General features: G+C 32.7%; 47 protein-coding genes and 1 riboswitch (1 of these 48 only partly in view). Of the genes, 22 read left to right on the top strand and 25 right to left on the bottom strand.

What is annotated here, in order from left to right:
* Window positions 1-243 precede the first annotated feature (243 nt).
* Together DG508_RS15430 and DG508_RS15425 are read left to right on the top strand one after the other, a co-directional pair.
* Window positions 244-546 (top strand): GIY-YIG nuclease family protein, encoded by a 303-nt coding sequence (locus tag DG508_RS15430; protein WP_108869011.1) that lies wholly within the window; start codon window positions 244-246, stop codon window positions 544-546.
* Window positions 547-669: 123 nt separating this feature from the next.
* The gene (locus DG508_RS15425; protein ID WP_108869010.1) at window positions 670-2334 is read left to right on the top strand and encodes a VWA domain-containing protein; all 1665 of its coding nucleotides are present in this window, start codon (window positions 670-672) and stop codon (window positions 2332-2334) included.
* 35 nt (window positions 2335-2369) lie between these two features.
* Here DG508_RS15425 and DG508_RS15420 read toward each other — a convergent pair whose 3' ends face one another.
* Window positions 2370-3281, bottom strand: coding sequence for a DUF302 domain-containing protein (locus DG508_RS15420; RefSeq protein WP_108869014.1), 912 nt, complete (start codon window positions 3279-3281; stop codon window positions 2370-2372).
* A 475-nt stretch (window positions 3282-3756) separates the two neighbouring features.
* On the opposite strand from DG508_RS15420, the gene DG508_RS15415 reads away from it, so the two are divergent.
* From DG508_RS15415 to DG508_RS15405, 3 genes are all read left to right on the top strand, one after another.
* On the top strand, window positions 3757-5049 hold the full coding sequence (locus tag DG508_RS15415; RefSeq protein ID WP_108869009.1) for a cobyrinate a,c-diamide synthase: 1293 nt from the start codon (window positions 3757-3759) through the stop codon (window positions 5047-5049).
* Window positions 5040-8783, top strand: coding sequence for a cobaltochelatase subunit CobN (gene cobN, locus DG508_RS15410; RefSeq protein WP_108869008.1), 3744 nt, complete (start codon window positions 5040-5042; stop codon window positions 8781-8783). The genes DG508_RS15415 and cobN overlap by 10 nt, the downstream gene beginning before the upstream one ends.
* Window positions 8784-8971: 188 nt before the next feature.
* Window positions 8972-9370 carry an HIT family protein gene (locus DG508_RS15405; RefSeq protein ID WP_108869007.1) on the top strand — a complete coding sequence of 133 codons (399 nt, stop codon included), beginning with the start codon at window positions 8972-8974 and terminating at the stop codon, window positions 9368-9370.
* 68 nt (window positions 9371-9438) lie between these two features.
* Here DG508_RS15405 and DG508_RS15400 read toward each other — a convergent pair whose 3' ends face one another.
* The 3 genes from DG508_RS15400 to DG508_RS15390 all read right to left on the bottom strand — a co-directional run bounded on the left by DG508_RS15400 (window position 9439) and on the right by DG508_RS15390 (window position 11869).
* Window positions 9439-9978: a DKNYY domain-containing protein gene (locus DG508_RS15400; protein WP_159090858.1), complete on the bottom strand. Its 540-nt coding sequence runs from the start codon at window positions 9976-9978 to the stop codon at window positions 9439-9441.
* 172 nt (window positions 9979-10150) lie between these two features.
* Entirely contained in the window at window positions 10151-10690 is a 540-nt protein-coding gene (locus tag DG508_RS15395; RefSeq protein WP_108869005.1) for a cupin domain-containing protein, read from the bottom strand.
* A gap of 75 nt (window positions 10691-10765) precedes the next feature.
* Entirely contained in the window at window positions 10766-11869 is a 1104-nt protein-coding gene (locus DG508_RS15390) for a serine hydrolase domain-containing protein (RefSeq protein WP_108869004.1), read from the bottom strand.
* Window positions 11870-12261: 392 nt separating this feature from the next.
* Between DG508_RS15390 and DG508_RS15385 the strand changes: the two genes are divergently transcribed.
* The 12 genes from DG508_RS15385 (at window position 12262) to DG508_RS15335 (ending at window position 22039) form a co-directional block, all read left to right on the top strand.
* Window positions 12262-12633, top strand: a complete 372-nt coding sequence (locus tag DG508_RS15385) for an ArsR/SmtB family transcription factor (RefSeq protein ID WP_234418244.1) — start codon at window positions 12262-12264, stop codon at window positions 12631-12633.
* A complete protein-coding gene (locus DG508_RS15380) occupies window positions 12626-13081 on the top strand; it encodes an SRPBCC domain-containing protein (RefSeq protein ID WP_103865732.1) in 456 nt (151 codons plus the stop codon). The genes DG508_RS15385 and DG508_RS15380 overlap by 8 nt, the downstream gene beginning before the upstream one ends.
* A gap of 751 nt (window positions 13082-13832) precedes the next feature.
* Window positions 13833-15353 carry a nuclear transport factor 2 family protein gene (locus tag DG508_RS15375; protein WP_108869003.1) on the top strand — a complete coding sequence of 507 codons (1521 nt, stop codon included), beginning with the start codon at window positions 13833-13835 and terminating at the stop codon, window positions 15351-15353.
* A gap of 129 nt (window positions 15354-15482) precedes the next feature.
* On the top strand, window positions 15483-16295 hold the full coding sequence (locus DG508_RS15370; protein ID WP_108869002.1) for a hypothetical protein: 813 nt from the start codon (window positions 15483-15485) through the stop codon (window positions 16293-16295).
* Window positions 16292-16804: an SRPBCC family protein gene (locus DG508_RS15365; RefSeq protein ID WP_108869001.1), complete on the top strand. Its 513-nt coding sequence runs from the start codon at window positions 16292-16294 to the stop codon at window positions 16802-16804. Before DG508_RS15370 ends, DG508_RS15365 begins: the two co-directional genes overlap by 4 nt.
* Before the next feature lie 22 nt (window positions 16805-16826).
* Window positions 16827-17573 (top strand): protein phosphatase 2C domain-containing protein, encoded by a 747-nt coding sequence (locus tag DG508_RS15360; protein WP_108869000.1) that lies wholly within the window; start codon window positions 16827-16829, stop codon window positions 17571-17573.
* Window positions 17574-17578: 5 nt separating this feature from the next.
* Window positions 17579-18451 carry a DUF4261 domain-containing protein gene (locus tag DG508_RS15355; RefSeq protein WP_108868999.1) on the top strand — a complete coding sequence of 291 codons (873 nt, stop codon included), beginning with the start codon at window positions 17579-17581 and terminating at the stop codon, window positions 18449-18451.
* 72 nt (window positions 18452-18523) lie between these two features.
* Window positions 18524-19303 (top strand): hypothetical protein, encoded by a 780-nt coding sequence (locus tag DG508_RS15350; protein ID WP_108868998.1) that lies wholly within the window; start codon window positions 18524-18526, stop codon window positions 19301-19303.
* A gap of 165 nt (window positions 19304-19468) precedes the next feature.
* Window positions 19469-20053: a tetratricopeptide repeat protein gene (locus DG508_RS15345; protein WP_108868997.1), complete on the top strand. Its 585-nt coding sequence runs from the start codon at window positions 19469-19471 to the stop codon at window positions 20051-20053.
* A 141-nt stretch (window positions 20054-20194) separates the two neighbouring features.
* A complete protein-coding gene (locus DG508_RS21050) occupies window positions 20195-20440 on the top strand; it encodes a hypothetical protein (RefSeq protein WP_159090857.1) in 246 nt (81 codons plus the stop codon).
* A gap of 172 nt (window positions 20441-20612) precedes the next feature.
* The gene (locus DG508_RS15340; protein WP_108868996.1) at window positions 20613-21500 is read left to right on the top strand and encodes an alpha/beta fold hydrolase; all 888 of its coding nucleotides are present in this window, start codon (window positions 20613-20615) and stop codon (window positions 21498-21500) included.
* Entirely contained in the window at window positions 21497-22039 is a 543-nt protein-coding gene (locus tag DG508_RS15335) for a GNAT family N-acetyltransferase (protein ID WP_108868995.1), read from the top strand. Before DG508_RS15340 ends, DG508_RS15335 begins: the two co-directional genes overlap by 4 nt.
* Window positions 22040-22071: 32 nt before the next feature.
* Here the strand turns inward: DG508_RS15335 and DG508_RS15330 are convergent, their stop codons facing one another.
* The 8 genes from DG508_RS15330 to DG508_RS15295 all read right to left on the bottom strand — a co-directional run bounded on the left by DG508_RS15330 (window position 22072) and on the right by DG508_RS15295 (window position 29698).
* Entirely contained in the window at window positions 22072-23010 is a 939-nt protein-coding gene (locus DG508_RS15330) for a sirohydrochlorin chelatase (protein ID WP_103865899.1), read from the bottom strand.
* 45 nt (window positions 23011-23055) lie between these two features.
* Window positions 23056-23775, bottom strand: coding sequence for a uroporphyrinogen-III C-methyltransferase (gene cobA, locus DG508_RS15325; protein ID WP_103865898.1), 720 nt, complete (start codon window positions 23773-23775; stop codon window positions 23056-23058).
* Window positions 23776-23777: 2 nt separating this feature from the next.
* Window positions 23778-24590 carry a Rossmann-fold NAD(P)-binding domain-containing protein gene (locus tag DG508_RS15320; protein WP_108868994.1) on the bottom strand — a complete coding sequence of 271 codons (813 nt, stop codon included), beginning with the start codon at window positions 24588-24590 and terminating at the stop codon, window positions 23778-23780.
* Window positions 24580-25401, bottom strand: coding sequence for a (2Fe-2S) ferredoxin domain-containing protein (locus DG508_RS15315; protein ID WP_108868993.1), 822 nt, complete (start codon window positions 25399-25401; stop codon window positions 24580-24582). The genes DG508_RS15320 and DG508_RS15315 overlap by 11 nt, the downstream gene beginning before the upstream one ends.
* Window positions 25402-25498: 97 nt before the next feature.
* Window positions 25499-25690, bottom strand: a riboswitch (cobalamin riboswitch).
* A gap of 93 nt (window positions 25691-25783) precedes the next feature.
* A complete protein-coding gene (locus tag DG508_RS15310; RefSeq protein WP_108868992.1) occupies window positions 25784-26308 on the bottom strand; it encodes an AAA family ATPase in 525 nt (174 codons plus the stop codon).
* Window positions 26308-27234, bottom strand: a complete 927-nt coding sequence (gene cbiB, locus DG508_RS15305) for an adenosylcobinamide-phosphate synthase CbiB (RefSeq protein WP_108868991.1) — start codon at window positions 27232-27234, stop codon at window positions 26308-26310. The genes DG508_RS15310 and cbiB overlap by 1 nt, the downstream gene beginning before the upstream one ends.
* Window positions 27216-28238, bottom strand: a complete 1023-nt coding sequence (locus tag DG508_RS15300) for a pyridoxal phosphate-dependent aminotransferase (protein ID WP_108868990.1) — start codon at window positions 28236-28238, stop codon at window positions 27216-27218. The genes cbiB and DG508_RS15300 overlap by 19 nt, the downstream gene beginning before the upstream one ends.
* 2 nt (window positions 28239-28240) lie before the next feature.
* On the bottom strand, window positions 28241-29698 hold the full coding sequence (locus DG508_RS15295) for a cobyric acid synthase (protein WP_108868989.1): 1458 nt from the start codon (window positions 29696-29698) through the stop codon (window positions 28241-28243).
* Window positions 29699-29951: 253 nt separating this feature from the next.
* Here DG508_RS15295 and DG508_RS15290 point away from each other — a divergent pair, with 253 nt between their 5' ends.
* The gene (locus DG508_RS15290; RefSeq protein WP_108868988.1) at window positions 29952-30350 is read left to right on the top strand and encodes a GlcG/HbpS family heme-binding protein; all 399 of its coding nucleotides are present in this window, start codon (window positions 29952-29954) and stop codon (window positions 30348-30350) included.
* 25 nt (window positions 30351-30375) lie between these two features.
* On the opposite strand, the gene DG508_RS15285 is transcribed toward DG508_RS15290, so the two are convergent.
* The 8 genes from DG508_RS15285 to DG508_RS15250 form a co-directional block, all read right to left on the bottom strand.
* On the bottom strand, window positions 30376-31242 hold the full coding sequence (locus DG508_RS15285) for an HAD-IIB family hydrolase (protein ID WP_108868987.1): 867 nt from the start codon (window positions 31240-31242) through the stop codon (window positions 30376-30378).
* A 66-nt stretch (window positions 31243-31308) separates the two neighbouring features.
* The gene (locus DG508_RS15280; protein ID WP_108868986.1) at window positions 31309-32346 is read right to left on the bottom strand and encodes a GMP reductase; all 1038 of its coding nucleotides are present in this window, start codon (window positions 32344-32346) and stop codon (window positions 31309-31311) included.
* Between the two features lie 36 nt (window positions 32347-32382).
* Window positions 32383-33747 carry an MATE family efflux transporter gene (locus DG508_RS15275; protein WP_108868985.1) on the bottom strand — a complete coding sequence of 455 codons (1365 nt, stop codon included), beginning with the start codon at window positions 33745-33747 and terminating at the stop codon, window positions 32383-32385.
* A gap of 62 nt (window positions 33748-33809) precedes the next feature.
* On the bottom strand, window positions 33810-34610 hold the full coding sequence (locus DG508_RS15270) for a Cof-type HAD-IIB family hydrolase (RefSeq protein ID WP_108868984.1): 801 nt from the start codon (window positions 34608-34610) through the stop codon (window positions 33810-33812).
* 7 nt (window positions 34611-34617) lie between these two features.
* Window positions 34618-35688 carry a DegT/DnrJ/EryC1/StrS family aminotransferase gene (locus DG508_RS15265; RefSeq protein ID WP_108868983.1) on the bottom strand — a complete coding sequence of 357 codons (1071 nt, stop codon included), beginning with the start codon at window positions 35686-35688 and terminating at the stop codon, window positions 34618-34620.
* Complete coding sequence (locus tag DG508_RS15260; protein ID WP_108868982.1) at window positions 35685-36713, bottom strand: Gfo/Idh/MocA family protein; 1029 nt, start codon at window positions 36711-36713, stop codon at window positions 35685-35687. The genes DG508_RS15265 and DG508_RS15260 overlap by 4 nt, the downstream gene beginning before the upstream one ends.
* A gap of 13 nt (window positions 36714-36726) precedes the next feature.
* The gene (locus tag DG508_RS15255) at window positions 36727-37221 is read right to left on the bottom strand and encodes an NUDIX hydrolase (protein ID WP_108868981.1); all 495 of its coding nucleotides are present in this window, start codon (window positions 37219-37221) and stop codon (window positions 36727-36729) included.
* Window positions 37214-38362, bottom strand: a complete 1149-nt coding sequence (locus DG508_RS15250) for a DegT/DnrJ/EryC1/StrS family aminotransferase (protein ID WP_108868980.1) — start codon at window positions 38360-38362, stop codon at window positions 37214-37216. Before DG508_RS15250 ends, DG508_RS15255 begins: the two co-directional genes overlap by 8 nt.
* 857 nt (window positions 38363-39219) lie before the next feature.
* Between DG508_RS15250 and DG508_RS15245 the strand changes: the two genes are divergently transcribed.
* Window positions 39220-41022, top strand: a complete 1803-nt coding sequence (locus DG508_RS15245) for a M61 family metallopeptidase (protein ID WP_108868979.1) — start codon at window positions 39220-39222, stop codon at window positions 41020-41022.
* Window positions 41023-41122: 100 nt separating this feature from the next.
* On the opposite strand, the gene tssO is transcribed toward DG508_RS15245, so the two are convergent.
* From tssO to DG508_RS15220, 5 genes are read right to left on the bottom strand one after another with little or no spacing between them, the layout of a single operon-like run.
* Window positions 41123-41626, bottom strand: a complete 504-nt coding sequence (gene tssO, locus DG508_RS15240; protein ID WP_108868978.1) for a type VI secretion system TssO — start codon at window positions 41624-41626, stop codon at window positions 41123-41125.
* A 27-nt stretch (window positions 41627-41653) separates the two neighbouring features.
* Window positions 41654-42814: a hypothetical protein gene (locus DG508_RS15235; RefSeq protein ID WP_108868977.1), complete on the bottom strand. Its 1161-nt coding sequence runs from the start codon at window positions 42812-42814 to the stop codon at window positions 41654-41656.
* A gap of 6 nt (window positions 42815-42820) precedes the next feature.
* Entirely contained in the window at window positions 42821-43810 is a 990-nt protein-coding gene (locus DG508_RS15230) for a PKD domain-containing protein (RefSeq protein ID WP_108868976.1), read from the bottom strand.
* 16 nt (window positions 43811-43826) lie between these two features.
* Window positions 43827-45662 (bottom strand): type VI secretion system baseplate subunit TssF, encoded by a 1836-nt coding sequence (locus DG508_RS15225; protein ID WP_108868975.1) that lies wholly within the window; start codon window positions 45660-45662, stop codon window positions 43827-43829.
* Window positions 45663-45668: 6 nt separating this feature from the next.
* On the bottom strand, window positions 45669-46100 hold the full coding sequence (locus DG508_RS15220) for a GPW/gp25 family protein (protein WP_108868974.1): 432 nt from the start codon (window positions 46098-46100) through the stop codon (window positions 45669-45671).
* A 189-nt stretch (window positions 46101-46289) separates the two neighbouring features.
* On the opposite strand from DG508_RS15220, the gene DG508_RS15215 reads away from it, so the two are divergent.
* The 3 genes in view from DG508_RS15215 to DG508_RS15205 are tightly spaced (at most 34 nt apart) and all read left to right on the top strand, a layout consistent with a single transcriptional unit that may run on beyond the window.
* On the top strand, window positions 46290-46883 hold the full coding sequence (locus tag DG508_RS15215; RefSeq protein ID WP_108868973.1) for a C40 family peptidase: 594 nt from the start codon (window positions 46290-46292) through the stop codon (window positions 46881-46883).
* A 34-nt stretch (window positions 46884-46917) separates the two neighbouring features.
* Window positions 46918-47835: a type VI secretion system baseplate subunit TssG gene (locus DG508_RS15210; protein WP_108868972.1), complete on the top strand. Its 918-nt coding sequence runs from the start codon at window positions 46918-46920 to the stop codon at window positions 47833-47835.
* Between the two features lies 1 nt (window position 47836).
* Window positions 47837-47981, top strand: the 5' portion of a protein-coding gene (locus DG508_RS15205) for a TssN family type VI secretion system protein (RefSeq protein ID WP_199912795.1). The gene runs 725 nt beyond the window's last position; only the first 145 of its 870 coding nucleotides appear in the window; it begins with the start codon at window positions 47837-47839; its stop codon lies beyond the right edge, outside the window.

The following is a 47981-nucleotide window of genomic DNA, read 5'->3' as shown; positions in this document are numbered from 1 at the left end:
GTTCTGCTTGTCCTTCCAGCGCAGGGTTGAATCCATATAGAGATTGTTGCTCCGCACTGGACCTCAGTATACACTGGGGTGACAATTCGTTTATTAGTAAGATGCGTTTTGGCTGTCCTTCCAGCGCAGGCTGGAATCTATACAGGATTTCTTTATTAGAGGTTGATTTTAAGTAATTAAACATTATTTTTATTCAAAAAGACTTGTCATTCCAGCGTAGGCTGGAATCCAAACACATTTCATATGCTCAAACCGAAACATCAATACGCAGTTTACATACTTACCAATAAAAAAAATGGAACACTTTATATCGGCATGACTAATAATTTAGAGAGAAGAGTTTTTGAGCATAAAAACAAATTACTAGAAGGGTTTACTAAAAAATATGGCTTGGATAAATTGGTTTATTTTGAAGTATACCAATATGTTAATGATGCAATAACTAGAGAAAAAAAACTAAAGTCATGGAATCGAGAATGGAAAATTAACCTTATCAAAGAAGAGAATCCAAACTGGAAAGATTTAGCCTTTGATTGGTATGATTAAAATGTTCCCCAGCCTTACGTTGGGGAGATAACATGTTTATTTATATGAATACGTTTTACTTGTTCCTCCACAAACATAATTCCGTATTTTTACCATCAGTTAATGGTATAAAACACGGTATTGATGAAACCCAAATACAGCTATCCTTTTACAGCTATTGCAGGTCAGGATGATTTAAAATTATGTTTGTTGCTTACTCTGGTAGACCTAAGTATAGGAGGGGTATTGGCAACGGGAGACAAAGGGACTGCCAAAACTACTATGGTACGAGGGTTAAGTCAATTGATGGGAGTAGATTTTCCGTTTGTGAATTTACCTATTGGGGCAACAGAAGATCGAGTATTAGGCAGTATCAATCTAGAAGCATTAATCAATCAGAAAACAACGATAGTAGACAAAGGACTACTGGCGCAGGCACATCAAGGTTTTTTATATATCGATGAGGTAAACTTACTCAATGATTATCTGATGGATGTATTACTTGATGCGTCGGCAACGGGAGGATATCACTTAGAACGCGAGGGAATCTCGCAATGGATGGATAGTCGTTTTTGTCTCGTAGGTACAATGAATCCCGAAGAAGGAGCCTTACGACCACAACTATTGGATCGATTTGGGCTAAGTGTAACGATACAGACTCCCAAAGAAATAGAAATACGAACCCAGATTGCTATGCAACGTCTGAGTTTTGATAGTGATCCTACCGCGTTTTATACGCAATTTGCCGAAGAAGAGAAAACGATTAAAGACAAGGTGCTTGCTGCCAGACAACGATTACACTCTGTAAATATTCCACAATCGGTTCAGGCATTATGTGCAGAGTTAACGATTACCAATCAAGTAGAAGGGATGCGGGCAGATATTCTATTGCTAAAAACTGCAAGAGCCTATGCCGCATATCATCATCAAGACGAAGTAACGGCAGAAATGGTGACAACCATTGCCCCGTTCGTATTACAACATCGAGCAAAAGAATATACACCACCCTCTGATCAGAATAATGAAGAATCCTCTGATCAGCAAAATGAAGCCCCTCAAGAAGAGACAGCACCTCAAAATGAGCAAGGAGATACAGGGTTTCAACTGCCAAAATCAGTACAACAAGGGTTAAAGTTTTCAGCTTCAAAAGCAAGTAAAAAGCAAGAAGTACCCCTAGATACTATAGAGAAATTACATACTGTACCCTATACCGCTAGCCAACAACCAGAAATTTCTATAGTACAATCTGTAAAAAAATATTTGAGTACAAATAGGTTTACACCAGTGTACAAACAAGCTACAGAGAAAGCAGTGGCACGAATTGTATTTCTAGTAGATACCAGTGCTTCTATGGCAATAGACCAACAAATGGCACACCTGAAAGGAATTATAGAAAAAACGATTAAAACACACCCTATGCAACGATTGCAATATGCAATTATAGGATTACAAGATCAGACAGCAAAAGTTATTCAGGAGTTTACGACCAATATACAACAGGTTTCAACAATCAATCACCAGTTGAAAACAGGAGGAAAAACCAATCTGGGAGCGGCTTTTATGAAGGTATATGAAGTTTTACGCTCGGTACAGATGCAAACCGTACAACTGTTTGTATTTACAGATGGAAAAATAAATACAGGAACATCACAGCCGTTTCAATATGCTATTACTACCTATAAGAAGTACCTTGCCAAAATCCCTAAAACAACGATTATAGACACAGAAAATGGTTTTGTAAGATTAGGCAAGGCACAACAATTGGCTCAGCAATTACAACTGAACTACATGGCAATGTCTCAGTTTTAAAATACGTTGAGCCATAATATGATTATACTGATTGGTTAGTTTCCTATAGCTATATCAGAAAGCTGATTCAATGCTCCAGTAATAGTTTGTAGAACCTCGTCGTTGTTCGTGATTTTATGACGATCTTTTAGAAAAGAAGGATCGTTATAAGAAACCATTACGTTGCCATCAGTATCTTCCCAAACCAAAAATTTCTGAGGTAAATCAATCCCCGTAGTTTGTGCATTTTGCATAAGAGGAGTTCCTAGATTAGGATTTCCAAAAATGATAAGCCGTATAGGAGTTAACTCAAGGTCAACAGATGCGGCATTTGCCTGATGGTCTACCTCTGCAATCAGTTTTAGGTTTTTATTCCCTTTGATAGCTGCTACCAATGTAGCATAAGTTTCGTCAAAATTCTGAGTACTGGTTTTAGTAATAATCCCTTCACCTTTGGAAATAGAATCGGCATTATTAGGGATAAAAGAACCATTACCCACTGTATTTACAAAATTAGTAAGGGCAGTATGAATGGTATTTAGTGCATCAACACCCTGTAAACCATGTCTTGATTTTAGATACGATACATTATTAAAACCAACACGAGTACTGTCTTTAGCATCTTTCCAGATAAACAGTTTTTGAGGGAGGTCTAATCCAACCAAAGGATTGGCCTGCATGAGGGGGGTGCCCAAAGTAGGGTTTCCAAAAATAATAACCTTGGTACTATCCAATTCCTTATCAACAGCCAGCGCATTGGCTCTATGATTTACTTGGGTAACAATACGAATAGGACCAGCTGATTCTAGTGCCTCGATAATAGTAGCATCAGTAGTTTTAAAATCTTTGGTTGAAGTACTATAGGTTAACCCAACCACATCTATTGTATCAGGAGTAGGCGTAACATCATCATCTTTACATGATGAAAGAAATAGTGTACATAGAAGTACAGTAAAAAACATTTTCATAGCATTTTTTAGTTTATAAGAGTTAAAATAATAAAGCTTTATTAAACGAGTTAAAAAGCATAATACCATAACAACATAGGGTTGTGCTTTATTTTGCATTGTGATAAAATTAACGTTATGTGTTTGTTTGTAAGGGTTTTGTGGTGTGTTTCTGTGGCTAATTCAAGTCTATGATGGGTATTTGTAAAGGGACGATTATTTGACCACTAGGTTTCAGGTAAAATCTGAAATAACAATCTTTTAAACATAAAACAGAAAAATGCTACATGTAACCAAACACCCAATATCGAAGTTTACAAACTATCGATCGTCAATTAACAACCTCACTACTATATGCTCTCTTTTGTAACAAAGAATAAGTAAAAAAGAAACAATGTATTCGTGCTTTTTCAAAGTTAAAATGGTATTAGATTCTATTTACTGAGCTATATTTGAGGCGTAGTAAACGTAAAGCGACTTATATTATTTTTAACATATGCCCAAAGCATTTCTTATAGCTGCTCCATGGAGCAATTCAGGTAAAACGACACTTACACTAGCCATGTCTCGCTGGTTTATGAATCAGGGATATAGTGTACAACCATTTAAATGTGGGCCTGATTATATAGATACCATTCATCACACGACTGCCGCAAGAAAAGTGGCAATAAATCTGGACACAGTGATGATGCCACCAGCGCATATGACATCAGTTTTTGATCGGTATAGTGCTACTGCCGATATCAGTATTGTAGAAGGAGTAATGGGATTGTTTGATGGAGCTGTAAAAGATCAGGGAAGTTCTGCTGCAATAGCCAAAACACTTGATATTCCTGTGATTCTGGTTGTAAACGCAGCAGCTATGGCATATACGATCGCTCCTATATTACATGGGCTAAAAACCTTTGATCCCGAAGTAAAAATTGCAGGAGTCATTTTTAATTTTGTAAAAACAGCATCACATTACGCATTTCTCAAAGAAGCCTGTGATACGGTTGGGATTACATCATTAGGATATATACCACCTAATGACGAGATAGCCATCCCCTCGCGACATCTGGGATTACATATCGATAGTGATTTTGAAAATGTTATCCAAAAAGCAGCTTCACATGTAGCAACACACATCTCTTTACCTAAGCTTTTGGAACTGGCCAAAACCTATCCTAAAACAACCCATAAAATAACAGTAGATATACCTGAAAATAAGAAGTATAAAATAGCTATAGCAAAGGATGAAGCATTTACATTTACCTATTTCGAAAATTTAAAATGGCTGGAAAACATAGGAGAAGTCACCTATTTTAGTCCGATTCATGACTCACAACTCCCTGAAACTGATGTAATATATCTGGCAGGAGGATATCCCGAACTATATCTTGATGCATTATCAAATAATGTAGCCATGAGAGACCAGATAAAGGCTGCTGCAAACCGAGGAGTGAGAATATTTGCAGAATGTGGGGGGATGATGTATTTGGGTACTACAATTATAGATGAAAAAGGAGTATCATACCCCATGACAGGAATATTTGCATACCATACATCAATGCAAAACAAAAAGCTGTCTTTGGGATATCGTAAAGTAGTAGTTGATGATCTAGAAATATGGGGGCATGAATTTCATTACTCTACCATATCAAATACCGATAACATACCAACAGTAGGTAATGTATTTTCGGCAAGAGAAAAAGAAGTATCCACAAAAATATATCAATACAAAAATGTATATGCGAGTTATATACACTTGTATTGGGCAGTATTAGAACCCAAAGACATATGCATTTAATCGCAACAATCCCAGGAGGATGGAATCCCAATGATGATGGTATCTTTTATATAGAGCAACAGCCAGGAGATATTGTATTTCTGAGTGCCGCAGATACAGAGATTCATACCTTCAACGAAGCTTATAAAGAAGTATATGAAACAGGAGAGGAGCTACCTAGCTTAAGAATGACCAATTTGGTATACCTCAAGCAAGAACTAACCATAGATACCTATCTAGAAGAAGTACTAGAAAAAGCCAAGGTGATTGTTTGCAGTATGCTGGGAGGAGTGTCGTATTATAAATATTTGGTAGAGTCACTAGTAGATTTACAAGAACGAATAGGGAATACCATATTATTTTTGCCAGCCCATGAACCTGATTTTGAGTTGATGCAATTATCATCTGTTGATATACAAATAGTGCATCAATGCAGGCAGTATCTACAGGAAGGAGGCAAAGGAAATACCATCGCCTTATTTAATTATATAAGACATCAGTTTTTTGATCAAAAAGTAGTCATAGTTCCTCCTGAACCTATTACAGATGTATTTTTGTATAGTACGATTGAGGGTATACGCACTCAAGAACAGCTAGAAGCTGATATTGATCTATCAAAACCTACAACAGTACTATTAGCATATCGTACCCATTATTTATCTGATAATCTAGAGCCCTTGCAGGTGATGAGTACAGCACTGCGAGATCGTGGGATGAATACTTTTGTGGTTTTTGCTAGTAATTTGCGAGACTCCAGACTATTGGATCAGGTACAAGGGTTGATGACCAATAACGGAAAACGGAGTATACATACCATTATAAACACCACAGGATTTACCATCAAACCCATGGATGGTTCTGATTTTATTTTTGAAAAACTACGAGTTCCTGTATTACAAGCGATCTTTTCTACTGCTAATAAACAAGTTTGGGAAGAAGGACTCTTTGGGTTACCCCCAACAGATATCGCTATGAATATTGCCTTACCCGAAATTGATGGACGAATTATCGGGCGAGCCGTTTCATTCAAAAAAGAAATTATAAAAGATACGCTTACAGATAGCTCAATACTAAAATATGAAGCACATTTGCCTGCTTGTGAGTTTATGGCAGAACTAGCACAACGATGGGCCGCATTACGATATAAGAAAAATGAAGATAAAAAGGTAGCAGTTATTTTGCCTAATTATCCTAATAAAGATAGTCGTTTGGCCAATGGAGTAGGACTCGATACCCCAGAGAGTTGTATTGTATTGCTTGATACACTAAAATCAAAAGGATATACAGTAGGAACACAATTACCACAAAGTGGTACAGAGTTGATGCATTGGATTACACAGGTAACTACCAATGATGTAACCACCACTATGACCAGGCCTCATGCCTTGGTTTTTGATAGTGCGGACTTTGATATTTGTTTTTCGGCATTATCAGAAGAATTACAACAAAAAGTAACCACACAATGGGGGCAACCAGAAGAAGATCCCTATTATACAGGCAATGGATTTATTGTGTCTGGATTTTTACTAGGTAATATCTTTGTAAGTATACAACCCTCGCGAGGGTATAATCAGGACCCACAGGCCATTTATCATTCTCCCGACCTACCACCGACGTATCAATATTTAGCCTATTATTTTTGGTTACAACAGAGTTATCAGGCAGATGCGGTTATTCATTTAGGAAAGCACGGAAACCTGGAATGGTTACCAGGAAAGAGTGTATCTCTAGATCCAGAAACCTGTTTTCCTGCGGCAGTATTTGGAGCATTGCCTCACTTTTACCCTTTTATTATTAATGATCCAGGAGAAGGAACACAGGCAAAACGACGTAATCAAGCGGTGATTATAGACCATTTGATTCCGCCAATGACCCGAGCAGAAAGTTATGGAAGCCTGATGAAATTAGAACATCTGGTAGATGAATATTACGAGGCTTCATCCCTTGACCCAAAACGATCCCGAGTATTAGAAAAAGAAATTGCCGCATTGGTAAATGAAACAAAACTGAATGTGGATTTGGGGATTGCCTCAGATGACCTAGATGAGCTACTAGTCAAACTAGATGGGTATCTATGCGAATTGAAAGAAGCACAGATTCGTGATGGATTGCATATTTTTGGGAAAGCCCCTGTAGATGAACAACTCATCGATTTATTGATTGCATTGCATCGAGTGCCAGGGTATCATCAAGAAGGAATCACACAGGCATTGGCAAAAGATATGGGGATAGAAGATAATATGCTAGAGATAGCCTATACACAAACTATGGAGCTTACCATAGAAGACGTTTTTTGTAAAACGGCAGGGCAGGTTATTGCCCAATTAGAAGGTATTGCCAAAAGAGTATTGATTACCTATCTAGAAGAGGATAAACTCCCTGAGCAGTATCCACGAATAGAAGCACTGCTACAACAAATCAAAAAAGATACACTAGTAAAAGTACAACGTACAACAGAAGAGTTAAGTTGTCTTTTGGAAGGGTTGAATGGGTATTATGTCCCTTCTGGACCATCAGGGGCACCCACTCGTGGGCGATTGGATTTGTTACCTACAGGAAGAAATTTTTATTCTGTAGATGTAAGAACAATTCCTACAGAGACAGCATATCGATTAGGAGAGAAAAGTGCACAGCTGATTATTGATCGATATTTACAAGAAAACGGAGAGTATCCCGAAACTATCGGAATCTCGGTATGGGGAACCTCAACTATGCGTACAGGAGGAGATGATATTGCACAAGCATTTGCACTAATGGGGATACGCCCTATCTGGAAAAATGCCAACCGTAGAGTAACTGATTTTGAAGTCATACCGCTCCTAAAACTAGGAAGACCCAGAGTAGATGTTACTTTGCGAATTTCAGGGTTTTTTAGAGATGCATTTCCTGATGTGATAAACCTGTTTAATGCCGTGGTACAACGTTTGGCAACCTTAGATGAACCGATAGAAGATAATCCAATCAGAAAACGTTTTCTGGCAGAGCAAACCCAATGGGAACAGCAAGGATTGCCACAAGAAGAAGCCTCGCACCGTGCTTTATATCGTGTATTTGGTTCTAAGCCTGGAGCTTATGGAGCAGGATTACAGGCAGTGATAGACGAAAAAAACTGGCAAACCCAAGAAGATCTTGCCAAAGTATATATCAATTGGAGCGGGTATGCGTATGGTAGCTCTAAGCAAGGGGTTTCTGCTCATGAATCTTTTCAATATCGACTACAAGCCATGCAGATTGTTATGCAAAATCAAGATAATCGAGAACATGATATTTTGGATAGTGATGATTATTATCAGTTTCATGGGGGATTGGCAAATGCAGTAAAAACAGTAAAAGGAGATGATGCTGAAATTTATTTTGGAGATCACTCAAGACCAGAAACACCAAAAATAAAGACGCTAAAAGAAGAGTTGCTAAAAGTATACCGATCACGAGTGATTAACCCCAAATGGATAGCAGGTGTACAGCGGCATGGGTATAAAGGGGCATTTGAAATGGCAGCGACCCTAGATTATCTATTTGCCTATGATGCTACTACCAATCTTATTGATGATTTTATGTACGAGGGGATCACAGAAAGTTATCTGTTGAAAGAAGAAAATAAAGAGTTTATCAAACAGCATAATCCCTGGGCACTCAAAGATATGAGCGAACGATTGCTAGAAGCCATACAGCGAGGTATGTGGGCAAATCCATCTAAAGAGATCAAAGAACAGTTAGAAAATTTATACATGGAAGGAGAAGGGATTGTAGAGTGAAAAAAAGTGTAGTGTTGAGTAACTAGAATTGAGTAGTGAGAAGTTTTTTTCTTATCATTTTACATTTTTCGGCTTTATAGTTGTAAAAGGTTCTTGATACATCTTTTATTTGGCTACGGTATATAAAAATTACCTTAATGGGATGCGTTTTCTTATATTGAAGTCAGTTTTATATATACATTATAAATATGAATACTTGTATTTTTTGTAAAATAGTAAAAGGCGAGGCCAAATCCTGGAAGGTATTCGAAAATGAAGATGCTTGTGCATTTCTGGATATTCATCCTGCAACGAGATATCATACACTTGTTATCCCCAAAAAACATTATACAAATGTTTTTGATATTCCTGAAAAAGAATTACAATCAGTTATGACTGCCGTAAAAAAAGTATGTATGTTGTATAAAGAAAAGCTAGGCATACAGAATTTACAGGTCATTAGTAATTCTGGAGCAGAGGCACAACAAGAAGTGTTTCATTTACATTTTCATATTGTCCCTCGCAAATGGGGAGATGGACAAAATCTAAAGTGGAATACCCATCCTGAATGGGTACAAGATTTTGATACGATGATTGCAGAATTATAAGTTTTGACAGTTTTATAGATAGTATCTCTAAAGTAAGGTAATACCTGCGCTTTGTTAAACTAGAGTATTTATAATGGTTGTAAAACTGTTAGCACTTTTTTTACTTCGCTATCGGTGATCTCTGTTACTTCAATTTTACTATCCCAGAAATAATATCCGTTTTTATCTTTGGCAAAACACCCAATTCCTTTTTTGGTTTTGAATGTTTTGTAGTCTACAGAATCCATCACCATTGCTCTTTCTCCAAAAATATGGTGTTTGTCTCTGGCATAACAATCTCCTATAACCTTGAATGTAGCTACATCGGCATCTTCTACAATCCAAAAGTTCCCGCCATCTGCCATATCGTAATGTGTATAGATGTGGTTTTTATCTTTGTAAAAAGAACTTCCGAGATACTTAAATGTCAAGGTGTCTACCACAGTGCGCATGGACTCTCCCTCACAACATACTTGTATAATGTATTTGTCAATAAAAATTCCTTCTGCTGTTCCTTCTCTTGTTTTAAAACCGATATCTCCTCTATTAGAACTCCAAAGTCCACTGGATAGTTTTTTCCATTCAAGGGATTTGTTGGTACTATCAATTCTATGTTTTAATTGATGCATACGGTTTGTTCTATGTTGAGTTATAGTATCTTTTGAGAGACTGTCCTTTTTGTGTACAAGATTTGTATGGTTGTTTTGATTATTTTGTGAGTGCTGTTTACAAGATAATGTTATAACAGAGAGCCATATCAGTAAGATTATTTTTTTTGAATACATGCCTTTATGTTAGGAACTAATTACAATACTGTAACATTAATTTTTTTTCTAAACCAATGATTCTACCAATTGCAGCCAGTATTGAAATGCCTAGTTTTTGAATAATTCTTGGAGCTTCTGGGATATAGGCATCCATCATATTTAATCCAATTGCCATATAAAATATATTTTTAGGCATACCGCTTTTGTAAACCTTACCATCTTTTGCTAATCCATAAATTATTTGTAGTGCTTTTTTTATATGCCTAGCAGGAGTAATTTCTACTTCGAAGACGACATTCTTATCTGATTTATTATAAAATTGGTGCGTATCAAATTCTTTGATTAATACTTCATTATTTGGTTTGAGTATTCTTTTATCATTATTTAAAATTACATGTAACTCTCCTTCAATTATTTTAAATTTTTCAGTGATTTTAGTGTGGTAATGAAGTCTAGACTGACCCCCGTTTGGTTTTAAGAAAGTTTTAAAAATCAATTTCTCTTTAGATTCATTAAGTACTTCAATCTCATCTTTTATAATAGGGTTCGAGAATCTGTTATTACCTACTGACATAGACTATATGTTTTGATTTGATCTTTTTATAAAAGATTTAATTTTCATATTTAGATGATGGTATAGTTTTTATTTTCAAAAATAAAATTTAGAAATTTGATCAACCATTTCATAAGTTGGTATTCCTGATAAATTTGTAAATAAGATGATGGATAGATTATCTTTTGGGTAAATTGTAAAAGAAGCTCGTCCACCTCCAAATGGTGATACCCCTAGATGTTTTTCTCTTTTTATTACTGGCCAACCTAAAGCATAAGTATTTAAAATCCCTGTAAAATCTCCGTATTTTCCATTATTTAGTTTAACAGGAGTCCACATTTTATCAATACTTGCTTTTTGTAATAATTTTCCAGATTGAAGAGAAATAATCCATTTAGCCATTTCATTAGCTGTAGTAAACACTCCAGCATCAGCTCTTAAATTGGAGGGGAACTCCTCATTAACCTCTATTAGATTAGTTCCTTTTATATACTCACCTGTAGTTTTATCTTTATAATAATAGCAATATGTAGGAGATTTATTTTCTTTTACATCAAAAGAATTTCCATAGATTGTTTGTTTCATACCAGCTACGTCAAATTGATTTGTTTTGACAAACTCTTCAAAAGGAACATTACCATGTTTTTCTATAATTTTTTGAATTAATAAATAATTAGTAGCATTATAATTAAATTCTTCTCCTGATTTAAATTGTAGAGGCATCTTTTGAACTGCGACCCAAGCAGAATCCTGACCTTTACCACCGATTAATTCATCCTTATATGGATCTTCAATATCTGGTAATCCTGATGTATGACTAAGTAGCTGCCGTATTGTAATAGACCTCCATTTGTTAGGTAGATTAGATATATGTTTAGAAATAGAATCAGATAATACTAGTTTATTTCTTTCTTCTAGTTGTAAAATTGCTGTAGAAGCAAAAACTTTGGCTATTGAGTTGATTGAGAAAATGGTGTTTTCTTTGACAGCTACGGAAAAAGGTACATTTGCAATACCTAAATTTTCAGATAAAATAATTTTATTGTTTTTAATTACAGTAACCTGTAATCCTGGAATGCCTTCTTTTTCCATTATCTTTTCAAGATAATTTAGAACCTTGAATTTCTCAGTAGAGGTATTAGATTCTTTTTTACAACTAAAAAAGCTAATTAAAACTACTAATATTAAACAGTTCTTCATGGATTGATTTTATTTGAAAGATAATAAATAGTTTAGAGTCAATGTAAATCAATAGTTATTTTTCTGAATTGAAATTTAATTTACCCTAGTTGTATTTTGAATCTTAATTAATACTAAAACAAGTAAATGTTATGATAACTTCAGTTTTAGAATAACAGTAGTTAAAATAATTTGTAATAAACTGTTTTAGCGTGCTAATGTGCTTATATGCTTATACAATTGTTTCTTATATAGATAAAATAATACTTATCTACATGTATCTACTTATTAGATGATATAAGTAAGAAAAATAACAAGTTTTTATGGTTGTAAAGAGTAATTAAATAAAAATAGCAGCTAATTTATATTGATAAAAGAATATAAATAAGTTGTTTAATTATTTGTGTAATCAAATGGTTACGTATATATTTGTAACCAATCGATTACATATAAGAATGAGAAGAGATGTTTTTCAAGCAATTGCTGATCCAGTAAGAAGAGATATAATAGGGTTATTGGCAAATCAGGAATTGACCGTAAATTCTGTTGCCGAAAACTTTGATATCAGTCGCCCAGCCGTTTCTAATCATATAAAAATATTGAGTGAATGCGGAATTGTTGTTATCCATAAAAAAGGAAGAGAACGGTATTGCCAAATTCAACCCCAAAATTTACTTCCAGTAGCAGAATGGATAGAACAGTATAGAAAATTATGGGAGGAGAAATTAGATTCTTTTGAGAGTTATTTAATGAAATTACAAACAAAAAATAAAAACGATGAGTAAAACAAATGAAACCAATGATCGCACAGTGACCATAGAAAGAACTTTTAATGCTCCTGTAGGATTGGTATGGCAAGCTTGGACGCAACCAGAGCATATTGCACAATGGTGGGGGCCAAAAGGGATGGAAACCAAAGTGATAGTGCATGATTTTAGAGAAGGAGGTGCATGGAAATATACGATGCAAATGCCCGATGGAAATGAGTTTATCTCTGATGGAGTTTATTCTGTTATTATCGAACTCAAAAAGATAATTTCTTCTGCCAACTTTAAGCCAATGACAGAAGGTGTAGAAATACAGGCACTGTTTGAAGAGGATGGAGATAAAACCAATTTTACTTTTAATGTAATTCATGCAACAGCTGCCTATTGTGAGCAACAGAAAAAAATGGGTATTTTGAATGGATGGGGATCTGTTTTTACCAGACTCGAAGAGTATCTTCAAAAATAAAACGATTACCTTTTACCTTGGATATAGCAATTTTATAGTTGTAATGAGTCCTTAATACTATTTTTCTTTTGAAAAATGAGATGAACTAATATTTTATTGCAATAAGTTTAAAGTATAATTGGTAGAAGAAAGAATGTTTTTTTTAAACACGTCTTTTTTTATCCTATATACGTCATTTTGTAAAAGGTATTCTCTTTTAAGTTTGCGTATTATTTAGATTCAAGTAAACTGTCTCGGGGCAAACCCATGAAGTATTCTTTTGAAATGAACCTTTGTTTTGAGACAAAATTCGGAGTATTATAATCTTACTTAGTGAATAAAAATAAATAGTTATGAGAATAACTTACCCGATTTTGTGTACAGTACTATTTATAAGTATCGATTTTTTAATAAAACACGAATACCAGTGATTTAAATTTATAAATTTAGGATACTATAGAAATCCTTTTAAGATATTCTTTTGAGTACTATTTTTCACTTGAATTTATCTAAAATGGTATAACCATATTTTTACAGTGTTAAACTAAGAGAAGAGTACTTTGCTATATCATGTTATTAATTGTTTGTCATGATAGAAACAGGTGCTCTTTTTTATTGGTATAATAAAAGTTGATATTTAATTTGCACCGAAAAAATAGATGATAAAGGTATTTTTAAATTAATACTATCTTTAGTCTGATATTTTATGGATAGCTGTAGCCATTACGCTATTCAGTAATTCAAAATATAAATCAAGCTACTGCACTGCTATATGAAAAATCAAATTACCCTAGTATTTCTTACTATATACGTTTCCTTATTTTCTCAATCTAATACAGAAGTGTATCTGATCAATTATAGAGATACAAATGAAAAAATTAAATTGATAAACCCTGTAAATATTTCTAATAATGAAGGGTATGATAACCAGCCGTCATTTTATGACGATAATACGATTCTTTTTTCTTCTACCAGAAATAAGCAAACAGACATTGCATTATACAATATAAAAGAAGGAACAACCACTTGGGTTTCAAATACACCTTTGGGCGGTGAGTATTCACCTATAAAAATACCAGGTAGAGAAACTGTTTCTGCTATAAGGTTAGACACTAGTGGACTACAGCGGTTGTATGAATATAATTTGAAGAGTGGTAAGTCTAGTATATTACTAAAAGATCTAAAAGTCGGGTATCATGTTTGGTACAATAAAGATATTCTGGTGTCCTCTGTTTTGGTAGATGATAGAATGGATCTAGTTGTGTCTAATTTAAAAAATAAAACGAATGATACCTTGCAAAAGAATGTAGGGCGATCACTACATAAAATTCCTAATTCAGATTTAATAAGTTTTATAAGTAAAGAACATAAAAAATGGGTAATCAAATCTATAAACCCTATTTCTGGAGAAACAAAAGAAATTAAAGCAATATCCATTAAAATTGAAGATATGTGTTGGTTGGCAGATGGTACAATACTTATGTCATTAGGCAAGAACATTGTTGGGTTTAATCCAGAAACAGACAAAGACTGGAAAGTATTGCATAGTTTTAAAGAGAAAGAAATCAATGAGATTTCAAGAATTGCAGTAAGTCCAGATAGTAAGTATATAGCCATAGTATCAGAAGAATCTCCTGTAGAGATAGTTCAAAAACAAATAGAATTCTTTAATAAAGGTAGTTTAGAAGATTTTGTTTCCTGTTATTCTGATAATGTAATCGTACGTAATTATCCGCATGACACTCTTTATGTTGGTAAGGATAAGTTAAAATCAGATTATCAAGAATTCTTTTCCAATAAAAATAGAGCAAATGTAGAGGTTGTAAAGCGTATTGTCATGGGAAATAAAGTGATCGATGAAGAACGTGCAGATGTGAATGAAAAACAACATCACCAAGGTGTTATTTATGAAGTAAAAAATGGAAAAATCAGTGGTGTAACTTTTATCTATAATAATGGAAAAATTACAGATGCCAGTGATATTGTAGAGCAACAATTAATAGCCTATAATGCAAAAGATATGGATACTTTTGTAAAGACTTTTTCTGATACTATAAAAGCATATGACTATCCAAATAAACTACAATTCAAAGGGAAAATACAATTACGATCAATGTATACAGATTTGTTTGCAAAAATTCCTGATTTGCATAGTGAAATCAAAAACCGAATTGTTATAGGTAATATCGTAATAGACGAGGAGTATTTGACTACTAATGGGGATAATTTTAGCCTAGCAGCTATTTATGAAATAAAAGAAGGTAAGATTGCCAAAATGATTTTTATACGATAGAAGTGGTTTAAATCTTTTTGATTGAAAAAAAAGCTGTTATGTTTTTTATAAACCTAATCAAGTATATAAAGCTGTATCTCGAATAAGAACTATGGGACCAGCTATTATATAAAAATATTAGGTTAGACCATGTATAAAACAATAATTATAGCTTTGGCATTGATTTTTATCTCCTGCCAATCTGGATTAGAAAAGCAATATAAACACTCATCAAAAGAAGAGGATCTACTAGAAGTTTCCAAACAAATAACGAAACAAGAATTAAAACAATTAAAAAAACATATCACCGAATTAGAGGAGATTGGTGGAGTGTTGACTGGTAAAACATACAAAGCCCTTTTGATAGAATCAGAAAGTATAGCATATGAGCGACAACAAGAAATAGAACAGGAACAACGAAAAGAAGAGGAGAGAGTAGAAGCAGAGGTTTTAAAAAGGGAAGTGCAAAATAAAACAAGATTACTCTGTGCTAATAAATGGAAGATAAGAGAATATGCATTTCAATTAGAAATTCCTGATAACTCTGAAGAGAATGTAGCATTGGCAAAGCAAATATTGAACAAGGCAATTAATATAAAAGATGTAGAACCTCTAATTTCTGTAATACAAGAGACTAATAAAACGTTTGTAAAAAGAGAATTTGACGAAACAACAGTTAAAATATTTAACAACAATAATAAACGATGGAAAAAGTATTTATCTGATGGAACTTATACAGATCAATCTGGAGATGAGGTAATAAAAGGTACTTGGGAATTCGTAGATGCCAATACAATCAAAGAAACAAGGCCTTCTGATAGTCATATGAGGCGTAAGAAGAAAGATATATTTTTTCTTACGGTAAAAGTTTTGGATGAGAACACATTTCATTTTTATGAAGAAGAATATGATTATTTAAACTCAAATTCTATTGTAAGTAGTTCTATTGTTATGAAATCTTGATAATTAGGAGTCAGAGAAAATATAGAAAAACGATAGTTTACTTTCTAAGTAAATACCAACCAGAACAGGTTTGGGAATTTTTAATACACCCAAAATATATTGAAGAGTTTACAAAAGATCCTTGTTTTTATAATAAAATAGAGAGTGATTTTAAGATAGAAAAAGGAGCATATTGGGTAGAAGTGCATACAGGAGAAGATTGTTCGGGAGATATAGTAAAGTGCCAAATAGTGCAATCAGATATCAATAAAAGGCTAAGAACCGTTCGATATCAGGCAGGTATAAAAAATAGTTCTACTTATGAGTTAAATAAACTTGATCAAGGCACATTAATATCTGAAGAACAAAAGTTTAGTATCAGTTTTAGAGATTTTAAAGGAATTAATATAGTATCATGGATTATGATGATCACAGGTTTATTAACTAGATTTTCATTTAAACCAGATGAAGATTTATATTGGTTTAAAAAAATGGAAAATGCAATTTTCCAGAATATTAATAAGGTATAAGTGCTTGGATATAATTAACTGAATGAAAATATATAAAACATTACATATAGGAGAATTTCATACAAATCACTGTGAAGATTTTTTAGTCGATGAGCAAATAGCCGCAGACGAAAAATTAATAGCTGTTTTAGATGGATGTACCATGGGAACAGAATCTGTTTTTGCATCAATGCTTTACGGAAAAATCTTAAGAAATATCGCAAAGAACAAGTTTTATGAAGAATTTGTTTCTGATAAGACAGTCGATTTAAAATTAAAACTAAAAGAGGTTGTCAAGCTACTAATAGAAGAGACAAAACAAATCAAAAATCAACTAGGGCTCGAAACAAATGAATTGTTATCAACACTGATCATTGGAATTGTAAATACCAAAGACTCAAAAGCCGAATTTTTGACAATAGGAGATGGGTTAATTTGTAACGATGGTGAATTGATAGAATATGAACAAAATGACAAACCAGACTATCTTGGATATCATTTAGGAGATAATTTTGAGGATTGGTATAAAAACCAACATCAAAAGCAATCGGTTTCTGAGTTTAAAGATCTATCAATTTGTACAGATGGCATATTTACTTTTAAAAACCTTGAAAACAAAGCAAAACAAAAATCAGAAAATGAAATTATTGAATATTTGTTGATTGATAATAAAGATTCAGAATTTGATAATTTTCTTGATAGAAAAATAAGGCTATTAAAAGATATGTATAATCATATCGTAACAGATGATATAGCAATTATTAGAATAAAAAACGAATGCCATAATTAATTAAGATGTTTAATTTTTTAAGAAAAAAGAAAGTAGAAGAAACAGAGCAAGAACCAATAGAGCAACAATTAAAAAACCCATCTGAGTTGCTTATGGTAAAATTGTTTTTTGAGAGTCAACCTGTTTTTGATGATGAACAAATAGAAAAGGAACTAAAAAAACGATTTGATAAAATAGGGTTTCCAGAAAACACAAATAAAACACCTGATTCAAGACATTATTTTTTTAAGGACTATGAGGTGAAATTTGTAGAAGGAGTTATACCAGCTCAGGCAACGATATTTATGCCTGAGGAAAACAAAATTGACTACTCAGAATTAGAACCTTCTTTTAAACAATCATGGAATTGGCCAGAAGCAGAAGAAACGGTCAAAAAATGTTCGTATGAAATCTTGCTTACAGATTTGATGTCAAGAGAGATGGAGTATAAAGAAAGAATTGCGTATTTTCAAAAATATGTATCAAGTATTGTTGCTGCAATGAAACCAGCTGCGGTTTGGATTAAGAATAGTGAAGTGATTTTACATCCAACCGATTTTTTAGAAGGAAGTAGTCTTAATAAATATCAAAATATAAGTGTGTTTATGAATATACGTTTATTCAATATTCAAGAAACAGAAGGAGAGATGATAATGGATACGATAGGGTTACACTCTTTGGGGCTTCCTGATTTTGAATTTCGATTTACAAACTATGATCCTCAACAAATAGCAAGTGTTTTGTATAACTATGGTCATTATATTTTTGAAAATGGAATTGTGATAAAACATGGAAATACAATTGAAGGAATAGAGAAAAATCAAAAATGGAAATGCTATTTTAATGAATCCCAATTAGAACCAAAACGGATTGTAATTGAAATAGATGATAACGATTAATAATATGTAATCGAGAGTTTAAAAAGACAACACATGCAATTAGTAGTAACTACAAGTATAAATATTTGAAGAATGAAAAAGGTTGTTTTTATAATATTGTTATTGATAAACGTTGGATGTATAGGGCAAAACCAGAAAAAAAAATCAAATACGTTTAATAGTACTCTGGTAATAAGTAATGATTCAATTAAAAATGATAGTATAACAACTCTTAAGCAATTAAAATTAGAAAGTGATTTGTCTAAAAGTTATGGAACAATAAAAAATATAATTAAAAAAGAGCAACTACGATTAAACAATACAGAACTATCAATAGACTCACTATCTAATATCTTTAAGCTTTCTTTAGTAAACAGGATTATTCCTTTTTGGGAAGGAACAGAATGGTCATTTGAAGGGCATACATCAATTCCTAGGAAAGGAAAAATTGCTTGTGGGTATTTTGTTTCGACAACGTTAAAAGATGTAGGAGTAAACCTAAACAGATATAGATTAGCTCAACAAAGCCCAATTGATGAGGCAAGTAGTTTAGCCTTAAACACCAAAGTAATTGAAATAAGAGGAAATTCTATCACTGAAAATATATTGAAAATCGATAGAAGTATAAAAGAAGGAATTCACTTTATCGGTTTTGATTCTAGTCATGTTGGGTATATTTTGAAAGAAAAAGGACAATTGTATTTGATTCACTCAAACTATATCAATTATAGAGGAGTAGAAATTGAAAAAATTGAAAATTCAGATGTTTTTGCGTCTTACAATAAGTATCACATAGTCGAACTTAGCACAAATGAAAACTTTTTAAGAAGTTGGATTAAAGGAAAAGAAATAAAAATAATAAATCAAAAATAAGATCTATAGCTAATAATGGTCAAACTATAAGTATCGCTCTTTTGTAGATAGTACTTTTTTTAAGCCTCTCTATGTGTGGGGTAATATCTATAAATAAATTTGAGCAATGGTATTTTTGGTTTGATACTAGATTAAATTGTATCTTGATTTTTTCAGATAAGACCAATGAAACAATTATTAAAAAATAAAAAGATAAATTCTAAATTACTAATAATTATTTTTTTCTGTTTTCAACAAACATATGGACAAAAGACTTGTTTTAAAGAGGAAACAGCTAAATTCCATAATGAGTTAAACAATAAAGACCATAAAAAAACATTTAACTGGCTTAAACAAGCAGCAGAGGCTAATCACGCATACTCTTCACATGACTTAGGTTTGTTGTATGTTCAAGGTAATGGTACCATATCCATTAACTATAAAAAAGCTTATATTTATTTTGAGAGAGCAGCTTATCTTGGTATTCATAATTCTATGCGAAGTTTAGGGATTATGTGGGAACTGGGTGAGGGTAAGAAGATTAATTTAGCTAAAGCTTATGGTTGGTATCGATTAGCTGGCGATTTTGTGCCAACAGATTGGGATGAATGGTATATTCCAAGATCTAAAGTTTTAATGTTTAAAAGGCTGGCGCCTAAACTAGCAAAAAAAATGACTTCTAGCCAGATTAAAGCTGGAGATAAATATTATAAAAAGATAAAATCTAGAGTAAACTGTAATTTTAACTTATGGGTAAAAAAACATTTTTAATATATGCTCTTACTTCTCAAGGTTAAAATAATAAACTACTAAAAAAACTCTTTTTAAGTATGATTACAAAACAAATAATTGCTGACAATTACAATCTTCAAATTATTTAATAATTTAGATGTGTAAAAGAAGAACTGTGTGATGAGAAACTATCATGTACGTTTCTGGGAGAGGGCTGAAGCAAAATCCCTTTTATCTATTCAATTACTAAGTATTACCATACGTTTGATGAAAAAAATCATTTACTTATTAATTTTTGTACTGATTTTATGCTCCTGTGATAGTTATAAAAAAAAGAATATTCAGAATAAAATACTCCCTCCAGACTTTGAAAAATTCAGTGACCCATGGAATCAGATAAACTTGGAGAATAAAAATGTATTGTAGTAGTGTATATAAGATTGGAGTAATTAGATTTTAGAAAAAAAAGAAATAAAATGGTTATTTGCTTATTCCAAAGTTTATTACTTTTAGTTCCCGACTAACATAGTCAAGAAGTTAAAAATAAAGATAGAACATACGAGTGATTATCTGTGGTAATAATTCTAATTTAAATTAGATGAGTGAATTAAAATATGTAAATGCTGGTGATTTGTGTGTAGCATACGAAGAAAGTGGTCATCCTGATGGAGTGCCTGTACTACTGTTACATGGATTTCCTTATGATATAAGAACGTATGACGAGGTAGTTTCTATTTTGGGATCGTCTTGTAGAGTAATCACTCCTTATTTACGAGGGTTTGGATTAACTCGATTTATAGAAACTGATACATTACGTACAGGAGAGCAAGCCGCATTGGCGCATGATCTTTTAGCACTTATAGATGCATTATCAATACCAAAGGCCATTCTTGCAGGATATGACTGGGGAGGACGAGCCGCATGTATAGTAGCAGCTCTTTGGCCTGATCGTGTCATAGGACTCATATCAGGAGGAGGATATAACATACAAAACATTGCAGCAGCAAAACAACCACAAACACCAGAAAAAGAATTGCTGTATTGGTATCAGTTTTATTTTCATACAAAAAGAGGACAAGAAGGATTGGCAAAATACCCAAAAGAATTTTGTAAACTGCTTTGGAAACTATGGTCTCCTACATGGGAATTTGATGATTCAACATACCAAGAAACAGCTGATTCTTTTATGAACCCCGACTTTGTAGCAGTTGTTATTCATTCATATCGACATCGTTTTGGATTGGTTGAAGGAGATTCTAGATTTGAAGAAACAGAAAAAGCTCTGGCAAATCAACCACAAATAAATGTCCCTACCATTGTGCTAGATGGGGATAGTGATGGGGTAATTCCTTTAGAAAGCGATGAATATGATGCACCCTACTTTATAGGAGAGTATCAAAGAAGAATTATAAAAGGAGCAGGGCATAATCTACCACAAGAAAAACCACAAGAATTTGCTTCGGCTATTTTATCATTTATAGAATGAAAACAGAGAATTATTTTTTAAAAGAAATAGAATCATCAGATATTGATAATATCTATAAAGGACTTTCTAATCCAAATATCACAAGATTTTACGACGTGCATTTCCCTACGCTAGAAGCTACAAAAGAGCAAATGGAATGGTATAAAGAGCTAAAGGAAAATGGAACGGGAGTTTGGTGGGGGATTTATAACCAAAAAGATCGTCAGTTTTGCGGAGCAGGAGGGTTTAATAGTTTAGATAAAGAACACAAAAAAGCTGAAATTGGCTTTTGGTTATTGCAAGAGTTCTGGGGCAAAGGAATTATGAAAGAAGTAATGCCTAGACTTTTTGAAGAAGGTTTTACCAAACTTGATTTAAACAGAATAGAAGGCTATGTGGTAAGTGATAATGAAAAATGTAAAAATGGTCTAGAAAAAATAAACTTTACCTATGAAGGAACAATGAGAGAATGTGAAATCAAAAATGGAAAAACAATAAATGTAGACCTCTATTCTATATTAAAAAGTGAATGGAATAATAAAGATAAAACCAGTAACTAGATGATGCCTAAATGATATGTAGATAAATTGATCTAAATCCCTAATACTTTTTTGATTTTACTGCTTAATGATTTTTTAGCCTCTCCAGGTTTTTCATCTTCTTCAAAGAGAATACCTTTTACGTTGAGGTGATGTCCTATTTGTTCTTTTCCAAAGTCTTCTTCAAAACCAACAACTTGTTTTCGATACTTACACAGTTGGCAATTCATATAAGCCATTCCTGTTTTGGCTTCTTCCAGACGCTCATCAAAAGCTTTTAATAATAGCTCATCTGTGCCAAAAGGAGCTGTATAGATATAATCTTGGTCAGAGGCATTATTCATAGCTGTAACATGACCATAAATACGCTCTAATAATACTCCAGTAAAAAAGAAGAAGGGGATAACAAGAGTACGTTTGAATCCTAATTTTTCGATTAACTTGAGAGATTCATCTACTTTGGGATATGCTGTTCCGCTATATGCAGTAGTTGCAAAACCAAATCCCATTCCTTCCCAGAGCATACTGGTTAGCTTACAAACATCACTATTGGCATCGGGATCGGTAGTACCTCTACCAATAACAACCAAACAAGTATCTTTTCTATCCAAAGGCGATAATTGAGATTCAGTTTCTTCAACTCTCTTTACCGCAAGATCTAGTAAAAAAGAGCTAACCCCAATATGTTTTGCCATAGTAATGGTAAGATCAGAATGATAACTCTGTATGGTATTCAACTCATATGGGATATCATTTTTGGCATGAGATCCAGCAAACAAAATTACTGGCAAAGCATATATTTTGCGAATCCCATTCAAATACATGCGTTCTACTGCGGCTTCATACGTAGGGTGATTAAACTCTAGAAAACCGTAATCAACGTCATAATCTTTCTCATAGCGATCTTTGAGGATAGTGACCAATCGCTTAAAAGAAGTAATTGCGGCTTCCCTACGACTACCATGTCCACAAAGTAATATTCCTTCTTTCATCTGTTTATTGTTCTTTTATTTGTCAAAATAACAAAAATCAATATATTATATAGGGTCAGCCCCTATGATTAAAACAACAGGCATCTGTATTGAGCTATTGTTAATTTGTTCTTGTATGTTTCCTAGAGTACCTGTGATAATTTCCTGATTAGATCGAGACACATTGGATGCTGCATTTACAGGAATAGTGTCATCTTTACAAACCTCTAGCAATTTTGGAATAATCCTATGTAGACTTTTGAGTCCCATGTATATAGAAATGGTATTGCCAGCTTTGAGCATATGCGCAATACCAGTAAGCTGCTCAAAAGAATAATCTGCCGTATGGGCAGTGCATATGAGCATAGCGTTAGATTTCTTTCTTTCTGTAATCGGAATATTAAAAATATTGGCTGCTGCTAGTGCTGCAGAAATACCAGGAACCACCTCAAAAGGAACTTCTTTTTGGGTAAGATACCGAGCCTCTTCTGCTGCTCGCCCGTATACATAAGGATCACCAGACTTAAGCCTTACAACCCTTTTGCCCTCAAAATGGTGTATACACAGTAAATCATTGATTTTTTGTTGGCGTTCTGTCTGGTCAGAGGTATCTCCAAATTTACGTCCTACATATATTTTTTCTCCATCTGTATTTATATTCAATATCGTATCAGATACGAGATTATCGTGTAAGATGATATCTGCCTCTTTGATAAGGCGAGATGCTTTTACGGTAAGTAGTTCTGGATCTCCTGGTCCAGCTCCTACAATTGCAACAGGGTACATGATCAAATCAGTTTTAATGGGTCTGGGTGAATATAAGTATAGTCTAACAAAGTTTTACTTTTAGTATTAGATATAATCTTATATGCGATAGTATCTTGCTTGATAAAACTAGGAGGTGTAAGTCCTATTTTGTCGGCAGCAAGAGTATAATATTCTTTGCGTAATGGGTGTTTGTCTGCACAGCCATTTATGATTTCGCCCCAACTGCCTTTTTCTATAATAGCATTAATGAGCCCTATACAATCATCTCTATGAATTACATTTATAGGAGCATCACCGTTGAGTACGTCTTTTTTATTGGCAAGAAAACGCCCTGGTAATCGATCATCTCCTATGAGTCCACTGAGTCGTAAGATGGTTACTTGATTTCCAAATTGTTTTTGGAGCAACTTTTCTACTGCAGCGACCGCTTTTCCAGACTCTTTTTCTGGAACAATGTCTAGTTTTTCAGAAACTTCTCCATTAGTATTTTGATACACAGAAGTAGAGCTTATAAAAAGTATTTTTTGCGTCTCAGAAATAAAAGGAAGTATATCTTGTATCTGCTGCTGATAGAGTTCTATAATATTAGGAACTCTCTTTGGAGGGAAATTAATAATAATAATATCACTTTCTGAGGTAAAATTTTGATATGCCTCTTTATTAGCTTGACCCAATGTGAAAATAGAAGGTATAATTCCTTCTTTCTTTAAGACTTCTATCTTACCCTCTGTAGTGGTAGAACCTTTTATTGTATCTCCTTTTGTGATACGATTTATAGCCAGAGGTAAGCCCAACCACCCACAGCCTAATATACTTATCTTTCTAGGATTCATTATTAATTCTTATTTGATCTGGTGACATTGATAGATAAATTTTGAGGATATGATGCCATGTAGTGGTATCTTCTTCTCGTATCCATATGGTAACCAGATGTTTTCCTTTTCTGTTTTTAAGCCGTATTGCTTTGGTAAAGATAGTTCTTTTTTTTAGCCAAATAACTTCTGCATTACCTACTTTACGATCTGCAATTTCTGTAGAGATATCCTTGGGTATTGCTGCAATAGCTAATTGTAACTGAAGTTCAGATCCTTTGATTTTTATATCATAATCATCGGTATAATCAACTTGATGAGGTGTTGTTATTTCAACCAAAGCATCACCGTAAGTTTGTATAGCGATAGCTCTGGGTTCTTGAAATAGATATTGAAACAAAGGATAAATATGTTGATCTGAGGCAAAAGCTTTGGCAAGTAGCACTTCTCCTAATTCGGGATCTGTTTTATGTCTAAAAGAGGCAGGAGAGATTACTCTTTCGTTATCTGTGATTATCTCTGCCCATTCATCTTTGTATAGTAGATGTTCTTCTATTGGTTGGTTATGCTCAAGATGAGATTTCATAATTGATACGGCCTTGTCAGGAGTAAGGTTTTTATACCAAAAATTACCTGGTTGTACAATCCATGTAGGGGCATCCTCGCATCTACCATTACATCTAGTTTTTATGGTATGGGTTGTATCCCATAAACCATTGTTTCTGATATATGCTCTAGCTTCTCTTATAGCGATTTCACTTTTTGCCTTTCTACATGATCCGCCATCACAAAATTGAAATGTGGTGTGTACTTTGCTTATGTTTTTTCCCATAATAAAAAGAAATATAAAAGCAGGAAAAAGAAGTCAAAATAGAAATAGCTATAGTATAGCAATTTCTTTTATAACCAACCCTTTACCCGAGAGTTACTATTCGTGTTTTTATATGGCAGGTCTCCTGACTTACGTAGTGCTATCGCCTTCCCATATAAAAACATATACAGTGGCATTGGTGATAGTACCTTTTATAAAACGCATTACAGTTGCGGGAACAGTTTTGGATTTTCACCAAATTCCCTTTTCATCTTTTATTTCTAAAAGAACCATAAATTTGGAGGCGAAGATACTTTATTTTGTTTAGGAATCTATTGTAACTTTCTTTATTACAGGTAAATTTTATGTTTTTTGGTGTGAAAACGAAAAGTATAGAGCGATTTTAAATCAAAGATTTTATATAATCTATACGTCTTACTAAAGTAGTTTTAGGGAGTGTTTTGATAGTAAAACCAAGTGTGTGATATACATCCACTAGGTGTTTCTGAATACGAGAAGCCTCTTGATAAGATTGAGGTCGTTGAGGGTCATTTATATAAATTTCTTTCCACAGAGGAAGTAAAAACACAGTAGGGGTATAGTATTTATGATAAGGAAAGTCGTTTAAATACTCTGGAGTAATAAAAGATTTGGATTGCAAGTATGCAATGATATCGGGGAGTCCACGATCTACAAAAGTATTTTTTTTAATAGGTAATTGTAACTCTTCTATAGTTTGTTTATACACCAAATCCGCAAATTCATAGAGATTACCCCAAGGAGTTTTATCACTATTTTGTTCTTGTTGAGAGATTATTAGTTGCCTTGATATCTCAGCAAAACAGGGATATCCTTCTTTTTGCAAGGCATCGATCAAGCTTGTTTTTCCTGTTCCAGGAGCTCCTGTGATAATGTGTCTTTTGTGCATTATAAAAAATAATATACAGAACAGATAAAGGATATAAATGTAAAGGTTACTTTTTGATTGATCCAGGCTACTTTTTTTATTTCATCATGAGTCAGAATCCTATCATTGTTACCTATGTAGGGTTTGTCTACTAATTTACCATGATAATAATTAGGGCCGCCAAACCTGCAATCTAGAATTGCAGCTAAAGCCGCCTCGGGATATCCAGCATTTGGACTAGAATGTTGTTTACCATATTGCAGTACAAAAGAAATTTTGTGTAGTTTGAAGGTGACCAATAACATAAGAAAAGCAGTGATTCTTGCAGGGATATAATTTGCAACATCATCTAGCTTTGCCGCAAATCTCCCAAAGTGTAAGTAACGTTTATTTTTATAACCTATCATAGAATCTAAAGTATTGATCATTTTATACATCATGGCTCCTGTTACCCCAAACAAGGCATAATAAAAAAGAGGAGCAATAACACCATCACTCAGGTTTTCTGATAAGGTTTCAAAAACGGCAGTTTTTACCTGTTGTGAATTCAGTTGGTCTGTTTCTCGCCCTACAATCCAAGACAATCGTTTTCTGCCAGATTCAATCCCTTCTTGTAGGGCCTTAAAAACGGCTTTTCCTTCATCTATCAAACTTTTATTTGCTAATGAATAGAACACAAATATAGAGGCGCAGGTATAATATGCTATTGGATAAGGGGTAGTAATTATATGTAGGATGTAAAAAAATAATAAGGTGCTTATTAATAAGATAATCGTGAGGAGCCTGCCTTTTTGATATGTAAAGGGAGAAGTGTTTAATTGTTCTTCTCCATACGCTATTGCATTGCCAAATAATCGAATAGGATGGGGGAGCCATCGGGGATCTCCTAAGATCAAATCAAGAAAATACCCAATGAGTAAGGGTAAGATTACTGTACTGTATTCCATTGTTGTAATGCATTAACTAGTAATTGATTTTTCTCTGGGCATTGACTGGCAATACGAATATAATGATTGTCTAATCCTCTAAAATTGGATGCATCTCTAATCAGTAATTGATGTGTATATGCTAAATAATCTTTGAGAGCAGTGGCATTGGGGGTATCTAATTTTATTAAAAAATAATTGGTTTCTGATGGTATCACTGTAAAACCATCGATAGTATTAATTTGATGTTGCAATTGTATACTATAGGTAAGTAGTGTTGCCATATCAGGAGATAATTCTGTATAGTTTTTGAATATATATTTTCCAGCTTCAATAGCCAAGGTGTTTACGCTCCAAGGCATTTTTGTTTGCTGTATTTTTTTTCCTATTTCTGGACTGCATAATATATACCCCAATCGTAACCCTGGTATGGCAAATAGTTTGGTTAATGATTTTACAATAATGAGATTCGTATGTTTTGTAAGGAGCTGAACACAAGATGTAATTTTATGTGTGAAATCTATATATGCTTCATCAACAACAAATGTTGTTTGAGGAAAAGAAGTGATCAGCTTTTGTATTTCAGATACCGTATTACAATACCCAGTTGGATTATTAGGATTACAAAGAAATACAAGGTCTTCATCAAAAATAGTGGTGGTTAATGTAGCACGATCATAATATTGAACCTTCATGTTACTTTGTAAACAGGCGTCTTCATACTCAGAAAATGTAGGGATACCTATCGCTACTTTCTTATCCCCAAAAAGAGGTGTGATATTATAAAAAGCTTCTGTTGCACCATTGGTCATAATGACTTGTGATATGTTTAGCTGATGGTGATTGGCTACTTCTTTTGTAAGTTGATCTGCATTTGGAGTTGGATAATTTGTAATAAGATGTAGTTTCTCTTTGAGATGAGATACTAGTTGCTCTGAAACTCCCTGATACCAAATATTAGAACTAAAATTTGCTTTGAAATCTATAGGATATCGATACCCATCGTCGCCATGACCATACATCATAATTAAGAGTGCATTTTAGAAATTATACTATTGACATCTATATTTTCTTCTAATAAGGTAGCTAATTTATCATAATTATCCTCTTTATATGCTTTATAATCAAAGGATGTTTTTGTAGTAGAAAAATTCTTTAAAAGATCTTCGATTACTATTGAATGATCTAGGATGCCGTGAATATAGGTTCCCCAGCAGTTTCCTTGTAGATACCCTTCTGGTTGATCTTTTATATAGGTAAGAGGACTTTTCTTTTCTAGAGTTGTCTGCCCCATATGTATTTCATATCCTGTAATAATTTCAGAAGAGTTTTTGAATGTAAAGTTACACTGTGTGGTTGTCTTTTCTTTTGCCAGTGTAGTAGTCATTGGGAAAATGCCTAAACCTGGGATGGCTTTGATATCACTTTCTACTCCCAAGGGATCTTCTATGGTTTTGCCTAACATTTGGTACCCACCACAAATACCGATGACTGTTTTTTGTGCTTCATACGCTTTGAGTATAACTTTGGCGATTCCTTTTTCTCTAAGAAAGATAAGATCTTGTATTGTGTTTTTACTTCCAGGTAGGATAATAATGTCTGCCTCAGCAATATCTTCTGGGTCATTTGAGTAAAATACGTGAGTTCTAGCATCTTTTTCTAATACATTAAAATCGGTATAATTAGAAATATAGGGTAATAGAACAACAGCTATATTTATTTGTTTACTGGTTATAGTTTTATTCTTTTTGTGTAGACCTACAGAATCTTCCTCTTCGATATAGATATCCTTATCATATGGAACGATCCCCACGATTGGAATTTGAGTAAGTTCTTCTAACATTTTTTTACCTTCTTCAAATAGGGAAACATCTCCTCTAAATTTATTGATGATAACTCCCTTTATCATTTTTTTCTCCCAAGGCTCTAGTAATGCAATAGAGCCGTATACACTTGCAAAAACCCCTCCTTTGTCTATATCTGCAATAAGATATACATCTGCATTGGCAGCTTCTGCCATTCTCATGTTTACAATATCTCGATGTTTTAGGTTCAGTTCACTTATACTTCCTGCTCCTTCTAGTACAATAGGGTTGTGTTTTTTCTGAAGCCTATAAAAAGCGGTTTTGGCCTCTGCGAAAAGTTGTTTCTTGTTATCACCCAAGAAATACTCTTTGATTGTTTGATCACCAATAGGTTTGCCATGTAAGACTACTTGTGATTTGTTTGCACCAGAGGGTTTTAATAAGATAGGGTTCATATCGGTGGTGCAATCGATTTTGCAAGCTTCGGCTTGTACAGCTTGTGCTCTTCCTATTTCTAATCCATCGGGGGTAACAAAACTATTAAGTGACATGTTTTGTGCTTTGAAGGGGGCAGGAGAATATCCTTTTTGTTGCAGTAGTCTACAGATGCCTGTAACAAGAATACTTTTGCCAACATCAGAACCTGTACCCACAAACATAATAGGGTGTAATTTTTCCATTCTTATCTACTCAATGAATTGGCCTCCAAAATTAATTAATTATTCTGGTTTTATTCTCAAAAAGAGCAGTGTTTACTTTTTTAGAATTCATATGTTTTTTGGACATGTTTATATTGAATAATCTTGATGCTCTTTCTTTTTTTAAGTTCTCATTATTTGTCAAAGTTATTTTAAAAAAACACAATGTAAAATGCTTATATGACGTTATCCAGTCATGTTTTGCAATCAAAATATCCTTTAAAAAAATAAAAAGATGAATATTACACTTACACAGGCTGAGCAAATTATTGCGGTAGCAAAAGAAAAATCCACTGATTTAAATACAAAAATGAATATTGCGATAGTAGATGCTGGAGCAAACTTGGTGGCGTTTGCACGTATGGATGGTGCATGGTTGGGTTCTTTGGATATCTCTATTAAGAAAGCTAAAACGGCTCGTTACTTTGATATGAATACGGGAATGATTGGTGGATTATCACAACCAGGAGGACCATTATATAATATAGAACATTCTAATGGGGGCTTGATTACTTTTCCTGGAGGAGTACCGATAAAAAATGAAGATGGAGAAATCATTGGAGCTATTGGGGTAAGTGGTAGTACTGTAGAAAATGATCATGCAGTTGCCGAGACAGGTGCTACAGCTCTATAGGATAGTGACACGCAAACTACAATAGCTATAGAATAGGGGTGGTACTTTTGGATACTCTAGTTAGGTATTTGATAACAGCATGATCAGAATTTTCAGAAATCAACTGGTTTGCTTTTTTTTTGAGAATAGGATGTGCATTTTTTACAGCGATGCTTACATCTGCAATATCAAACATTTTGAGATCATTCAACCCATCCCCAAAAACCATAAGAGCTTTATCAGATAAATTATAGTTTCTCTTTATATATGAAATAGCGTTTGATTTGGTTGCCATATGACTATGAATTGTAAGCCATGCCCACTCAGGACTATACTGATTCTCGAATAAATGTATTTCTGTGGTAGCGTAAAATTTTTCTTCTATTATTTTTTTTAAATCTTCTAGTATTGCTATTTTATTGATGATCGTAAAACAGGTAATTTGCCTTTTTAAAACATCTGTTATGTTGTTTACAGGAGTTATAATTTGATTTTTACTACATTCCCGATCTCTTAGGTACCAGAATTCACCTTCGTTTTTTAGCCCTATATAGTCTATACTATCTATTGTATTATAGTGATTAGAAATAAAAACCCCGAGATTCATTTTATGTAATAATTCTAATATCTCATGTTTGGATGTAGTATCAATGTCATTAATCTGAAGATGTTTCATGGTAGCTAGATCAGAAATATAGGCACCATTTAAACAAATTACAGGCAAGCTAAGTTGTATGCCTTTAAATATTTCTGAAATAGTTATTAAATTTCTAGCACTTGCTACACCAAATAACATTCCTTGTTGGATCAGGTGTTTTAAACCTGTATACGTTTCTGTGGATAATAATGCATTATTATCCAATAATGTGCCGTCTAAATCTGAATAAAAATAGGAATTCGAGAAATTGTACATTTCATATTTATTATATACGATCAGAGGTTTTTACAAAAAATAAAAACTAGCTTATAATGATCGTGTTTAGCTAAAGATTTGATTTTCTTGTTCTGTTACTCTGATAAATGTAGTTCTTTTGGTAAGTTCTTTTAGTCTTTTTGCTCCTACATAAGAACAGGTACTTCGTAGCCCTCCTAAAATATCTTTTACCGTTTCAAAAACTTGACCTTTAAATGGTATTTTTATTGTTTTACCTTCACTAGCACGATAGTTGGCAACAGCTCCTTCATATTTGTTCATTGCTGTAGAAGAACTCATACCATAAAATAACTTATAGGTTTCACCTTGTTCTTCAACCATTTCGCCACCACTTTCTGTATGCCCAGCGAGCATTCCTCCCAGCATTACAAAATCAGCACCACCTCCAAAGGCTTTGGCAACATCTCCAGGAGTGGTACAGCCCCCATCGCTAATTATTTGTCCTCCTAATCCGTGAGCAGCATCTGCACATTCTATGACGGCTGATAATTGTGGATATCCAATACCAGTTTTTACTCTGGTGGTACATACTGAGCCTGGACCAATACCTACTTTTACAATATCTGCTCCAGATAATAATAATTCTTCTACCATTTCACCAGTAACAACATTTCCTGCTACAATGATTTTGTCTATATAGGTACGTCTTAATTTTTTTACAAAATCAACAAATGTTTCTGAATAGCCATTGGCTACATCTACACAGATCATTTCTATACGACTATCTAGGTTTATAATCTCATCTAGTTTCTTGAAATCATCATCTTTGATTCCTGTACTGACAGCTATGTGAGGCAGTGATTCACTCGAATTGAGTGCAAGAAATGTTTTCCAGTTTTGTATAGAATAGTGTTTATGAATGACCGTTATAATATTGAATTTTGATAAAGCACTGGCCATCTCAAAGGTTCCTACTGTATCCATATTTGAAGCTATGATAGGAACTCCTTTCCATATTTTTTGACAGTGTAAAAATTTGAAAGTTCTGTTTAGATCCACTTCAGATCGACTTTTTATGATGGATCTTTTTGGTCTGATCATTACATCTCTAAAGCTTAGTTTTATATCGTTTTCTATTCTCATGACAAAATTTGTAAATTAGTTTTATAAGTATATTTTTTATCTGCTAGGTTCTAAAGAAAGTTTAGCATTGGTTGCATAAATCAATCTATATATTAGTACAATGGCAGAGATGGTAAGCCCTGTTAATAAGCCTATCCATACTCCCTGAGCTCCCATGTTTTTATGAAATGCCAGAATGTATGATACTGGCATGGCAATCACCCAATAGGATACCAAAGTGATCATTGTTGGTATTTTGACATCTTCTATACCTCTTAATAGCCCTAGGGTGTTGACTTGCAATCCGTCTGATATTTGGAATATTGCTGCAATGAGTAGTAGAGAAGAGGTGAGTTCAATGACTTCTATATCTTTTATATATAATTTGGGGAGCACATCTCTGAAAACTATAAATATGAATGCAAATAATGACATTATAGCAATGTTGATCACAAATGAGGAAACTCCTACTTTTTTCATCTCTAGACGATTTCTAAGAGAATACTGCTTGCCATATTTTACGGTTACTGCCGCTGCAAGACCTATTGCAACTGTATAGGTTATACCCGATAGGTTAATAGCTATTTGAAAAGATGATAGTGCAACAGAGCTAATCCACCCCGTCATAAGCCATGCAAAACTAAAAGCTCCATACTCTAATGCAAAGTGAGTACCTATAGGAAGTCCCATATTTAATAATTCTTTGATTTTTTTTGAACTGAAATGCTTTTTAAAACTTAGGTCAAAAAATGAGACAGGTACTATTTTTACAAAATAAAATGTGATCAGTATGGCTAGGACACATCTTGCTATAAGGGTGGCAGTGGCTGCTCCTTCTAATCCATATTGTGGGAATCCAAATTTTCCGTAGATAAGAATGTAATTCAATAGTACATTGATAAGATTAGAGATAATGCCATAGTATAATGCTACTTTGGTATATTCGAGAGCTTCTAGATGCTGTCTGGCAGTTTGAAAAAATAAAAGCGGTACCAACGATAAGCCCGCTATCTGAAGATAATTTTCTGTAAGATCGAGAATTTCTTCTGGCTGATTAAATAGATAGCTAAATTTACCAAAGATTACTAGTACTATAAATAGTACGATTCCTGTAAGTATATTGATGAATAAACTATTAAAATAGTAACTCTCTTGATCTTCTTTTTTCATCTCATTTTTATCGGTACTATATTTAATAATCAAAGGGGTCAGCCCCATAGAGACTCCAACTCCAAGAATAGTGGCTAAATGAAAAACTGCATTGGCAAGAGATATTGCCGCGAGTTCATTTACTCCTAAGTCCCCAACCATAATAGTGTCTACTACACCTACCAGCATATTTCCTACATGACTTAACATAATAGGAAATGCTAAAACCAGAATGTTATATGTATGTTTTGGTGAAAAAAAGTTTTTAAACATGTGCAGTTATAGTGTTTTTTAAAATTACTTGAGATATCATTCTTTAATTGGTTATAGGCTCACTACCTATTATTTAATTGTTTCAGTATTTGAGTGTTTATAAAATGACTTACCCCACTTTCATTATTGGACTTGGTAACAAAATCAGCTTTACTAGTAATGTTATGATGTGCATTTGCCATTGCAACTCCTATTCCTGTTGCTTGTAAAATTTCAAAATCGTTTAAATCATCTCCAAATGATAGCACACTTTCTAGATCGATTTGTAAGTGATGGCATAATTTTTCTACAGCAAAAAGTTTTGAAACTTCTTTGGGCATTATTTGTATGTATTTACCATTTTCTGTAATCAATTTTTTTAAGTCACTACTTATAAAGGTATCGATATGTTTGTGTGGAAAATCACAGCCCTCAGATATTATCAATAATTTGTTTATATGGTAATCAGAGACTTCTTTTATACTGATAACCTCTGAGATATATTGATCTGGCAGTTTTGAGAAAGAGAATATATTTCCTTTTGATTCAAAAGAGAAATAATCTTTATTTAACTCATTCAACCAATGAATCAAAGAGGTGATCTCTGATATTTTATAGGTAATATCAAATACTATTTGAGTGTCTTTGATCATGGTTGTTCCATTAGATAATATCCAGTATTCATCAGAAAAGATGTTTAGTAAATCAGTGGGAATCATTCTTAATGGTCGTGCGGTATTAAAAACCAATTGATACCCTTCTTTTTTACAGGTGAGCAAGGTTTGTATATCTGTTCTAGAAACACTCTTAGCATCATTTAATAAAGTTCCATCAAGGTCTATTGATATCAGTTTAATACGATGGCTTGTATTTATCAAGGTCATTTATTTTTCAATGATTATTAATAATGGTTATTATCTTATCAAGTTGATCAGTATTGTATTGTAAGTGTAAAGGAATAGTAGTCATGGTACTTAAAATACGTTCTGTATTTGGGCATTTTGTTTTATACTTTGCTAGAATAGGGTAGTCATATAAAGGTTTGATATTATATGAAACAACATCAGATTGAATATGATTTTTATGGGTTAGGTCGTTTATTAGCTCAGTATTTCCAGTTTGACAAAGAAGCACCATTCTTTGATAGCTTGGTTCTCCTGAGTTTAGGATTTTTATTTCTGAGATAGTATTACTTTTTATTCTACTCCTTATATAATTAGCATTGTACTTTCGTAGCTCAATGGTTTCATGTAATTTACTGAGCTGTTTGGTTCCTTCTTTTGCTTGTAAGTCACTGATTTTGAAATTTACTCCAAAATTCACTCCGTCAAGATTTCCCATTCTAGAAAAGCTAAATGCTTTTTCATATAGCTCTTCATTATTAGTAATAATATATCCACCTTCTCCTCCTGTAGAAAAAAGTTTACTTTGTTGTGTGCTATAACATGCTATATCTGCATAATTGAATAAGTATTTTGAATGGATTTTGGTAACGGGGCTTAATGCTAAATCTGCAATGAGAGCAATGTTATTGTTTTTTGCAAAATCTCTAAGTTTTATCATATCTGTGGGATATCCCCACATAGGGACTTCTACAATTGCTTTAATATTTTTTAAATCAAGATTTTTGAGTTTGTCTATATCAAGTCCAAAATTATCATTGCAGATATCACTAAAAAGGACTGTTTTTGTAGCATACATTATAGGGAAAGCAGTACACATAGGAGCAGCAGGAGATGTAATTACTTGATCACCATAATCAATTCCTAAAGCATGTAATGCAACTATAATAGATGCTGTTCCAGATGTCAATGCTAATGCATATTTAGAACCATAATATTCTTTTAAGTTATTTTCATAAAGAATAACATCATCTGCAGTGTCGGGTAGGGTAGGTGTACTTTGGTTTTTGACTTTGTCAAAAATTGAAGTATTATACGAAGATACCATTCTAGACATCATACCAATGCTGCTTTTGATTGTAAATTAATTGCTCTATTAGTGATTTGTTGTGATATGGTGTCCATAGTGGTATATACTGGTAGCATATCATTGAATGAATGCGAGAATTTTTCGTTAAACAAAATGTGTTTGAAAAATAAATCTAGTTCGTTCTGATATCCAGAGTCATTGAAGCCTGATTTAAGAGGGCTTTTGTATAGATTTAAGGAGCATTTTTTTGTGTTTATATCAAAAGGAGAGGAGATTTCTGGGCTAGAAATTTCTACTTTGTTTAGATCGGTTATCTTGATAGAGTTCCCTTTATTGCTTATGATTTCTATTTTATGTTGAAATCTTTGTGCATATGTACCACTCAGGAGACTGCCAATAACTCCTTTGTGAGAAGTAAACATTAATTGAATAAAAAATGGTTTGGTAGATGAAGAACAGAACACTTCTAGTTTACTATATTTCTTATTGAAAAAACGTAATAGATAATCTAAGGGGTGTATTAATTGTGCTAGTAAAAAAGACTCTATAACACAGTCATAGTTCCAGAAAGGTTCTCTGGGTTTACTACTTATATGTTCTATGTTTATATAGGATAATTCACCAAAATTTTCTTCTTGCATTATTTTATGACTAACCTCATTAGAATAGGTGTAACTAAAATTCATACCTACTCCAGTTTTAATCTCCATTTTTTCAGCGAGATAGATTAACTCTTTTAGTTGTTTTGTAGTTCTAGTAGGGGGTTTTTCTACAAAAACCGCAATATTCTTTAGAATAGCATAGCGAGCAACTTCAAAATGAACATCTGGATATGAACATATAATTATTACATCAAGGTCTATATTGTCTATCATCTGTTTATAAGAGCGATAGGTATAGCGTATTGAATATTTTTCTTGAAAAGATTTTAATCTATCAGTATCAATATCACAAATAGCAGTGATTCGAGCATAGGATGATAATAATACAGAGGGAAGTATATTGTCCCCCATTTGCTCCCCAAGTCCAACAATGCCTACTTTTAGCTTTTTCATAATGAATGTGGTTTTAAAAGTTGTTATAAATTGTTTTTTTGTGTGTTAAGTTGGTGTATGCTTTTTTGATTAGTTTATAAGTTCCGTCAAATAAATTCAGAGACTCTATTTTTTCTAGGGTAACCCATTTTGCTTCTTTGGCCTCTGATGTATTCACTTTAAGTTCTCCGCCTTCTTTTAAACCCAAATAAAGAGAGTCCATATGTATGTGTGTGGGTTGAAATTTTCTCTGAGGTATTATTTGTTCATGTAGGTATTCTGGTGGAATTACACATTTGGCATCTTCTGCTTCAAGAGGTTCATGTATAAAGGAGAATAAAGATATTTCTATTCCTGTTTCTTCTAGCACCTCTCGTATCCCTGCTTCGCTAGGTGATTCAAAAGGTTGTTCTACATGCCCCCCTGGGATCATCCATTTATTGAATTTGTTGTGGTGTATCAAAAGGACCTTAGGATCGTGTTCTAGGTTATCAAATACAATAACACTAGATGTAAACTGTTTAACCATCAAAGTAAGTTCTTATCGTTTTAATTATATATTCTATGTCGTAATCAGAAAGTCCCTCATGAGTAGGAAGTGTCAAGACAGACTTGATTAAAAATTCTGAGTTATGGCAATTTCCTTTTTTATATTTTTTAAAAATATTCATATCATAAAGTGGGGCATACCCATATCTAAAAGGGTCTGATATGATATTTTTTTTAAATAAAAATTGCTCTAAATTGTCTTTGAGCTTAGAATCTGCTAATAGTACCATAGCATAGTAGTTGCTTCTAGAGGATTTTGCTTTTACTAGTTCTTTTAGCTCAGGAGTTATCAAAGATAATTCTTGTACTATGGTTTGAGCAATAGTGTGTCTTTGCTGTATTTTATTTTCAATTTTGGCTAATTGGCTTATTCCTAAAGCAGCATTGATTCCGCTAATTCTAAAATTAAGCCCAAAAGAATTTCCATAAGGAGTGTTGTCATTAGGGATAGCACTTTCTCCAAACGATCGTAGCTCGTGTAATTTTTGGTAGTCATTACTGTTTTTGACTAATAAAAATCCTCCTTCTGCGGTGGTGATCATTTTTCTTTCATGGGTACTAAAAACAGCATAATCACCAAAGACACCTAAGTATTTTTTGTTGAGTTGAGTGGCATGGCAGTGAGAGTTGTCTTCTACTACTTTTATATTTTTGCTATGACAACAGGCTACAATTTCTTCAATATTATTTGCATATCCCCACATAGGAACATTCATTACAATTTTAGTTTTTGAAGATATTTTCTTTTTTAAATCTTCGATATCAAGATTAAAATTTGTTGTATGTGTATCAACAAAAATAGGGATGGCTCCCAGGCTCATTATCGGAAACACACACATTACAGGAGCAGTTGAAGGTAGAATTACTTCATCACCACTCGCTACATTATTAGCCATTAATACCATTTGTATTCCTAATGTTCCGTTGCTACATGCCAGTGCAAAAGGAGAATCAAAGAAATTTGCTAATGATGCTTCATATTGTTTAACAACTTCTGATTTTCCTGATATACGATCTTTTTGAAGTGCTTTTTTTATATGATCAAAATCAGAATCATCGATATTAATAAAACAATTATCATATACCTTATCAGACTTTTGATCTGTTGTTTTTAATAACATATTATTTTTATTAATTATTTATAATAAAATTTTTACGATAAGAATAGGGGGCTTGGGTATTCACCAATTTTTATTTCTTGATATTGAAAACTGAATAAATTGGCCAAAAAAATATAAGAACACAGTCTTTTTTAAACGATAGTTGTTATATCATAAAGTGAAATATTAAATCTTTGATAGCAAAAAAATAAGATTCTAGGGGTAAACTGATTTTGGTGTAAATTTCTCAGATTAAAAAGGGGGAAATTACATCTATCTCAAAATTAAATAATTAGATCTGATCGCTATCATGGAATTACCTCAAAATTTTGAGGTTAAAACCATATTTATATATGTTTTGTTAAAATAAAAACTTTGTAAAAGCTTAATATACATTGCCTTAAAAGTGATTTTTAACAAATTGATTTGTAGGTGTTTAAAATGGTTTAAAAGTAAAATTTAACGATTCTTAAACAAAGAACTGTGAATTTATATTAAAACGTGTAGATTTTTTAAAATAAAATTAACAAAAAAATACACTTTTTTTACAACGCAATTGTTTGTTTATTAATATGTAGTGTTTTTTCTTTTTATCGACGATAAGGGGAAATAATATAAAGGTTGATTGAGATGATTATTGGTTAATAAGGGATTATGTCTTTGTTTTTTTAGAATGTATGGGTGTCTTTTGTTTTGTGATTTTGATTGTATTTGGTAGATACGTCCTCAATTACAAAATCTATGTTTGCATAGTTATTAGATAATCGTATTTTTGAATTCCTTTTTATGGGCTTTAGAAAGAAATTGACATTAACATTATAAGAATTGCAATTGATTCTATCTGTTTTTGTTTTACTAAAATTTAAAATATATTACCAATGAGATATTTTTCACTAATCATCTTTTTATTTTTCACCTTACAATCAGGCTTTGCGCAAATAAGAAATAAGTATTCAATTTCGTTTGACAATGCAGAGCACCATGAGGCAAATGTAACAGCAACTTTTACAAACCTTCAATCAGGTACTGTTTCTCTAAGAATGAGTAGAACATCACCTGGGCGATATGCATTGCATGAATTTGCAAAGAATATCTATAATGTGAAAATCACAGATAGTAGAGGGAAAAAAGTAACCGTTACTAGACCAAACTTACACCAGTGGGATGTTACAGGGCATGATGGTACAATTCATGTGTATTATACATTATTTGGAGATAGAGGAGATGGTACCTACTCTCAAATAGATGAGACACATGCAATAATAAATAATCCTGCTACATTTATGTACGTTCCAAAACTTAAGGATCGTCCTGTAGAGATATTATATGTAACTCGTAATGATCTTGGATGGAAGATAGCTACTCAAATGGAACGCTTGCAAGGAAATAGTTTTAGAGCTCCAAACCTTCAGTATTTTATGGATAGCCCAGCGTTGTTGAGTAATCATGTTGTAAAAGAACATAAAGTTGGAGAAGGAAATACAGCACATACTATTAAGATGGCATTGCATCATAATGGGACAGATCAAGAAGCAAATGAGTTTTTTGAATCTATAAAAAAGATAGCTGAAGAAGAGAAACAAGTTTTTGGCGATTATCCAAGTTTTGAGAATAATGAATATATATTTTTAGCCTCTTTTATGCCTCAGGTATCTAGAGATGGAATGGAGCATCGTAACTCTACGGTTATTACAAACCCAAAAAGCCTTTCAGATGGAGGGATGAAAGACAATATAGGAACTTTTGCCCATGAGTTTTTTCATGCATGGAATGTAGAAAGGATTCGCCCCCTGTCTTTGGAACCTTTTGATTTTGATAAGGCCAATATTTCTGAAGAATTATGGTTTGCAGAAGGAATAACTAGTTATTATACGAATTTGATCTTATGTAGAACAGGTATTATCAGTCAAGAGGAATATCTTGCTAAATTGGCAACAACTTATAATAAGGTGTGGAATTCTCCTGCTTTACAATTTTTTACACCAAGAGAAATGAGTCGTAAAGCTCCTTTTATGGATGCTGCGGTTTCTATAGACCCAATTAATACAGAAAATACATACGTTTCTTATTATTCGTATGGTAATATGCTCGGACTAGCACTTGACTTATCACTTAGAGATGCAAAAGATGATCTTAGCTTAGACGATTTTATGAAATTATTCTGGACAAAATATGGTAAGACCGAAATCGCATATACTTTGGATAACCTATATATTACTTTGAGAGAATATGCTGGTTCCTCATTTGCAGATAGCTTTTTCTCTAAGTATATAAACAGTAGTGAAGTACCTGATTTTAAAAAGCTATTTGGAGCGGTTGCTATTTCTCTTAAAACAGAAGAAGATCCTTATATAGGAGCCGAAATAGAATTCACAAAGAATGGTTTGGCAAGAATATCAAAGTATACGAGATTAGGAACTCCTGCGTATGAAGCTGGTCTTGAAAAAGAAGATGTTATTATATCTATTGGTAATAAATCGTTTTCTGATATCGATCAGTATCATGAAGTAGTGAATAAGAATAAGATTGGAAAAAAAGTAGTATTACAATACAAAAGAAACGGGACTGATAGAACGACTTATGTGAAAATTGAAGAAAACCCAAAAATAACTCTTACCGAGCATACGAAGCCTAACGAAAAAGCATTACAACGACGTAAAAAATGGCTGAAACAAGAATAAATAAACAAAGAGATTTATAATTTTTAATAAAAATATAGTACAAAAAAAGAGGCTTTAAAAAAGCCTCTTTTTTTGTACTATATGTGGGTGGGTTAGAGTATTAACGTCTTAAAGCATCAACATAACGCTTCGCTTTTTCTAGCTCTAGATTTACTCTTTCTAGTTCTATCTCGTATTCTTCTAATTTTGTATCAACATCTTCAAATTCTTTTAATTTGTTTTTAAACCCTTGTAAGTCTACAAAAGATTTTACGATACTATTGTACATATCATATCTATATGTAGAATCTTCTTCTGGAATAGATTTTTGTAGATCTACAATTTTAGAATTTAAAAGAGCATTGATATATTGCGTATTTTGACCAGGAGTATCTAAAGAGTCTAATAGCGATCTTATTTTTACCATTTCTCCAGAAAATTTCTCTTGAAATTGAACTTCTGTTTCTATCGCTTTAGATCTTTCTCTTAGTACAGAGTTTTCTTTTAATGGAACCCTGTCAAAATCAAAAAAGAAAGTAATTACAATTAAGGTTGCTGTAAAAAGAAATAACAATGCAAATTTTAATATACTATTTCTTCTTTCTTTACTATTCTTTGGTTTCATTTTATATTTTTATTTGGGTTGATATTTTTAATCTAGGAGAAAGCTTCTTCTGTTTTTAACATCTTGTTTAGCGATCACTTCTTCTTTAACAAAGATATTAGAATCTGTTTTCTTACCTATATAATCTAATTCGTTTAATTTTTTGAATAAGGATAACATAAGTTTGGTAAAGTTAGAAACATAATTCAAAGCAGAATTAATATCTGTGTGAATATATTGTAATTCTATCATTTCTACCAATGTGTTTTCAAAAGCACCTTGATTCAAATCACACCAATCAGAAAGATAGTTTAGTAATTCTTCTTTACCAGTACCAGCATAGATATCCATATTAGTTTTTATAACTCTGGCAAGAGACATTAATTTGCAGATCATAAAAATAGGAGGGGCCTGCTTATCATTCATACGATATTCGGGTACCATTCCTCCTAGGTACTGCAAGGTGTTTTGACATATTGTCAATACCATTTTTGCAAGATCATTGGATTGTTTTTTCTGATATATCTTTTGCACGATATTCATAGAATACTTTTCTAGTGCATTAAAAAAAGTACCAATTTCAGAATATGTGTATAAAAGATCTTGATGGCTTAGGATAGATGTACAAGGAGGTATGAAATCTTCTGCGAGATATGGTGCAGAACCTTCCTCAAAAATAATTTTTCCTATGGTAATATGATACTTTCCAAATTCTTCTGCATTGACCTCATTTTTACCAACGATATTAAGTTTGTATTCTGGTAGCACAAAAGGATGGCGAGGTGGTTCTTCTTCAGGGTCAGCATCTCCTATAGGAATCCTTACATAAGGATTGATACTTAAAACGATATAACATTCTTCTTCAGTACCATTGATTGCGTAGTTGGTAGTGATAAGATTACCTTCGCTTTCAAGAAAAGAGGTTATTTCTGAGGTAATATGTATCAAATGCCCTCCAGCTGTAATTGCTCGACATCTGTTTAGTTGTACTTTGATCGTTTCTTGACCATCTACTGAGAAAGTCATTTTTACGGCCTCATCAGATCCAAAACCAGGTAATAAGCCATAGTTATTACTGTTTAATCCTCTAGAGCTAACGAGTTGAGAGAATTGAGCCAATGCATTCTCCATATCAATAAAGCGATTTTTATTGATTTTCATTCCGTCAATCCAGTTAACGTGATAATATTTTTTATCTTCTAATTTCATTTTTTCTTAAAATAAACCAGTTCTAGAATATTGTATTGTAATATATTCAATACAATTATTGTTTTTATTTCTAAATATTTCCAGTTCTTTGATTTTTATGCTTTTACCTTTTATTTTGTTGCAAAAATCTATAAACGTAGTTCGTTTCCCTCTAGCATTTATGGGTAATTGCAGATTATTACATAAGTAAGGGCCAAAATCCTTAGCACTTGCTTTTTTATCTGCTACAGCCATTATTTTTATAGCAAAATCACTGTCTTTGATATTTGGTGCTCTAAATTCTTTTGGATCTTCTTCATCTGGAGCAACCTTAATTGTAGGGCGAGTTGTTATTGTTGGTCTTGGTATACGCCTTCTTCTTATAGGACTAGTAGTCTTTTTCTTATTGGGCAGTACATTAATTTTTTTTCTAGTTGCATACCTAGTGTCATCATTTACTACCAAAGTAATAGTCTTCAATCCTGGTGATTCATAGGTGTATCTAGGATTTTTCTTGGTAGAGTTTACTTCAGCAGTTTCTCCAAACCTCCATTCCCATCTGTACGCATCTTTGGTTTGATCTTTAATTCTTAAAGGTTCACCTACTTTTATAGAAGAAGGGATTTTGAATTTTGCTAGTTTGGTGGAGTCCAGAATAAAAACCTTTTCTTTGATGACAATAGTCTTTATTCTTTCGCAATTACCATTTACTTTTAAAGCAATATCATATTTCCCTGCTTTTTCATAAGTATGAAATGGGGACAACCCAGAACGTACTTTGGAGCTGTCTCCAAAATTCCATTCACGTTTAAAAGCTCCGTCAGTATTATCTTTGAATCGTATAATTTCTCCAACCCTATAGTTTTTTGCATTTATATCAAAATCTATGATCTCACAAGGAGTATAGTTTGCGTACTTAAAAGCAAAAACGGTAGCAGTAATAAAAATTGTTACGATAAAAAACATAATGATACTTTTATCTATAAAAGTATTTTGTGATGTATCTGATGTTTTCATTAGTGTGAAATTTTAATTAATTCAATACAGTGATATAGTAAGGAAAAAGATTTAATGATTGTTTCTCTAATATAGACAAAATATTAATTTTTATAGAATCCCATTCTAAATCAGATGTTTTTACAGAAGAATTGGGATGTAATGTTATCTCTATTGATGGAACCAACCCTTTGTTTAACCCTGTATTTGTTTTGAATCCTTTTTTTATAGTTACTTCTTTAATCTTGTTACTACATATCTCATAGCATAGTGCTTTTACATCTTCTTTAGTGATAATTCTATTTCTTGAAAGTAGGGCTCTACGGTATGCGAATAGACGCTCCTCCATCGTTAGATTATCTTTTCCTTGAAAAGTAGGCGTTAGAAACACTCCACTTTTTTGTTTTAGTTCACTTCCTTTATATATGTTCAGTGTTTTTCCTGATTTTATTTGATTGGCTTCTTGTCCATTTGTTGTCCAATATTCTATAAGAAGAGTATCTTTCTTTCTATATGGTTTTACAGAAACATAATTTGTTTCTGCAATTGTTTTGGTCATATCCAATACCTTTTTTTCTAAGGTAGCAATATTTTGATTTAATTTATTGACATTGGATTGTAAAAAATCGTTTCCATAAACAGAAAAAGCAGCACTCTCGTCTTTTAATAACTCTATAAGATGTAATAAATACTCTTTAGCTTTTCTAGAATCTAGTTTGCCTACATTGTCTCTTCGTATTACAAAGGTTCCTTTTTGATCTTTTTCTGCATCATCAGCTCTAAGGCTATACGTTTCTCCAGAGGTGTTGCTTACTGATTTGATATCCAGAAATAAATCCATAGTACTTAAAGGTGCTATGTTGATATAATCTTTTAATTGGAAAGAAACACTTTCTAACTTTCTGTTTAATACAGGAAAGGCATTAAAAGAACAAAATAAGCTTTGTAAAATAGTATTACTGATAACTTTAGGAAAAACTATTTTAATCCAATTTATATCCTGAAAATCCTCGGTATCTTCATAATCTATAAATTTAATAATTTCCTTAGGAATTTTACCATCTCTTTGTAATGAAATGTTCGATTTTAAAGTTATATAATGCTTTTCGTATATTTTTTTTACATCATTTTCAATGTTTCTAGTCTTATTTGGGGTGTGTGCAAATATAGATTCTAAATCTAAACGCTTAGAGTTATCACTATTCATATACCCTGTAGAAACATTGATAGGGGAATCGTTATAGTAAAATTTTGCTTGTCGTAAATGATGGTAAAATAATTCTCTATCCTGAATATCTAATATTTCAAAAAATAAAGAAACATCTTTTAGGTTGATGGTATCATTTTCGGATTTGATACCTAAATATACGGTAGAAGACGGCAGAGCTCCTTTGTCTTTTTTAGAAAGCGTTATGTTGGTTCGTAGTTTTCCTTCAACTTCATACCCTTCATCACCACATAGCATATGAGTAATTTGGGCATCTATTAGTTTGCTTTCTTGAGCTGGAGAGAAAAATATATTTTTTGTTTTTTGTTCTGCCTTTGAGCTTTTTATTTTTTTGTTGAAGTAAAATAAGTTTTCAGGAGAAATTGTACTTTCTGGAGAAATAGGTTCTACATAAGCAATTGCATGAGCGGGTCGGGCACCATATAATGTTTCTGGTGTCATAAGCTGTATGAGTTGCTCTGTCACTCTTGATTGAGAATTATTGATCTCTCCAGAGATTTTTGCAATTTCAGAAGCGCATGCACTAATAAGAAGGGTAATTACGGGATCAAAAGAGGTTTCTATCTCATTGGGCTGTACCCCCCAAAGAGAAGCAGCCTTTTTGATCATTCTGTTTTTTATTTGAGTTTTGTTTTCTTGACTCATAAATATTTAAAATGAAAGCGGTGCAATATAAAACCTTTCTATACAATAAAAAGGTTCGTTGGTTAGGCGTATGGTAGCATTTATTTTGATATCTACACGTTTTTTTACTCTGTTTAAGTTAGCATTACTTATGAATTCATCCTGTTTTATTACTACTTTCAAAGTAGCGTTTTTTAATCTTTTTTCTTTGGTTGTAATACTTTCAAGAAGAGAGTCTGAGATAATATCTCTAAGCCTATTGGTGGTTGTAAGATTATCAAAATCAACATTCCAAATAGAGCACCCAAAAGTTTCATCAAAAGCACATTCTCCAAAATGAGTAGTAGTGATAAGATGAATGAAGTTGGCAATTGATTTTCCTATATCACATTGATCTGCCTCTTCATTGGCAATGATTTTTTTGGCTTGTAAAGGTAAGCTGTAATATGATTTTATCATATAAAATAAATATGGCTAAGAGATTTGAATGAAATATAATGCAATTTAATAAAGTTTTGTTTACTACAAACGAATTATAAGAGAAACCCCAATGATTTTTTAAATAGATATGTTATTTTTATGAGATAGGTAAAATATATATAAAGAAAGGAAAGAAGTTTTTATATTTGTAGAAATGATTATATAGATATGAGAGTGTTTTTTAGGTTGTCAGTGATTTTGATAGTTTCTATGTTGGTTAGTTGTAAAGGAAAAGACGCTATTGCTTATTTAAAAAGTAAGGATCAGCAAGAGCAGGAGGTATTACCTATTCAGAAAAAATATGGTAGAATTATTGATGTCGAACCAGAGAAAATCAAAAATATACCATTGTATAAATTTATTGATAGTTGGATGGGGACTCCTTATAAAATGGGAGGAGAAAATAAAAGGGGAATAGATTGTTCTTTTTTTACACAGTTTTTATATCATGATGTATATGGTAATCTTATAGAAAGAACCGCAGAAAAGCAATACATGGCACCTAGTACTGATAAGTTTATTGGTCAGGAATTTTTAAGACAAGGTGATCTATTGTTTTTTAATCATAAAGGGTCTGAGTATCACCCTATAACTCATGTAGGTGTTTATTTAGGAAATGATTATTTTGTGCATTCTACATCAAATTTGAGTGCATCTGGAGATAATGGGGTTCAGATTAGTAATTTTACAGATAAGCGCTGGCAAAGAATGTTTGTAGCAGCAGGAAGAAAACCAAAAAATACCAATCATAAATTAAACTAAATAGTCCCAGTTTCAAAGGAGTTTATTAGAGTACATGCAAGAAAAACACACACAAGAAATATACGACGAGCTGATAACGGCTTATAGAAGCCTAAAAGCGGAGGTTTTTGTAGCAGAGATTTTTGAGAACTCTAATTTGGATTTTAGTGATATCGATATTTTTAATAAGAGTACATTTTCTAGGTCGTACCGTAGAGATGTTGTCAATTTTAAATTAGATACGTATTCAACGGTAAAAGATAAACTACGATTTGATTTAGCTCGTAATGGAATATACGATATGCTTCCTGAAGCCTTTTTTCATGAGCAAGTAAAAAAAGGTAAGTACTCCTATAAAGGGTTACGAAAAAAACATAAGGAAGAAGAAAAAGATGCAAGAGCCTTTTTTGCCCCTATTGAGAATGAATTTTTTGTTCAGAAAGTTCGTGTAGAAGAGAATGAAAGAGAGTTAATAGATGAGTTTATAAACTTAAAAAATGATTTTTTACTTGATTTTTGGGGATTAGATAAAGAGATGCCAATTAATTATAGTTTGAAATTGTTAAAACTACTGCCTTTTGCTCATAAAATATCAGGAAATCCTGAACTTACAGCGCTGAGTTTAGAAAAAATAATTGGGGAGAAAGTAAAGATTGTCAAAAAGCATGAATCATATACTCATAAAGATGCTACAGAAAGTACGAATACTTTGGGAGTTGATTTTGTTTTAGAATTAAATGATTCTAGGGTATTGTATCCATATTTTGAAATAGAAATTGGTCCTGTTGGAAGAAAAAATATGCGTAAATTCCTACAAAATGGTGTAGCTAAAAAAATTATTAGTACCTTTTGTGACTATTTTATCCCACTAGAAATAGAAATCAAACTAAACATTACGTATTCAAAACAAGAAAGTGTATTTGTGTTGGATGAATCTAACAACCCAAGATTGGGCTTAACAACAATGATATAAAATGAAAATATTTTTACTTACAGTTATTAATACAGATATGTTTAAGATAGGTATAGTTTTGCTTGTTATTACTGTAATTCTTATGGGGTTTGTAACAGGTTTGAAAAAACTATTCGCTAAGAACAAGAAGAAGTTTTTTCTGTATA

Origin of the sequence: Aquimarina aquimarini (genome assembly GCF_900299535.1) — a bacterium.
Lineage (GTDB): Bacteria > Bacteroidota > Bacteroidia > Flavobacteriales > Flavobacteriaceae > Aquimarina > Aquimarina aquimarini.
This window is presented reverse-complemented; position numbering and strand designations above follow the sequence as displayed.

What these genes read in the sequence shown, in the direction of transcription:
- DG508_RS15430 (WP_108869011.1), top strand. Translation starts at nt 244, where the DNA reads ATGCTCAAACCGAAACATCAATACGCAGTTTACATACTTACCAATAAA.
- DG508_RS15425 (WP_108869010.1), top strand. Translation starts at nt 670, where the DNA reads ATGAAACCCAAATACAGCTATCCTTTTACAGCTATTGCAGGTCAGGAT.
- DG508_RS15420 (WP_108869014.1), bottom strand. Translation starts at nt 3,281, where the DNA reads ATGAAAATGTTTTTTACTGTACTTCTATGTACACTATTTCTTTCATCA.
- DG508_RS15415 (WP_108869009.1), top strand. Translation starts at nt 3,757, where the DNA reads ATGCCCAAAGCATTTCTTATAGCTGCTCCATGGAGCAATTCAGGTAAA.
- cobN (WP_108869008.1), top strand. Translation starts at nt 5,040, where the DNA reads ATGCATTTAATCGCAACAATCCCAGGAGGATGGAATCCCAATGATGAT.
- DG508_RS15405 (WP_108869007.1), top strand. Translation starts at nt 8,972, where the DNA reads ATGAATACTTGTATTTTTTGTAAAATAGTAAAAGGCGAGGCCAAATCC.
- DG508_RS15400 (WP_159090858.1), bottom strand. Translation starts at nt 9,978, where the DNA reads ATGCATCAATTAAAACATAGAATTGATAGTACCAACAAATCCCTTGAA.
- DG508_RS15395 (WP_108869005.1), bottom strand. Translation starts at nt 10,690, where the DNA reads ATGTCAGTAGGTAATAACAGATTCTCGAACCCTATTATAAAAGATGAG.
- DG508_RS15390 (WP_108869004.1), bottom strand. Translation starts at nt 11,869, where the DNA reads ATGAAGAACTGTTTAATATTAGTAGTTTTAATTAGCTTTTTTAGTTGT.
- DG508_RS15385 (WP_234418244.1), top strand. Translation starts at nt 12,262, where the DNA reads ATGGTTACGTATATATTTGTAACCAATCGATTACATATAAGAATGAGA.
- DG508_RS15380 (WP_103865732.1), top strand. Translation starts at nt 12,626, where the DNA reads ATGAGTAAAACAAATGAAACCAATGATCGCACAGTGACCATAGAAAGA.
- DG508_RS15375 (WP_108869003.1), top strand. Translation starts at nt 13,833, where the DNA reads ATGAAAAATCAAATTACCCTAGTATTTCTTACTATATACGTTTCCTTA.
- DG508_RS15370 (WP_108869002.1), top strand. Translation starts at nt 15,483, where the DNA reads ATGTATAAAACAATAATTATAGCTTTGGCATTGATTTTTATCTCCTGC.
- DG508_RS15360 (WP_108869000.1), top strand. Translation starts at nt 16,827, where the DNA reads ATGAAAATATATAAAACATTACATATAGGAGAATTTCATACAAATCAC.
- DG508_RS15355 (WP_108868999.1), top strand. Translation starts at nt 17,579, where the DNA reads ATGTTTAATTTTTTAAGAAAAAAGAAAGTAGAAGAAACAGAGCAAGAA.
- DG508_RS15350 (WP_108868998.1), top strand. Translation starts at nt 18,524, where the DNA reads ATGAAAAAGGTTGTTTTTATAATATTGTTATTGATAAACGTTGGATGT.
- DG508_RS15345 (WP_108868997.1), top strand. Translation starts at nt 19,469, where the DNA reads ATGAAACAATTATTAAAAAATAAAAAGATAAATTCTAAATTACTAATA.
- DG508_RS21050 (WP_159090857.1), top strand. Translation starts at nt 20,195, where the DNA reads ATGAGAAACTATCATGTACGTTTCTGGGAGAGGGCTGAAGCAAAATCC.
- DG508_RS15340 (WP_108868996.1), top strand. Translation starts at nt 20,613, where the DNA reads ATGAGTGAATTAAAATATGTAAATGCTGGTGATTTGTGTGTAGCATAC.
- DG508_RS15335 (WP_108868995.1), top strand. Translation starts at nt 21,497, where the DNA reads ATGAAAACAGAGAATTATTTTTTAAAAGAAATAGAATCATCAGATATT.
- DG508_RS15330 (WP_103865899.1), bottom strand. Translation starts at nt 23,010, where the DNA reads ATGAAAGAAGGAATATTACTTTGTGGACATGGTAGTCGTAGGGAAGCC.
- cobA (WP_103865898.1), bottom strand. Translation starts at nt 23,775, where the DNA reads ATGTACCCTGTTGCAATTGTAGGAGCTGGACCAGGAGATCCAGAACTA.
- DG508_RS15320 (WP_108868994.1), bottom strand. Translation starts at nt 24,590, where the DNA reads ATGAATCCTAGAAAGATAAGTATATTAGGCTGTGGGTGGTTGGGCTTA.
- DG508_RS15315 (WP_108868993.1), bottom strand. Translation starts at nt 25,401, where the DNA reads ATGGGAAAAAACATAAGCAAAGTACACACCACATTTCAATTTTGTGAT.
- DG508_RS15310 (WP_108868992.1), bottom strand. Translation starts at nt 26,308, where the DNA reads ATGCACAAAAGACACATTATCACAGGAGCTCCTGGAACAGGAAAAACA.
- cbiB (WP_108868991.1), bottom strand. Translation starts at nt 27,234, where the DNA reads ATGGAATACAGTACAGTAATCTTACCCTTACTCATTGGGTATTTTCTT.
- DG508_RS15300 (WP_108868990.1), bottom strand. Translation starts at nt 28,238, where the DNA reads ATGATGTATGGTCATGGCGACGATGGGTATCGATATCCTATAGATTTC.
- DG508_RS15295 (WP_108868989.1), bottom strand. Translation starts at nt 29,698, where the DNA reads ATGGAAAAATTACACCCTATTATGTTTGTGGGTACAGGTTCTGATGTT.
- DG508_RS15290 (WP_108868988.1), top strand. Translation starts at nt 29,952, where the DNA reads ATGAATATTACACTTACACAGGCTGAGCAAATTATTGCGGTAGCAAAA.
- DG508_RS15285 (WP_108868987.1), bottom strand. Translation starts at nt 31,242, where the DNA reads ATGTACAATTTCTCGAATTCCTATTTTTATTCAGATTTAGACGGCACA.
- DG508_RS15280 (WP_108868986.1), bottom strand. Translation starts at nt 32,346, where the DNA reads ATGAGAATAGAAAACGATATAAAACTAAGCTTTAGAGATGTAATGATC.
- DG508_RS15275 (WP_108868985.1), bottom strand. Translation starts at nt 33,747, where the DNA reads ATGTTTAAAAACTTTTTTTCACCAAAACATACATATAACATTCTGGTT.
- DG508_RS15270 (WP_108868984.1), bottom strand. Translation starts at nt 34,610, where the DNA reads ATGACCTTGATAAATACAAGCCATCGTATTAAACTGATATCAATAGAC.
- DG508_RS15265 (WP_108868983.1), bottom strand. Translation starts at nt 35,688, where the DNA reads ATGATGTCTAGAATGGTATCTTCGTATAATACTTCAATTTTTGACAAA.
- DG508_RS15260 (WP_108868982.1), bottom strand. Translation starts at nt 36,713, where the DNA reads ATGAAAAAGCTAAAAGTAGGCATTGTTGGACTTGGGGAGCAAATGGGG.
- DG508_RS15255 (WP_108868981.1), bottom strand. Translation starts at nt 37,221, where the DNA reads ATGGTTAAACAGTTTACATCTAGTGTTATTGTATTTGATAACCTAGAA.
- DG508_RS15250 (WP_108868980.1), bottom strand. Translation starts at nt 38,362, where the DNA reads ATGTTATTAAAAACAACAGATCAAAAGTCTGATAAGGTATATGATAAT.
- DG508_RS15245 (WP_108868979.1), top strand. Translation starts at nt 39,220, where the DNA reads ATGAGATATTTTTCACTAATCATCTTTTTATTTTTCACCTTACAATCA.
- tssO (WP_108868978.1), bottom strand. Translation starts at nt 41,626, where the DNA reads ATGAAACCAAAGAATAGTAAAGAAAGAAGAAATAGTATATTAAAATTT.
- DG508_RS15235 (WP_108868977.1), bottom strand. Translation starts at nt 42,814, where the DNA reads ATGAAATTAGAAGATAAAAAATATTATCACGTTAACTGGATTGACGGA.
- DG508_RS15230 (WP_108868976.1), bottom strand. Translation starts at nt 43,810, where the DNA reads ATGAAAACATCAGATACATCACAAAATACTTTTATAGATAAAAGTATC.
- DG508_RS15225 (WP_108868975.1), bottom strand. Translation starts at nt 45,662, where the DNA reads ATGAGTCAAGAAAACAAAACTCAAATAAAAAACAGAATGATCAAAAAG.
- DG508_RS15220 (WP_108868974.1), bottom strand. Translation starts at nt 46,100, where the DNA reads ATGATAAAATCATATTACAGCTTACCTTTACAAGCCAAAAAAATCATT.
- DG508_RS15215 (WP_108868973.1), top strand. Translation starts at nt 46,290, where the DNA reads ATGAGAGTGTTTTTTAGGTTGTCAGTGATTTTGATAGTTTCTATGTTG.
- DG508_RS15210 (WP_108868972.1), top strand. Translation starts at nt 46,918, where the DNA reads ATGCAAGAAAAACACACACAAGAAATATACGACGAGCTGATAACGGCT.